Consider the following 54,714-nt stretch of genomic DNA (forward strand, 5'->3'; position numbering starts at 1 on the left):
TTCGTGCCGGATGGCGGCTGCGCCTTATCCGGCCTACGGTCCAACCGGTGACCGCGGAACCCGTAGGCCCGGCAAGCGCAGCGCCGCCGGGCAGGATGGCACTCAGTCGCCAAAGAACCAGTAGCCGCTGTTGACCAGCGCCGCCAGCATGGCGAGGAAAGAGGGATCTTCCAGCGCATCGCCAAAATGGTCGGCGCGCAGCGTCAGGTGGGTGGCTAAGGCGTCCAGCGCCGGGCGGTGCGGAGAGTTGATCTTCTCGCCATTGACGAACACCTCGCCGTCAATGCGCAGCACCCGCAGGCCGCCCAAGCGTTCCAGGGTATCGCCCTGCTGCAGGGCATCGTAAATTTCATCGGGCTGATACGGCGGCTCCGGCGGCGCGACGTCGAGCTCATGACGCGACTGAGTGATAAACTCGCCGAACCACTGCTTAAAGTGCTCCGGTTGGTTAATCAGCCCCAGCATCATCTCGCGCAGGCGGTCGAGTTCGGCCGGTAAAATATCCGCCGGATGGTCGCGGGAAGGCACGTCCGGATCGGCGTAGCGCTGGCTGCCCAGTTCGCGCTGGAGAACGTAGTCGGCAAAGCCGCTGAACAGCTCGCGGGCATTCGGCGCGCGATAGCCGACCGAATAGTTCAGCGAATTTTCCAGCGAATATCCCTCATGCGGGAATCCTGGCGGAATATAGAGAATATCGCCCGGCTCCATCTCTTCATCGATGATCGCCTCGAAGGGGTCAACCTGCAGCAGGTCCGGATGCGGGCAGTGCTGTTTCATCGGCACTTTTTCCCCGACGCGCCAGCGCCGACGGCCAGTGCCCTGGATGATAAACACATCATACTGATCCAGATGCGGGCCGACGCCGCCGCCCGGTACAGAGAAGGAGATCATCAGGTCGTCGATACGCCAGTCCGGCAGAGCGCGGAACGGGTGCATCAGCGCCGCCGACGGCTCATGCCAGTGGTTGACCGCCTGTACCAGCAGGGACCAGTTGTTTTCGCTCAGGTGATCGTAGCTTTCGAAGGGACCGTGACTGACCTGCCATTTTCCATCCTGATGGCTGACAAGGCGGCTATCGACCTCGCTCTCCATGGCCAGTCCAGCCAGTTCGTCCGGGCTCAGCGGGTCGATAAAATTGGCGAAGCCGCGCTTCAGTACCACCGGCCGTTTTTGCCAGTAGCGTTCGATAAAGTCGGGCCAGTTAAGCGTTAATTGATAATCCATATTGATATTCCACTGCAGGTGTCTGACAGGGATTATAACGGATGCGGCGCCCCGGCGATGCAGGCGCCGTGAAAAAACTCAACGATTAACTCTCTTTATCTTCCATCAGCTGGCGGCCAAACACCACCTCCATGCAGGCGCCGCCGAGCAGGCTCTCGCCGGCGATGATCTCCCCGTCATATTGTTCGACGATTTCCCGGGCGACGGAGAGCCCCACCCCCTGGCCGGGACGCAGAGTATCCGCCCGCTGACCGCGGTCGAAGACAGCGCGGCGCTGGCTCGGCGGGATCCCCGGCCCATCGTCTTCCACCAGAATGTGCAGATGACTGTCGGTGGTCTGGCGCACGGAAACCTCCACGAACTCCAGACAGTACTTACAGGCGTTATCGAGAACGTTACCCATCACTTCCATAAAATCGTTCTGCTCGCCGACAAAACTGATCTCCGGCGAGATGTCGAGCGAGATATTGACCCCCTTGCGCTGATAAACCTTATTGAGGGCGGAGGTCAGGCTGTCGAGCAGGGGGGCGATCGGGTGCAGCTCCCGGCTCAGCAAGGTGCCGCCGCTGCGCATGCTGGCGCGATGCAGATAGTAACCAATCTGCTGCGAAATACGGCTGATCTGCTCCAGCATCACCGGCTCCGCCTCGTCGACGCTGATCTTCTCGCCGCGGAGCGAGCGCAACGTGCTCTGCATCACCGCCAGCGGCGTTTTCAGGCTGTGGGTGAGATCGGTGAGGGTGGTGCGGTATTTGTCATAGCGTTCACGCTCGCTGCGAACCAGCCGGTTAAGGTTGCTGACCAGCCGGGTCAGCTCGCGGGTGGTGTTGGGATTGAGCTTCTCGCGGTGATGTTCCTCCAGCTCGCGCACCTCTTTGGCCAGCGACTCGATGGGGCGCAGGCTCCACCAGGCGGCGACCCACAGGAGGGGGATCACCAGCAACAGGTTGGCGGCCAGCACGTAGATAAACCAGCTCCACACCATATAGCTGCGCTTAAGCTCCACCGGGATGGTGTCGACCACCACGATACTGAGCTGGGGCATTTTGCTGGTGGCCGGGTAGAAGTTGATCGCCACCGAGTGGGTCATCTCCGAATCGTCGCCCTGTTCGCGGATGGCGTCCAGCTGTTCCTGAACCTCATGGTTATTGCGCAACAGCATACTGCTGCTGTCGACATCGGCTTCAATTTCATGGAAACCATTGCGTTTCAGCCAATCCGGTTGAATGCGTTTTGTCAGCCAGGGAACATCGCGCTGCGCCCACAGCAGTTTGCCCTTCTCATCGTAAATAAGGGTCACCGTCGGGCTTTCCATATTCAGATTTTCCGGGATATCGACGTCAATGGCGCCGTTCTCCCATTTGGCCAGCATATAAAAGAGATTGCTCTCGCCGCGCAGCAGACGGAAGGTGGTTTTATCGAAGCTGACGCTGTAGCCCACCAGCGCCACCATGCCATAAGCCAGGGAGAGCACCAGCACCACCCCGGCGGTCGCCAGCAGGAAGCGAACCCGTAACGACAGCGGGAAAATATGCCGTAACAGTCCCTTCATCAGCGCAGTTCGAACAGATAGCCCTGGCCGCGCACCGTAGTGATGACGTCCTGCGGGTATTCAGCCTGAATTTTCTTACGCAGCCGGCCCATCAGCACGTCGATGGTATGGCTTTCACGCAGTTCGGCATCCGGGTAAAGCTGGAGCATCAGCGAATCCTTACTGACCACTTTGCCGCGATTGCGGATCAGGGTTTCCATAATGGTGTACTCAAAAGCCGTCAGCTTGATCGGCTGGTCGTTCACCGACAGCTCGCGCCGGGAGAGGTCGACCTGGAACGGCGGCAGAGAGATCACCTGCGAGGCCAGGCCGCTATTGCGGCGCAGCAGCGCCTGCATGCGGGCGGCAACCTCTTCAATATGGAAAGGCTTGGTGACGTAATCATCCGCCCCGGCGCTCAGCACTTCGACTTTATCCTGCCAACCTTCGCGGGCGGTCAGCACCAGCACCGGCAGTGACACGTCGTGGCTGCGCCAGCGGCGGATCAACGATAATCCATCTTCGTCCGGCAGACCGAGATCGACGATGGCGATATCCGGGAGATGTTCGCCCAGATAGTAATCCGCTTCCTTGGCATCCTCTGCGGCATCGACCTGATGGCCCAGCTCCTGTAGCTGAACTTTGAGGTGGTGACGCAGCAGGGCATTATCCTCAACCACGAGTACGCGCATGGCTGTTCTCCCTAGCAATTTCGAAAGTAGTCTGACGCTTATTATATACGCAAAATATAAACAGCTGTTAAATAAAGCTTTTTATACAAACGGCGTGCAGCATCGCCGGGCAGGTCGGCGTTGGGCGGCGCCTTTTGCGCACGGGCATGGAACTCCTTCATTCTATGCGTATTTTCAGCAAACGCCCAGCGGCAGGGCGCGGGCAGCGGCGGGTTGGTGATGTTAATTTTTTGTGTAATAGTGCTGGAATTATCCCTCAATGACGCCGCAGGTTATCCATTATGTCTCAGCAGCAGAGCGCGGACTGGGTCAGGCTGGCGCAGGCGCCCAGTCGGACGGAGCGCATCGAAGCCTTCTTCGGCGGCCACGGCTATGAGCCGCACCGGCATGACACCTACGCCATCGGCCAGACGATCGCCGGCGTGCAGAGCTTTCACTATCGCGGCGGGCTACAGCACAGTCTGCCCGGCGGGACGATGGTCCTTCACCCGGACGAAATACACGATGGCGAGGCGGGCACCGAGGCGGGGTTTCACTACCGCATGGCCTATATCGAACCCGCGCTGATCCAGAAGATACTCGGCGGCAGGCCATTGCCGTTTATCCCCGGCGGCCTGTCGGCGGATCCACGGCTACGTCGCGCCGCGCAACCGTTGTTGAAAGCGGTCACGGCAACCTTCGAGCCGCTGGAGGAAGAGGACGCCCTGTACGACCTGGCGCAGACCCTGGCCGTGGTCGGTGGGCAGCGTTCCCGTCGCCAGGCGTTTGATTATCAGGCGGCGGAGAGGGCCCGGGAGTATATCCATGCCTGTTTTATGCAGGATATGACCCTCGACATCCTGTCGCAGGTCAGCGGCCGGGACCGCTGGAGCCTGAGCCGCGATTTCAGAACGCTGTATGGCACCAGTCCGTGGCGTTACGTCATGATGCGCCGGCTCGATTTTTGTCGCCAGCGGATGCGCGCCGGGGAGCGTCTGGTGGATATTGCCGCCGAGGCGGGCTTTGCCGACCAGAGCCACATGACGCGCCATTTTATCAGCCGCTTTGGCCTCTCTCCGGGGCGCTGGCTGCGGGCGATCCGCGGCTAAGGCGGCGCAGGTTGCACAATCGTTCAAGCGTGACCGCGGCGCGGCGAACTATGCTGACTGCCTTTATCACAAGGAGACAGCCTATGTATCAACTCGTTAATCTTGCTCATAAATTTTCCCTGTTCAGCGAACAATGGCAGCCCAAAGTGGTGGCCGAAATGAACGACTATCAGTTCAAGATCGTGCGCATCGCCGGCGACTTTATCTGGCACAGCCATCCGGAAACCGATGAGACGCTGATGGTGGTGGAGGGGGTATTGCGCGTGGACTTCTGCGACGGACATGTGCTGGTGAAGGCCGGGGAGATGATCGTCGTGCCGCGCGGGGTGGAACATAAGACCTCGGCGGAGATGGAAGCGAAGCTGCTGCTGATTGAACCGCGCGGGGTGCTGAATACCGGCCACGAGGGCGGCGAGCGGACGGCGGTGAACGACGTCTGGATCTGATCGCCTTCCGGCGATAAAACGCCCCTCTTTCCGGCGGAAAGAGGGGCAGGGCGATTACTTCAGCTCGTCAACCATGGTGGTTGCCCGACCGATATAGTTGGCCGGGGTCATCGCTTTGAGACGCACTTTTTCCTCTTCCGGCAGGGCGAGGCTGTCAATAAACTGCTTCATCCCTTCCGCGTCAACGCGTTTGCCGCGGGTCAGCTCTTTCAGCTTCTCGTACGGTTTTTCGATACCGTAACGACGCATCACGGTCTGGATCGGCTCAGCCAGTACTTCCCAGTTGTGATCCAGTTCGTCCAGCAGGCGATCCTGGTTCAGCTCCAGCTTGCTGATCCCTTTGAGGGTGGACTGATAGGCGATCAGCGCATAGCCGATGCCCACGCCGAGGTTACGCAGGACGGTGGAGTCGGTCAGGTCGCGCTGCCAGCGGGAAACCGGCAGTTTGCTGGCCAGGTGCTGCATGACCGCATTGGCCAGGCCGAGGTTGCCTTCGGAGTTTTCGAAGTCAATCGGGTTCACCTTGTGCGGCATGGTGGAGGAGCCGATTTCCCCGGCGATGGTCTTCTGTTTGAAGTGGTTGAGCGCGATGTAGCCCCACACGTCGCGATCGAAGTCGATCAGAATGGTGTTGAAGCGCGCGATGCAGTCAAACAGCTCAGCGATATAGTCATGCGGCTCGATCTGCGTGGTGTACGGGTTCCACTGAATGCCCAGCGAAGTGACAAACTCTTCGCTGAACTGATGCCAGTCGACTTCCGGGTAGGCGGCGATGTGGGCGTTGTAGTTACCCACCGCGCCGTTGATTTTACCGAGGATTTCCACCTGGTTCAGCTGACGGTACTGGCGCTCCATACGGTAGGCGACGTTCGCCATCTCTTTACCCATGGTGGACGGCGTCGCCGGCTGGCCGTGGGTACGGGAGAGCAGCGGTACATCGCGGTACTGGGTCGCCAGATCTTTTACCGCGTCAATCAGCTTGCGCCAGTAAGGCAGAACCACTTCGTCGCGGGCGGTTTTCAGCATCAGCGCGTGGGAGAGGTTATTGATATCTTCGGACGTACAGGCGAAGTGAATAAACTCCGACACGGCGTGCAGTTCAGCGACGTCAGCGACTTTCTCTTTCAGAAAGTACTCTACCGCTTTCACGTCGTGGTTAGTGGTGCGCTCGATGGTTTTGATGCGCTCGGCGTCTTCGACGCTGAAATCGGCGACGATTTTGTCAAGGAAACCGTTTGCGTCGGCAGCAAAAGCAGGAACTTCCTTGATCGCTGCGTGGGCGGCCAGTTTTTGCAGCCAACGTACTTCCACCTGAACGCGGAATTTCAGCAAACCGAATTCGCTGAAGATACCGCGCAGCGCGCTGACTTTATCGCCGTAGCGGCCGTCTACAGGGGAAACGGCGGTCAGTGAGGATAATTCCATAGATCACAACTCCGGGGTTAAATGAGCAAGAATTTGCTTTGCCTGGTTAACCAGACGATTACGGGAAAACATAAGCTGCAGACGTCCGCCGCCCACCTGATGCCAGAGCACCGCGGCGCGAATCCCGGCCAGCAGCGCTGAGCGAACTTTCGCCTGCACCTGCGGGCTTTGCAGCACGGCAGGGGAGCCGGTCACCTGAATACGCGGGCCCAGCGGGCTTATCACATCGACATAGATGCCCGCCATGGCGCTGAGCAGCGTTTCGGACTGCAGGTCAAAGTGCTCCAGCTGACGGTGCAGGCCGGCGATGCGGTTGCCGAGCGTGTCCATCGCCCCTTTACTGGCGGCGAGCTTGCGCTCCAGCACCATCAGGCTCAGGGTATAGCGGGTGAGTTCCGCATTGAGGCCCTGACGGCTGCTGGTATTGAGCACCCCGAGCAGCGTTTCAAGGCCGAGGCGAAGATTGGCTTCACTGCCACCGAACACCGCCAGCGTCGACTCGGGATCGAGGTCGATGATGCTGTTCAGCGACACATGCAGGGCATCGCTGTCGCAATGTCCCTGATGCGCCAGTTGCTGAACCAGTCGCGCCGCCTGGCAAACGCCAGCCAGCGCCAGGGTGATGTCATAGTAATTCTTCGCCACACATACTCCTTGTCAGCCGCCGGGGCGGTTCGTCCCGGCGGAAATAACGCGCGTTCAGGACTGCAGAGGCAGTCGTTGTTCAATAATTCCGCCGCCGAGGCACACTTCACCCAAATAGAACACGGCGGACTGGCCCGGGGTCACCGCCGCGACCGGCTCATCGAAGCGGACTTCGATACGGTCTTCATCCAGCGCGGTAACGGTGCAGGGGATATCGGTCTGGCGATAGCGGGTTTTCACCGTGCAGCGCAGGGTGCCCTGCAGCGGTTCACGGTCAACCCAGTGCAGCTGTTGGGCAATCAGGCCGACGGACATCAGGCGCGGGTGGTCATGGCCCTGGGCGACGATAAGAATATTATTCTCAACGTCTTTATCGACCACGTACCATGGGTCTTCGCTACCCTCTTTGGTGCCGCCGATACCCAGTCCTTTACGCTGGCCCAGAGTATGGTACATCAGCCCCTGATGGGTGCCGATCTCCTCGCCGTCGACGGTGAGGATTTTGCCCGGCTGCGCCGGCAGATAGCGGCCAAGGAAATCGCGGAATTTACGCTCGCCGATAAAGCAGATGCCGGTGGAATCTTTTTTCTTCGCGGTGATCAGATCCAGCTCTTCGGCGATCTTACGCACCTGCGGTTTTTCCAGCTCACCCACCGGGAACAGGCTCTGGGCAATCTGTTCGTGGCTGAGGGTATAAAGGAAGTAGCTCTGATCTTTGTTGCCGTCGAGACCGCGCAGCAGCTGGCTTTTACCGTCGACATCGGCGCGGCGCACATAGTGCCCGGTGGCGATGTAGTCGGCGCCGAGGTCTTCAGCGGCAAACTCGAGGAAGGCTTTAAATTTGATCTCTTTATTGCACAGAATATCCGGGTTTGGCGTGCGGCCGGCTTTGTACTCTTCCAGGAAGAGCTCAAAGACGTTATCCCAATATTCGGCGGCAAAGTTAACGGTGTGCAGTTCAATGCCCAGCTTATCGCAGACCGCTTGCGCATCGGCAAGGTCGGCGGCGGCGGTGCAGTATTCCTCGCCGTCGTCTTCCTCCCAGTTCTTCATGAACAGGCCTTCCACCTTATACCCTTGCTGCAGCAGCAGGTACGCGGAGACCGAGGAGTCGACGCCGCCGGACATGCCGACGATCACTTTTTTCTGGCTTTCTGACATGGAAATACTCGCTACATTGAACTTCGAGGCGGCGTATTCTAGCACGCGCTCACCGTTCATTCACCCCCTGTGAACGGCCAGTTAAATGCGCCAATTAGCGACAGCGGCTGGCGCGGGTCCTGCAGGTAGCAGCGAATGCTTTCGGCAACCAGCGGCGAGCGCAGGTTTGGCGCGTTAAGAATTTCCTCAGCACTGAGCCACAGGCAGCGATCGATATCGCTGTCGTGCGGTTCAGTGGCGCACAGATCGCTAAGTTCGATGGCGAACAGGAAGCGCAGAAACGGGGTGTTATCGGGGGCCAGCCACTGATGCATGCGGATGAAGTGCTGCGGCGTGGCGCGAATGCCGGTCTCTTCCCACAGTTCACGTTCGGCGGCCTGCAGCAGCGTTTCATTGGCCTCGAGATGGCCCGCCGGCTGGTTCCACAATGCTTTGCCGTTAATGGTCTCTTCGACGATGAGAAATTTATCCTGGGCGTGAACCACGCAGGCAACAGTGACATGAGGTTTAAACATCGCTTTTCCTTTTCGGTTATTCGGCTTTGCGCCAGTCGCCGTTGGCCAGCCCGTCGAGGGTGTAGCCGCCCATGGCGTAGCGGATCAGCCGCAGGGTAGGGAAGCCGACGTGGGCGGTCATCCGGCGCACCTGACGGTTGCGTCCCTCGTAGAGCGTGATCTTCAGCCAGCGGGTGGGGATCGATTTGCGCTCACGAATCGGCGGGTTGCGCGGCCACAGCCAGGCGGGCTCCTCCACAAGTTCTACGCCGGCAGGCAGGGTGGGGCCATCGTTGAGGGTGACGCCGTCGCGCAAAGCGGCCAGCGCCTCGGGGGTGGGTTCGCCTTCCACCTGGACGTAGTAGATCTTGCCGGTGCGTTTACCCGGCTGGGTCAGCTTCGCCTGCAGCGCGCCATCGTTGGTCAGCACCAGCAGCCCTTCGCTGTCGCGATCGAGTCGACCTGCGGCGTAGACGCCCGCCACGGGAATAAAATCTTTCAGCGTGCTGCGCCCGGCCTCGTCGGTAAATTGTGGCAACACATCATAGGGTTTATTGAACAAGATCACAGTTTTTGGCTGGCGTTCTTTGCGTTGTCTGGTGACTTGTTGTGTGCTGAATCGCTCAACGCGATGTTTTCTAAATGAAGTTTTCTGCATGGTATTTTCAGGCTCTATCAATTGCCGCATTATAGCCTAATTACGAATGCCTTTCATGGACGCAAACATTCAGGTAGTATTGACATGCTCATTACAAATTATTAACAAAAAATTGCTCAAACCGATTCGCAACACAGGCAGGAAGGCGACACGGACGCGATAGCTCCGGTTAGCGGGAAGACCCGGTACTCCGAAGCTGGCCGACTCAGCCAACACCAGGCTCGCGTGAAGAGGGAAGAGCAGAACCAGAAGCGCTCGAAGGAGAGGTTAATGGAAAGCAAAGTAGTAGTTCCGGCGGAAGGTCAAAAAATCACCCTGCAAAACGGCAAACTGAACGTCCCTCATAATCCGATTATCCCGTTCATTGAAGGTGACGGTATCGGCGTTGACGTTACCCCAGCGATGCTGAAAGTGGTTGATGCCGCCGTTGAGAAAGCCTATAAGGGCGAGCGTAAAATTTCCTGGATGGAAGTTTACACCGGTGAGAAATCGACCCACGTCTATGGCCAGGATGTCTGGCTGCCAGCTGAAACCCTCGATCTGATTCGTGACTACCGCGTTGCTATCAAAGGTCCTCTGACTACCCCAGTCGGCGGCGGCATTCGTTCCCTGAACGTGGCGCTGCGTCAGGAGCTGGATCTCTACGTTTGCCTGCGTCCGGTACGTTACTACCAGGGCACCCCGAGCCCGGTTAAGCACCCGGAACTGACCGACATGGTTATCTTCCGTGAAAACTCCGAAGATATCTATGCCGGCATCGAGTGGAAAGCCGACTCTGCTGAAGCAGACAAAGTGATCAAATTCCTGCGCGATGAGATGGGCGTGAAGAAAATTCGCTTCCCGGAACATTGCGGCATCGGCATCAAGCCGTGCTCTGAAGAAGGCACCAAACGCCTGGTTCGTGCAGCCATTGAGTATGCGATCACCAACGATCGTGACTCTGTGACCATCGTTCACAAAGGCAACATCATGAAGTTCACCGAAGGCGCGTTCAAAGACTGGGGCTACCAGCTGGCTCGCGAAGAGTTCGGCGGCGAGCTGATCGACGGCGGCCCGTGGGTGAAAATCAAGAACCCGAACACCGGCAAAGAGATCGTGGTAAAAGACGTGATCGCCGATGCCTTCCTGCAGCAGATCCTGCTGCGTCCGGCGGAATACGACGTTATCGCCTGTATGAACCTCAACGGCGACTACATCTCTGACGCGCTGGCGGCACAGGTTGGCGGTATCGGTATCGCCCCGGGCGCCAACATCGGCGACGAGTGCGCGCTGTTCGAAGCGACTCACGGTACTGCGCCGAAGTATGCAGGCCAGGACAAAGTGAACCCGGGCTCCATCATCCTGTCCGCAGAGATGATGCTCCGCCACATGCAGTGGTTCGAAGCCGCAGACCTGATCGTCAAAGGCATGGAAGGCGCTATCGCCGCCAAGACCGTGACCTATGACTTCGAACGTCTGATGGAAGGCGCTAAGCTGCTGAAATGTTCAGAGTTTGGCGACGCGATTATCGCGAACATGTAATCCCGTTGGTGGATTAAGTAAAAGCGGGAGCCGATGGGCTCCCGTTTTTTTTGGAGTGTGCGGAGGCTTCCCCAAAACTTCCCCAAAATTCTTCCCCAAAACTGATTGAAGATCATACTGCTTTTTTACCAACAACGATCCACTCTTTGCCGCGGTCATCATTGTATCTGTCAGTCATTTTCGTTGTTTTGTGGCCTAAGAGTTTCTGAGTGTCTATCCCTTGCTCACGATACAAGCGCTCGGAAAGAGATCTCTATTCATGGAAAGTCGGCGCTGTTCTCTCTTCCCAGGTAAGACCGCTTTTATCCCGTGCTTTCTTGAACGTTGAAGTAAGTGTTTTGGCTGACACTTGGTCACCACGACTAGCCTGTGAGGTGCTATGGCGAAAATGAACAAGATATTGACTCACCGCAGCATCTCTACATTTTGAAATAACATCACTCAGAGTAATATTTAACGCTTCATTTCTGAGAGAAAGGGGAATGGCTAAACGAGTTCCTGTTTTCTCCTGCTCAATATGCAGCATATCATCCCATACATCCGAAAACTTCATATTGCAAATATCCCCGAGGCGTTGCCCTGTTACAATGGCAAGCAACATTCCACATTGTAAATAAGGTTGTTGTTGTTCGGCGGATGTATAAATAGCCTCCCATTCCTCCAGAGATAGCCTTTGTCTGTTTATCTTATTTCGTGGCTGTTTCGTTGTCTGGGCAGGGTTGTATCCTGGCGGAACGTGACCAGCATGTTGAGCCTCTTTAAAAACATCTATTAGTACCATGCGTACAACTTGAACCATCCTGTTATGACCCTCTCTGCGCATCAGTGACAGTGTAAGCATCATCGTCACGATCTGGCGCCAGGAGTCCAGCGGTTGCCCGGCCCGGTCGGGAACGGTGGCCGCAGGCCCATTGACCAGCTTATCCAGGCGATCGGCGTTATCGAGCAACTGTTCGCAAAACCATCAAACAGCTAAGGCCTGAAAACACTTGAAGACTTACCTTGCTCATTACATCAATGCGTTACGTCAATGCTGTAAATTGATAGCCAGAACCTATATTGATATGTCGCTCTGTTAAAACTACTGTATATAAAAACAGTATTAATGTGAGCGAGTCTATTATGCAGTTCTACACGCCCCTTGAGTTACGTCAGATCATGCTGCTCCCGTTGTACAGCGACCTGGTGCAATGTGGTTTTCCTAGTCCAGCGCAGGATTACGTTGAGCAACGTATTGATCTGAACGAGTTGCTCGTGAACCACCCCAGTGCGACGTATTTTGTCAAAGCCGCGGGCGACAGCATGAAAGACGCCGGCATAGGGGAAGGGGATCTTCTGGTAGTGGATAGCTCAAGGACCGCAGTTCATGGTGATATCGTTATTGCTGCTGTGGATGGGGAATTCACCGTTAAGAAGCTGCAGCTGCATCCAAGGGTTCAGCTTAACCCAATGAACCCTGCATATTCGCCGATAGTAGTCGGTAGCGAGGATACTCTCGACGTGTTCGGGGTGGTTACGTACATCATTAAATCAGCTGGCTAAGATGTTTGCGCTTTGTGATGTGAATTCATTTTATGCATCGTGCGAGACTGTATTTCGTCCTGACCTGAAAGGGCGTCCGGTGGTCGTACTGTCAAACAACGACGGCTGTGTGATCGCCCGCTCGCCAGAGGCGAAGCCCTTCGTCAAAATGGGTGAGCCTTATTTCAAGCAAAAGGACATGTTTCGCCGGCACGGTATTATCGCGTTTAGCAGCAACTATGAGCTTTATGCCGATATGTCCAACCGAGTGATGACAACGCTGGAGGAACTCTCTCCACGCTGCGAAATTTACAGTATTGACGAGGCATTTTGCGATCTTACTGGTGTTCGTAACTGTCGCGATCTTACCGATTTTGGCAGGGAAATTCGCGAGACGGTTCTGCGCAGGACGCACCTCACGGTTGGCGTCGGCATTGCTCAGACTAAAACTCTGGCGAAGCTGGCCAATCACGCGGCGAAACAGTGGCATCGACAGACCGGAGGCGTGGTGGACCTGTCTAATCTGGAAAGGCAGAGGAAGTTGATGGCTTTGCTTCCGGTGGATGAGGTCTGGGGAGTCGGGCGCCGCATCAGTAAAAAACTGGAGGCCATGGGGATTAAAACTGTGCTGCAGCTGGCGGATACCGATATCCGTTTTATCCGGAAGCATTTTAATGTGGTTCTGGAGCGAACCGTGCGGGAGCTGCGTGGCGAACCATGCCTCGGGCTGGAGGAGTTCGCGCCAGTAAAGCAGGAGATTGTCTGTAGTCGCAGCTTTGGGCAGCGGATTTCCACCTACGAAGAGATGCGCCAGGCGATATGTTTATACGCATCCCGTGCCGCGGAGAAGCTCCGTGGCGAGCATCAGTATTGCCGGTTTATCTCCGCTTTTGTCAAAACCAGTCCCTTTGCGCTGAACGAGCCATACTACGGGAACAATGCATCAGTAAAGCTGCTTACACCGACCCAGGATAGCCGGGACATCATCACCGTGGCGACGAAATGTCTCGATGCAATCTGGCGAGACGGGCATCGCTACCAGAAAGCAGGCGTAATGCTGGGAGATTTCTACAGCCAGGGCGTAGCGCAGCTCAACCTCTTCGACGACAACGCACCACGAAAGAACAGCGAGAAACTGATGGAAGTTCTCGACCATCTCAACGCAAAGGATGGCAGGGGTACACTGTATTTTGCAGGGCAGGGGATCCAGACTGCCTGGCAGATGAAGCGGGAAATGCTTTCTCCACGCTATACCACTAGATACAGTGATTTGCTTCAGGTCATATGATCGTACGTACTTTAACCTTACTAATCAGTTCAAATGGTCATCCTACTGAAAGAGTCCGCTTATAGCTGTGAGTTCAACGGCTCATTACAATGCTATCCTATTCTTAATCAAGGGAGTCGCTGCCACCAAACGACGAACTCAGATTAACTACACGCCAGAATAGAAAGCGATTATGTGGGACAGATATAAGTAATGAAAGCAAATGTTATGTTTGTATAGACAATTCATGATCGATCAGATACAAATATAATTGATTTCGTAGTCTTCAGATGGAAGGCGCTAGCGTATATATGCTTTACCTTCAAACTCTATACATAGTTCTGTGTGTTCTTAAAGTACAGCAGGTAAAATTATATGTTTTTCGCTCTAATGAGATATAGGTGAGTAATAGTCTAAACAATTTAACTCCAAAATTGTAGTAAAGTTTTGACAAGCGGTAATAGATAAACTATATCCTTTGAGGATATTAAAAATAATCCATCAATAAATATTAATCAGGAGCAGGGTATGGTAGCTAAGTCGTTAACCACTGAGTTAGTATCACTGATAAATTATGTTGAGCTAAATAAGAATGGATGGTGGAAAAAGGCAACCTCACAGGTTATCCTTGGTTATTTATGGGAGTCTGAAGGCAGGGTGGATGAGAAAGAGTTAAAATCAAAAATAAAAAGCGATTTTAATGTTGATATACCTATAGAAAACATATCGGCACAAATAGAATACCTTCTTTCATCCTTGACAATAATAAAAAGAGATAATGGTTACTATCTTACGGAGGAAACCAGGAAAAAACTTAAAGATAAAATTGATGTCTCTAGCAAGGAAGAGAAGGATGCAGAAAATAGCTTTAGAGATATTGTCAAAAAAAACTTGGGTAAAGTAGATACTGAATCTTACTGGCAAAATTTTAAAAATGAATTAATTTCTTCTGTGAGACGAATAGGCGCGAATACTTACAGTCTATTACAGTCTGGACGTTTATTTAAAACTCATGATTGGCTAGAGGGGTTTCTAAGTAAATACTCGGATTCAGAGCATCCAGTCTTACTGAGAATAGTGGGTGAATTTTTTTCAAATAATAATGACTTAGCTAAAGGTTATATCCTGAAGTTATTAAATGCATACTTCTTTGTTGAAGCTTCGCAATTGAGCCAAAAAACAATTGAGTCACTGGATAATACTCGAAAAAGCAAGGATATTAAAATTGTTTTAGATACAAACTTTGTTTTTTCAATTCTAGGATTACACGAAAACCCTGCTGATGAATCAGCGACATCATTATTAAGTCTTGCTGAAAAAGTTGGGAATGTTAAGGTTCGCTACTATATTTTACCAACAACTCTAGAAGAAATAAGGAAAGTTGTTTCTTATCAGTTAGATAATCTGAAAAGACATCGATACTCACCTAGTTTAGCAAGAGCAGCAGTACAATCTGGGATGCGTTCAAGCATTGCCGCTAAATATTTTGCTGAAACTGCAAAAACAGAAACCGGTTTATCACCCGATGCCTATTTTTTGCCATTTACAGATGGTTTATTAAGGAATCTAGAAAGCAAGGGAATAAAAATATTAGAATGGCCAACTGTCCATTATCCTACAGATGAGAGAGTGGTTAAAGAACAATTAACGATATGGGAAAGGGAGGAAAAAAAGCCAGAAAACAAACGTAAAAGGTATGAGGCGATTGAGCACGATCTTATTTTTTGGTTTAGTATCCATGATCATCGTGATGGCAATGCTGACTCTGCTTTAGAGGAAAATTATTGGGGGGTTACTATTGATTGGTCAGTGATACAATTTGATCAATTAAAAAGAAAGAAAAAAGAAAGTAAGTTGCCTGTTGTTCTCCACCCTACGAATCTTGTACAACTTCTACAATTTTGGGTGCCAAGAGATGCTACACTAGAATCAGGTATAATGGAGGCTATAAAGCTGCCGCTGCTTTTCGGAGATTTTGATGTTAATGATGAAAAGGCAACTATTGAGCTAATTCAGGCTCTATCAACTTATAAAGACATTGAAGGTATAGACGGTGAAATATTGAGTTCTATGCTTGCTGACAAGGCATTGAAACAAAAAATAATAGATGCGGACTCTCATAATGACACTATTATTGAAATAATTGAATCTGAATTTGCAATGCTTGCTACAAGTTATAAAAATGAAATCACAAGAAGACAGTCTATACATGATAATGAGAAAACTGCTCTTCAAAAACAAATTGAAATCCTTTCAGAGAGAGTTTTGGAGAATGAAGATAAACCAACAAAAGAACAAAAATTGAAGCAAGGCGAGGATTTAACTAATCAAGAACAATTAGTAGTTGGGCATTTAACAGGTAATTCACACGAAAAAATTGAATTAGTACCTGACTCAAATATTCTAACTGCACTCCAGTCACGCATTGATCAATTAGAAAAAGAAAAGTCTGATGAGTTAAACCGCAGGAGCGAACGCAACAATAAAATAATATTTACTCTGCTCTTCATTTTTGCGCCAATATTAATTATTTTTGCTTGCTTTAGTTTTGGTTATAGCTATTTAACATCGACTTATAACCTAAAGCCAACTATGGGGTTTATTGTATTGTCGATTTTTTGTTATGTAGTGATTATTATTTCGACAGCACTTTCAAAATCATACATCGAAGTAAATTCTCACCTTAAAAAATGGTGGCTAGTTAAATTTATTTCTAATTTAGCCGCAAAAGTAATAATCCCTCTTGTCGTGGCGTTAGTTACCTTTAAAGATGAAATTATTCCACTTATTGAGTCTATTAATCCATAGTGTGGTTAAAGTTTCAAACCTTAATAGCGTGGTGCTTTTGACGTACTGTGGTTTCTGAGTTAAAGAAAGCGATGTTTCGATCAGATTCTTTAGTCACCATTTCTTTGAGGGGAAAATAGGCACGGGAAGGTTGTTATGGGCGGGGCTCACCCCCATTTATCCCATTGACTCCCAGCACAAAAGACGGGTATAAAAAAACCAGCCTTAAGAGGCTGGTTTCTCTAGGTTTTTTGGTCGAAACGAGAGGGTTTGAACCTCAGCGCTTTCATTATAGCGCTTCTACTTATTGTCGAGATTAATGTTCATTTTAAATAAGTTAGAGAATGCAAGCGCGGATTTTACATAGTTAATTGCATCAACTTGCGATGGTTCTAAACCATATGGGCCATGTACAACTTCATTCCTTAACTTTCTTAAACTATCTAACATCTCAGCTTGATGAGCGGTTATGTATTCAGCTCGGCGTAGCTCTGAAATTTTTCTGATCGGTGGTAACTTGGAGGGGTATCCACTTGACATAGCGGTACTGCCAACATTTTTGTTAACTATGAACTCATCAATTGAATTTTCAACAATTTTCCAAGCGTCTAAAATCGCTAACCTTGGGGGGAGTTCTAGCAACTTATTTTCAACCTCCTGCTGTTCAAAATCAACTCCCGACGGAGGTAGTTCAACTTCACTGACGGTAGCTATCTTTGCTGCCTCGCGACTAAAGTTGGCGTCAACAAAATCTCCAACTTTAATAGAACTCAAAGAGCTAGCTAGTGCAACGATAGTTTTTCGATATCTGATCGCAATGAAAAGGAGAATACCCGGCCACGTGCAGTGTTCAATCAATTTACTGAAAAACGTTAACCAATCCATAGAAAACTCTTAAATAGGTATTTTCATTGAGGGATAGAACAGGATATTCCTTCCCCAAAACGAAAAGCAACTATAGTAGTTTCAATAAGTTACCACATGGCATTTTTTGTATGCAACTTATTCTTTGATGCTTCTATTTGCATTTAAATTCAGCATGTTAGCCAATTTTCAAACATGTATTGCTGCGCCATATGCAGTGGTTCGAAGCCGCAGACCTGATCGTCAAAGGCATGGAAGGCGCTATCGCCGCCAAGACCGTGACCTATGACTTCGAACGTCTGATGGAAGGCGCTAAACTGCTGAAATGTTCAGAGTTTGGCGACGCGATCATCGCGAACATGTAATCCCGTTGGTGGATTAAGTAAAAGCGGGAGCCGATGAGCTCCCGTTTTTTTAGCGCATGCAGGCCGTTATTTTACCGGGCGCTCGCTGCGCGGTGCCATCGCCGATTTCCCGCAACACAATGTCCATCAAAGCCATGCACCTCGTGACAGGGATAGCTCATGCCGCGAGATCGCGAGTGGGAATGGATTGAACGGCAGGGGCCTTACTGATGGCCCGACCGGCTTAAACCGGCGCTGTTCGGCGAAAATATGATGTAGCCTAAACTCAGGCTATCCGTTCACCTTCAGATTAAACAGCCGGGACAGCGCCGCTCTGCCGCTATCCGTCACTTGCACTTCCCGATATCCCGGCGCGCGGGTTATCCATCCTTTTTGCTCAAACAGCGCCAACAGCGCCGATCCGGCGTCGCCTCCCAGATGAAAACGTCTTTCGCTCCAGTCAAGACAGGGGCAGCAAGGCTTACGTCGCGGTCGAGCGTTAAGTACTGCGCCCAGGCTTTCAAGCTGGGTTTTACCGGCTGACGTCAGGGACTGCCCATCGGCCGTCAGCCATTTTTCCCGCAGCATAAACTCATAAATATTCACCGCCAGTTCGCCCGCCAGATGGTCGTAGCAGGTGCGGGCGTAGCGAAGCGTAACCGGCGTGCTGGTAGCCAGCGCCTTATGCGCCTGCATTGAGACGCCCATCAGGTTTTCCAGCAGCCCGGCGATATGCGGGCCCGCCAGGCGGTAATAGCGGTGGCGCCCCTGCGCGAGACACACCACCAGCCCGTTGCTGAGCAGTCGGGCAAGATGTCCGCTGGTGGTGGAGGCGGAGACCTCGGCGACCGTGCTGAGCTCGGTCGCCGTCCATGCGCGCCCGTCCATCAGCGCGCAGAGAATACTCACCCTTGACGGGTCAGAGAGGGCTGAGGCCACCATCGCCATCGCGGTTTCCAGCGCCGCCTCTGGCTCACTGTCTTGCTGCGTTTTCAGGAGATTCATTCAGAAAGTATGGCCCATTTTTTGGTCACTTCCGCTGCCCGGGTGTCATCATCGGTAAGGAGAATGAGCCGGTTACGGTGGTCGCTGTACTGTACCAGAATATTAATACCGTTGCGGGCCAGGGTGTCTGCAATATCCCCCAGCTCCCCGGGTCGTTCCTGGGGTAACTTGCGTATCAGAGGGCGGCATACATCGCTGACCGTAAATCCGGCCTCGGTCAGCACCCTGCGGGCTGTCTCACCGTCTTCTACCAGAAAATGCGCATGTCCGGCATCAGGCGTGGTGAATACCCCACCACCTTCGAGACCCACACCGTTGTTGCCCAGCGCTATACCCATTGCGCCAAGCGAGCCCGGCGTGTTGCTGAGAATGACGTGAATATCATACATCTGGCTGTGCTCCCCGAGCCGATGAGTAATCCCGGAACACGCGGGCAACGCGTATTCTGTAATATGAAAAAATCGATGCTTTGCCTTCGCGCTGGGCAGCCAGATGCCGCTCATTTTGCTGCCAGTTGGCCACCGATGCTTCATCTTCCCACCAGGATAACGAAAGGATTTTGCCGGGTGAATTCAGGCTCTGAAAACGCTCGATGGCGATAAACCCCGGCGTGTCTGAAAGCAAAGGCGTCAGCCCGGCCGCCAGCTGAAGATATCTTTCCTGTGCTTCCGGTAAGGCGTCGGCCTCAAAAAGTACCGCAATCATAAGTCTGCTCCGTGGTGAATTTCCCTACAGTCTAATTACGGCCAGAGCAGGATGCTTCGGTGTGCAGCGAAGTGTGGCTGAGGTTGGATACCCCAGCCACATTTCCTGAGCGCCGGATGACCGCGCCAGAAACGAGTTACTCTTCGTTAAAGATAATAAATTCAGGCTGATAGCTGACCGGGAAATTGACCGAGCGGGCGATAAAACAGACGTGATGGATCTGCTGATGAATGGCCGCGGCGGCGTCGAGATCGGTACCTGGTAATACGGTGATTTTCGGCCTGAGGGTAGCAGAAATAAAGCGACCCGCGCCCCCTTTTAATACTTCGCCCGTTGCCACCGGCGAGTCCTGATATTCCATGACCGTAATGCCGGCATCTGAGGCCAGATGTAAGTACCACAGCATGTGACAGGCAGAGAGAGAAGAGAGCAGGAGATCTTCCGGGTTCATTTTGCCGGGATCGCCGCCCAGTAATGGATCATTTGAACAATGAATAGGTTCTTTTCCCTTTACCGCGATATCCCAGGTTCGGGCATAAGCCTTGTAACCCGAGGTACCCGTGCCCTGATTGCCGGTCCATGTGATATGACTGGTATAAGCATGTTCCATTGGTTTGCCTTTCTCTAGAGAGGGATGAATTTCTTCACTGCGGTATCGTCCAGGTGCATTGCCTGAACGAAGGCGCAGGTAGAATCGCAAGGTTGTCATGACGTTGGCTAGAATGGCATAATGGTATACCATTTATGAATGATGTAAAGAGAGCTAAATGAACGCTGCTACCCGTTCGACCGCCGACATCCTTGCCAGTGAGTTAAAAATCTTAATCAACAAGGGGGCATTGCGAGATGGCGACCGGCTTGTAGAGCGCGACCTGGCCTGCCAGTTTTCTGTCAGCCGTATCCCAATGAGAGAAGCGATACAGCAGCTTGAGCGCGAAGGTCTGGTTGAGATTTACAGGAATCGTGGCGCGGTGGTGAAAACGCTGACGGCCGCAGATGTCGATGAAATTTATCAGCTGCGGGCACTCCTGGAAGGTGAAGCCATTTTTCATAGCCTGAAGAATATGGACCCGGAAACGCTTGCCCGGGCAGAGCTGGTGCATCAGCTGCTGAGCAGCGCTTCTGAACCCGAGCAGCAGGGGAGGTATAACCGGGAGTTTCATGAACTGCTGTATCGGAAGTGTAACAATCAGCGCCTGTTGAAGATGATCGGTGAATTGCGCGAGCAGATTGAAAGATATGAGCTTTTTCAGAACAGACTGCTGTCGGATACGCTGAAATTCCAGGATGAGCATCAGCAGATCCTGATGGCCTGCCAGCAAAATAATCCACAGGAGGCTCGGGCATATACCGTGAAACATATTCTTTCAGCAGGCGAAACCCTTCGCGCCTATATTGTAAGTCGTTAATGGTTGCGTAAAGCGGCTGCGTTGTTCAGGCATAAATTGCAATCCGTCTCAGCTCAATGCTATAAGAAAAGAGCCGTTTTAATGGCGCTTATGTTTTATCTGTAAAGAATAAGTGAAGGTCAGATAATGATTACGTCAGTGCAGCCAACCACCACCGTCACCACCACGACCGTAACCTGCGGTGGTGTGGGCGTATCTGTGACCGGCTCCTGACAAACAGATCCTCACTCCCCGCCAATGTGGACGGGGAGCGTCTTCTCCGTTCGTGACAGACTGAATGGAGACCCATCATGATTTCATCTGAACATGCCCTGTTAATTATCGATATGCAGCAGGGGCTTTTCCGTGGCCCGGTTTCCCCGTATCAGGCCGATGCGCTTCTGGCGAACGTTTGCCTGCTGATTGAAAAAGCGAGACAGGCTGAGGTGCCAGTCTTCTTTGCCCGCCATACCGGACCTGACGACTCTCCGTTCTCCGCGCAAAGTCCATTAACCCAACTGCTGCCTGAGATGGGGGTTAACTGCGAGCGGGATATCGTTTTGATTAAAAAATACCCCTCCTGTTTCCAGCAAACTGACCTTGAGCATCAGCTCGCCCAGGCCGGCGTAAAACAGCTGGTTATTGCCGGGATGAAAACCGAGTTCTGCGTGGACACGACCTGCCGAGCGGCATCGGCGCTGGGATTACGGACGGTGTTAATCTCGGATGCGCACTCAACCATGGATAACGAACGTTTATCAGCGCCTGACATCATTGGCCATCACAATGTCACCCTTGCGGGGCCCTTTGTGACGCTGTCGACCGCCGCGGAGTGGCGCTTTTCGGCAGAGAAATAAGGGTGAAGAAAGGGAGCCTGAGGGCTCCCGTTCGCGACGCCTGCTCATCCGGTTTTACTGCGTATGGCGACGCAGGGTGGAGGCGGGGTGACGCCGGAGCGCCTCTTCGGGACGCACCGGGCGCCGCACCAGCTCGCCGCCGCAGTTCGGGCAATGGCCGTTCAGCCGGGCCGTCATGCAGTCCTGGCAAAAGGTACACTCGAACGAACAGATAAACGCTTCGGGTGAGTCTGGCGGCAGATCTTTATCACAGCATTCGCAATTCGGGCGTAACTCGAGCATGACCTTCTCCTGTGGTTAATGGCGGTATCCGCCACGGCGGGCCAGCGGATACTGTTTTTATATCACGGCCCGCACTGGCCGCCGAAGGGTTTCGCTGCGTTAACCTCCGCCTCAAAGCGTTGCCTTTCCGGGCTGCATCCCCGGCACGAGGATCACTTTGCGGCATGCCTCTTCACGCTTCTCAAAGATCTGATAGCCGCGCGCGGCCTCCTCCAGCGGCATATGGTGCGTGATAATCTCCTCCGGGGTGAGCAACCCTTGCTCAATTAGCGCCAGCAGATCCGGCAACCAGGCATGGACGTGGGTTTGCCCCATTTTGAAGGTCAGCCCCTTATCAAAGGCATCGCCAAACATAAATCCATGAATGAAACCGGCGTAAACCCCGGGCACGCTGACGATGCCGCCGCGGCGCACGGCGGCGATGCACTGGCGCAGCGCTTTCCCGCTGCTGCCCTCGATTTTCAGGGTGCTGAGGACGGTTTCCGTGAGGCTGCCTTTCGCCTCGAAGCCGACGGCGTCAATCACCGCGTCGACGCCGCGATGGCCGGCGGTGTTGTCGATAATCCACTGCGCCGGGTCGTCATGGTGGTCGAAGTTTATCGGGATCGCGCCATAGCGCTGCTGCGCGAAGTCGAGTCGGTAATCGTTATGATCAATGATGAATATCTGCTCTGCGCCATTGAGCCTGGCGCAGGAGGCGCACAGCAGGCCAACCGGGCCGGCGCCAAAAATAGCCACGCTGCTGCCGGGTTTGACCTCGGCGTTTTTTACCGCCTGCCAGGCGGTGGGCAGAATATCTGACAGAAACAGCACCTTTTCATCGGGTAAGGTGTCCGGTACTTTAAACGGGCCGGTATTAGCTTTGGGAACCCGCACATATTCCGCCTGGCCGCCGGGGATCCCGCCGTACAAATCACTATAGCCAAACAGCGCCGCGGGTGGCGAAATACCTTTGCGATTGAGCGTCGCCCCCTGGCCGCTATTGGTGCTTTCGCAGGCGGCATATTGCTGCAGGCGACAAAAGAAGCAGTCTCCGCAGGCAATGACAAACGGGATAACCACCCGATCGCCTTTACGAACCGCGGTGACGTCCGAACCGGCGTCCACCACTTCCCCCATAAATTCATGGCCGAAAATATCACCATGGTGCGTGCCGGGGATCTTTCCGCGGTAAAGGTGCAGATCGGAACCGCAGATCGCCGTCGCCGTGACGCGCAGAATAATATCGTCCGGCGCCTCAAGGGCCGGGTCGGGCATGGTGTCAACGCTGACATGATGGGGGCCATGATAAGTGAGTGCTTTCATAGAGTCTTCTCCTGGAGAGAATGGCTGATCGCATCAGGCGCAAAGGCAAAGTGACCTGACGCTATTGCCGCCGATAAACCACCGTGAAAATAAAGCGTAGAGTACTAATAATGGAACTGCGTGATATTCCAGTCGCTGAATATATTCCACGCTTCGCTTATTTATTGGCGTTATTTGCCTGTTTCTCCTGAATATGCCAGGCTTAATCGGGCATGATATTCGCTCCATTTTATTTTCCAGCCGCTTCCCCAGCGGCTTTTTTTTTGCCTTAAAAACAAGAAAAATTCCTAATTTCGATCGGGCTACAGGCAATACTGCCGCTTCGTTATATAACCCAACGGGAGTAACCCGCCGGTATAAATAATTCTTTGCCGCATGGGGGGGCTCTACGCATTATTTCCCTGAACACAGGGGGTTAGCCGAAATGTGCCGTCTGGTTGTTTTTGATGTGTTTTATAGAATTATTCTGAATTGCTGCTAAAAGGTGTCGGAAACACCGGATAATAATTTGACTAACCAGCATTACCCGCTAGATTTAAATATCGAACGACGAGTGATACGGAATATTTTCGTATCGTACTGACATAACCGATATACATGAGGTGAAAATATGGCAGAGCATCGTGGTGGTTCCGGTAATTTTGCTGAAGACCGTGAAAAAGCTTCTGAAGCAGGTCGTAAAGGTGGTCAGCACAGCGGCGGGAACTTTAAAAATGATCCGCAGCGTGCGTCCGAAGCGGGTAAAAAAGGCGGACAAAACAGCCACGGCGGTGGCCGCAAGTCTGATAATTCCTGATTATCCTTTTCCTTGCACCCTGAAGTGAAAGTATCTCCTGCGAGTCTGTCACAGACTCGCAGTTATTTTCTGACTCCGGAAGGTATTTCTATGAATATGAAAAGCATTGAAGATGTATTTATTCACCTGCTCTCAGATACCTACAGCGCAGAGAAACAATTAACCCGCGGGCTGGCTAAACTGGCCAGAGCGGCGTCCAGTGAAAAACTCAGCGCGGCGTTCAATGCTCATCTTGAAGAAACCCAGGGCCAGATTGAACGTATCGACCAGATCGTTGAGCAGGAATCCGGTCTGAAAATCAAACGCATGAAATGCGTGGCCATGGAAGGATTAATCGAAGAGGCCAATGAAGTCGTTGAGAGCACGGAAAAAAATGAAGTACGTGATGCCGCGTTAATTGCCGCTGCGCAAAAGGTAGAGCATTACGAAATTGCCAGTTACGGTACCCTGGTGACCCTGGCGGAACAGCTGGGTTATAAAAAAGCGGTCAAACTGCTGGCCGAAACCCTGGAAGAAGAAAAACAAACCGATGTGAAATTAACCGACCTGGCGGTAGGTAATATTAATAAAAAAGCGGAAAAATAAACGCTCCCTGACACGAGGAAATCACGATGAATCACATTGAACATTATCATGACTGGCTACGAGATGCGCATGCCATGGAAAAACAGGCAGAATCCATGCTGGAATCAATGGCTGGCCGTATCGATAATTATCCGGATCTCCGTGCCAGAATTGAACAGCATATTAATGAGACCAAACGGCAAATTACCGTGCTGGAAGAGATCCTCGACCGCAACGAGATTTCGCGCTCGGTGATTAAAGATTCGATGAGTAAAATGGCGGCTCTCGGCCAGTCCATCGGCGGGATGTTTCCTTCTGATGAAATAGTCAAAGGCTCGATCAGCGGGTACGTCTTCGAGCAGTTTGAGATCGCCTGCTATACCTCTCTGCTGGCGGCGGCTGAAAAAGCGGGCGATACCGCTTCCATTCCGGCCATTGAGGCCATCCTGGCGGAAGAGCAGGCCATGGCCGACTGGCTGATCAAACATATTCCTCAGACCACGGAGCAATTTCTCCTGCGTTCAGATGCTGACGGCGTAGAAGCGAAAAAATAACCAGGAGGTAGGCCTATGTTTCGTCATGTGAAACAACTGCAGTATACCGTGCGCGTTGCTGAACCCAATCCGGGGCTCGCGAATTTACTGCTCGAACAGTTTGGCGGCCCTCAGGGCGAGCTGGCCGCCGCGTGTCGTTATTTCACTCAGGGATTAAGCGATGACGATCCCGGCCGCAAAGACATGCTGATGGATATCGCGACAGAGGAGCTGAGCCATCTGGAGATCATTGGCACCCTGGTCGGCATGCTAAATAAAGGCGCCAAAGGGGCGCTGGCGGAGGGCACCGAGAGCGAGGCGGAACTCTATCGTTCGCTCACCGCCAACGGCAACGACAGCCATATTACGTCGTTACTGTACGGCGGCGGTACCCCGCTGACCAATTCGGCGGGCGTGCCGTGGACGGCGGCCTACATTGATACTATCGGCGAACCCACCGCCGACCTGCGGTCGAACGTCGCGGCGGAGGCGAGGGCGAAGATCGTCTATGAACGGTTGATCAACGTGACCGACGATCCCGGCGTAAAAGACGCGCTGGCGTTCCTGATGACCCGCGAAGCGGCGCATCAGCTCTCTTTTGAGAAGGCGCTGCAGTCAATTCGCAACAACTATCCGCCGGGCAAACTGCCGCCCATTAGCGAGTACGCGAACACCTACTACAATATGTCTGAAGGTGGAGAAGTACGCGGCAGCTGGAACAGTGACAAACACTTCGATTATGTCAAGGATCCGCAGCCGGCCGTGGATGGCGGAGATGGCAGCGCCTCTGTCGGCCTGACGCCGGAGCAGGAAGCGCTGTGCAAAGCGATGCTGAAGCGAACAGAGTCTGACCCGCAGGGTGATCCTTTGACCGGCGCTGAACTGGGCGCCGGTAAGCAAAACACCTCATCATCGGCTAAGTGATGTTCGCATAAGCCCCGGCTGCGGCCGGGGCGTTTCATAATGATGGGTGCGGATTATGTTTGAATTTGACGCGTTTCATCTGGCCCGACTGCAATTTGCCTTTACCGTTTCCTTCCATATTCTGTTTCCGGCCATCACCATCGGCCTTGCCAGCTACCTTGTGGTGCTGGAAGGGATGTGGCTGCGAACCCGGGATAACGTCTGGCGCTCGCTCTACAACTTCTGGCTGAAAATTTTCGCCGTCAATTTTGGCATGGGCGTGGTTTCCGGATTAGTCATGTCCTATCAGTTCGGCACCAACTGGAGCGGATTCTCCCAGTTTGCCGGCAGTATTACCGGCCCGCTGCTGCTGTATGAAGTGCTGACCGCCTTCTTCCTCGAAGCGGGATTCCTCGGCGTGATGCTGTTCGGCTGGAGCAAGGTGCCACCGGCGCTGCATTTTTTTACCACCTGCATGGTAGCCCTTGGCACCCTGGTCTCCACCTTCTGGATCCTCGCCTCCAATAGCTGGATGCAGACGCCGCAGGGTTTTACCCTCGAAAATGGCCACCTCATCCCGCAGGACTGGCTGGCGATTATCTTTAACCCCTCATTCCCGTATCGCTTGTTCCATATGGCGATCGCCGCGTTTCTCAGCAGCGCCATGTTCGTCGGGGCCTCCGCCGCCTGGCATCTGCTGCGCGGCAACGACTCGCCGGCCATCCGCAAAATGCTGTCGATGGCGATGTGGATGGCGCTGCTGGTGGCGCCCATCCAGGCGGTGGTGGGGGATATGCATGGCCTTAACACCCTTGAGCATCAGCCGGCGAAGATTGCGGCGATTGAAGGACACTGGGAAAACCGGCCGGGCGAGGCCACCCCGTTGCTGCTGTTTGGCCTGCCGGATATGGAAGAGGAGCGGACCCGCTATGGCCTGGAGATCCCGGCGCTGGGCAGCCTGATCCTCACCCACAGCCTGCATAAGCAGGTGCCGGCCCTGAAAGATTTCCCGAAAGAGGACCGGCCCTATTCGCCCGCCGTGTTCTGGTCGTTCCGTATCATGGTTGGGATGGGCGTGTTGATGATCGCCTTAGGGATCTGCAGCGCCTGGCTGCGCTATCGGCGGCGGCTGTACCATTCGCGTCCCTTCCAGTGGTTTGCGCTCTGTATGGGGCCCGCCGGTCTTATTGCGCTGGTCGCCGGGTGGGTGACCACCGAGATGGGCCGTCAGCCGTGGGTGATCTACGGTTTGCTGCGCACCCGGGACGCGGTGTCGTTGCACAGTACGCTGCAGATGGCTATCAGCCTGCTGGTGTTTATCGTGGTCTACTGCGCGGTGTTTGGCGTGGGGTATTACTATATCTTCCGGCTTATCAAAAAAGGGCCGCAGCCGGTGACGGAGCTGACCTCGCAAACCGCAGGCACCCCGGCGCGTCCGCTCTCGGCGGCAGAGCCGGTGCGGGATGAGGAGAACGCATCATGAGCATCGATATCTCGGTGATTTGGTTTGTCATCATTGTCTTCGCCACGTTGATGTATATCGTGATGGATGGTTTCGATCTAGGCATCGGGATGCTGTTCAGCGTGGTGCATGACGCCGAAGAGCGCGATGTGATGGTTAACAGCGTGGCGCCCGTCTGGGATGGTAACGAAACCTGGCTGGTGCTCGGCGGGGCAGGGCTGTTCGGCGCGTTTCCGCTGGCTTACGCGGTGATCACCGATGCGCTGGTTATCCCGCTGACGGCGATGCTCATCGGCCTGATTTTCCGCGGCGTGGCGTTTGAGTTTCGTTTTAAAGCGATTCCCTCGCATCGCACCTTCTGGGACTATGCCTTCGCCGGCGGCTCGCTGCTGGCGACCTTCAGCCAGGGGATTGTCGTCGGCGCCTTTATCAACGGCTTTGCGGTAGCCGACCGCCGCTTCGCCGGCTCGACGCTGGACTGGCTTACCCCCTTTAACCTGTTCTGCGGTCTGGGGCTGGTGGTGGCCTATCTGCTGTTGGGCACCACCTGGCTCATCATGAAAAGCGAAGGCGCGCTGCAGCAGCGGATGCGCGAGCTGACCCGCAAGGTGCTGCTGGCGCTGATGGCGGTGATCGCGGTGGTCAGCGTCTGGACGCCGTTGGGCTGGCGCTACGTGGCGGAACGCTGGTTTACGCTGCCCAATTTCTTCTGGTTCGTGCCGGTGCCGATCCTGGTGCTGACCCTGAGCCTGTGGATCTGGCGCCTGAGCGCGCGCCCCGCCAGCCACGCTCGTCCCTTTATCCTGACGCTGGGCCTGATATTCCTCGGCTTCAGCGGGCTGGGGATCAGCGTCTGGCCGAACATTATTCCACCGCACATCTCCCTGTGGGATGCCGCCGCGCCGCCCTCCAGTCAGGTATTTATGCTGCCGGGGGCGCTGCTGATCATCCCGGTGATCCTGATGTATACCGCCTGGAGCTATTACGTCTTTCGCGGCAAAGTGTCCGGCAGCGAAGGCTATCACTGAGAGGACAGCAAGTCGGCTACTGATGATTGACCGGCGCGCCGCGCCGTCCGGTCAGGGATGACCGAAATGGTCGCGGACAGACCGGCGACCCGCTCCACCCCCGCGGGCAGGGTATCGATATGGATACGCACCGGCACACGCTGCGCCAGCCGCACCCAGCTGAACGTTGGCTCGACCTGCGGCAGGCCCAGGGCGCCGGTTTCATCATTGGTATCGCCGATCCCGTGCCCGATGCTCTCCACATGGCCGGTAATAACCGGGTCATAGCCCATCAGCGTGATGTGCGCGGTATCGCCAATGTGGATGTGGCGCAGACGGGTCTCTTCAAAATACCCCACCACCCAGAAGCTCTGACCATCGATAATGGCGACTGTCGTCACCCCGGCGGTGGCATAGTCGCCGGGGCGCAGCCGGAGATGGGTCACGTAGCCGGATACCGGCGCCCGCACGGTGGCATGCGCTACATTCAGCTGCGCCAGCGCCAGTGCCGCCAGCGCGCCCTGGTAGTTAGCGGCCGCGACGCTGGCCGCGCTGTTGGTCTGTTTCAGATCTTCGCTGGAGATGACGCCCTGGATCTGCGCCCGACGTCTGGCGGCATCCTGGCGCATCGCCATCTCCTGGCGTCGGGCTTCCACCTCCGCCTGTGCGCTGCTGACCGCCAGCTTCAGCCAGCGCGGATCGATGGTATAGAGTACCTCTCCCCGATTGACCCACTGGTTGTCTTTCACCGCCACGCTGGCCACCGGCCCCGAGACATTGGGGGCGATCTGCACCACGTCGGCCCGCATCCGGCCATCGCGGGTCCAGGGCGTCTGCGCCTCCTGTTTCCAGAAAATGAAAGCCAGTAGCGCGGCGGCGGCGACGGCGCCTAAGGTCAGGGCATAGCGGCCCAGAAGTGTCAGATACAGTGTCATACGGATAACCCCAGCGTGTGAACGCCCTGCAGGAGCAGGAAGAAAAGCGCGATAAAAAGGGACAGCCCCCACAGCGGCCGGCACGGCAGGCGACCCGGGCCGCGGGCGGAGAAGATAAGCGGTTGCAGCAACAGTGTAGCGAGCAGGGCGATAAGGCCGACAATCAGCAGGCCGGGGAAAAATACCCCGCCCAGCGCGAGGTCACGCATGGTTCTGGCTCTCCTCAGGCAGGTGTAAGGCGCAATACAGCGCGATGAGCGCTTCCGCGCGTTCGCGCGAGGCGGCATCGGTCGCCGGTAAAGCCTGGGCCAGCAGCGCATTGACCGGTTGCTCCAGGGCCGTCATGTCCGGCTGCGGGTTCAGCGCGTCCAGGAGCGCTTGCACTGCGTCCGCCGACGCACTGTCCGCCTGCTGATAGCGACGGCGCAGATGGATCACGGCGAGACCGGTACGAATATCGCGCAGCATCGTGTCAAGCAACTGACCGGCTGCCGGTCCGCTCTGCGGCAGGCGGGGCAGCAGTAATGCGGTTCGGTCGATCATCAGGTTGGTCCAGCGGTGGGCATTGTGCGCCAGCCGGCCGCGAGCGGCGCGGCGGATATCGCGCTGGCACAGCGTCAGCAGACGACGGATAGCGGTTTCCGCCTGCACGGTTTGCAGCAGGCGCATACCAAACGCCGCATAACCGACGGCGATAAACAGCGCGAGCGCGGTATTGATCGCCGTCGCGAAGTCGCCGCGGTAGCTGGCCCCCAGCTCGCACAATATCGGCAGCGTCAGGGTGATGCCCATCGCCATAAAGGTGGTGGCTGGCCGCGCCTGCAGCGAGCCGGCCAGCAGATAGACCGGGGCGAGCACCGCCGCCAGCAGCGCAAATTCGTTCACCTGCGGCAGCAGGACGAAGCTGTAGAGCAGGCTGAACAGCACGCCCCACACGCAGCCGATCAGGTATTTCACCAGATGCGCCGCCGGCGCGTCGAAGCTGGCGAACAGGCTACAGCAGACCCCGAGGATCGAGACCGCGGTGCCGCCATCGGGCCAGGCGGATCCTATCCAGATCAGGCAGCCGCTAAGGATGATGACGAAGGCGCCGAAGGAAGTCCGCAGGGCGCTGAGCGGATCGCGATGGAAAACATAACCCTTCGCCGCGCCGGCGTCGGGGGGCAGGGCAGGCGACCGCCGACGATAAACCGCCTTCGCCAGCCGCTCGCTCTCCTGCAGGAGGCGGATGGCTTCCGCCAGATGGCGCGCCAGGCTGAGCCGCAGCGCCTCGTCCATGGTCTGCGCGTCAGCAGCGTACCGGACGATGAGCCGCTCGCAGCGGGAGAGAAGTCCGTCTGCCGAGGGCGGCGTCCTGGCGGCTTGCGGGCCTGTCAGCCAGGCCTCTGCCTCCGCCAGCAGCGCCTGCAGGTCGTCAGGTGGCGGCCCGCTCCGCTGTAAACGGTCATATAATTCGCCATTGACGATCAACAGTCGCGCCAGCCGGTCGTGGATCGCTTTTCTCGCCTGGCGGTGAGGGACAGACAGTCCGTCATCCCAGGGCAGGTGGTGGTTAATGCCCTGGAGAAACTGCAGGCTCAGCGCCAGCCGCAGCGTTTCCGCCGCCACCGGCTTGCCTGCCAGCGTATCGGCGATCCGCTGGCGGGCGGTTGCCAGCGTCTGTGCCAGCGTGCTGTTAAACCGCCCGGCGATGCGCACCGGCAGCACGAAGCGATGGATCAGGCCGGCGCATAAGATACCGATGGCGATCTCTTCCACCCGGGTGACGGCGAGGTCAAAGATCGTCCCGGGCGCGGAGACGGCGGGAAAGCCAATCAGGCTCGCGGTGTAGCCCGCCAGCAGGAAGGCGTACCCGCGCGGCGTGCGTTCAAGCAGGGACAGGCAGAGGCTACCCGCGATCCACAGGGCCAGCACGACGCTGCACAGGATCGGCTGGTTAACGAAGGTGGGCACGATGATCACGGTGGCCGCCGCGCCGACGACGGTCCCGACCAGCCGATAGACGCTACGGCTCAACGAGGCGCCCGCCGAGGTCTGCGAGACGATATAGACGGTGATGATGGCCCAGGAAGGCCGCTGCAGACCAATGGAGAGCGCGAGATAGTAAGCCAGCATCGCCGCGGCGAAACTCTTCGCGGCATAGATCACCGCCTGGCCATCGCTGCGCAGCGCGGCTGAGGGTGTTTGCGGCATGAAACGGCGCGCGACGGCGCCTGCGGCCCGCAGCCAGCGGGCCTGACGAAAGAGGATGATGTTCATGCCGCCGATTATTGCCGGCTTGCGCTTGCGGAGAAATACTCTATTCTGTCAAAAAATACCTGAATCTTGCCAACCGTATGCCATCACCCTTTGCCAATACGCTGTACGATCCGGACGCATCTTCCTGCCCGGCCGTCGCGCGTCATCTTGATTTTGTCGAGTATGAAGCCGAAGTGCCGGTGCATAGCCATCGCAAAGGACAACTGATTATCGTGCTGTATGGCGCGGTGCGTTGTCGGGCGGAAAATAACCTGTGGATCGTGCCGCCTCGCTGCGCGGTATGGATCCCGGGCGGTATTGCCCACAGTGTGACCGCCACCTGGAACGCGCGCCTCAACTACCTGTTTATTGAACCCGGGGCGGCGGCGCTGCCCGACAGCTGCTGCGCGCTGGCGCTCTCTTCCCTGATCCATGAGCTGGTGGGGCGGCTCACCCGCGAAGGGGCGGACTACGCGGCGGATAGCCATGCCGGGAGACTGACCCGGGTGACCCTTGACGAGCTGGCGACCATGCCGGCGCAGCGCCTGAATCTGCCCGTCTCAGCGCACCCCAAAATACGCGCCATGGCCGACAGGCTGGTGAGTCATCCAGACGATCGCAGTACCCTGCCGGTGTGGGCGAAACGTCTGGCGCTGAGTGAACGCTCCCTGGCGCGCCTGTTGCAGCGGGAGACCGGCCTCACCTTCGGACGCTGGCGCCAGCAGCTGCATCTGATTATTGCCCTGCAGGAGCTGGCCAGCGGCGTTTCGGTACAAAACGTGGCGGCTAAGCTGGGGTATGAGTCGGTGAATGCTTTCATTACCCTGTTTAAAAAAACGATGGGGACGACGCCGGCGCACTATTTTGCCGAACGGCAGACCGGCACTCGTTAAGAAAAAGGGACGGGCGACGACCGCTGGCCTGACGCCCGCCAGAGAGGGCGGGCAGGGGCTTAGGCTTTCGGCGACTTGATCTTAATAATAAATCGCTCATTCAGCCGGGTGATCCTCGCGCCAATGTCGCCAAACTCGGTGGCGATTTTAAAAAAATCGTCCGCGGCGACGTCGAAATCGAGTTCAATTTTCTGATGTTGTCCTGTCGCCAGTAATTCATAGAAATGGTCAAGGCTGCGGGCTTTTTCGCTGGGCATCGTATTTCTCCATGGTCAACCAATCAGCAGGGCGTTTATGACTTATCGCGCTTTCCGGATTATTCAGCAGAATGGCAATGGGGCCTGATATAAGATTATGCAATGACAGTAAGAGTGGGGTAGGGCGATATTATTCCGTGTTGTTAAACCGTGCGGTCGCGCGTTTGCCGGCGATACCATGACGGCAGGAACAATCCTGTGGCGTCGGCTGATGATAGACATTGTTTGATGACAATTTGATGTCAGTAAAATGAACCTGCAAGGGCTCGGGATTTCATATCGCTAAATAATTTTTATTCTGTGGCTGTTAAGGTAGTTCTTAACTACTTTATGGTGATGGGGCTTTATTTTTTATGGCCAACGGCGAGGGAACAACGATGCAATTACTTGATTTATTCGCAGGCTTATTGTGGTTAAGCAGCGTTATTTTCCTGCTGTTTGTTCTTGATGTGGTCATCACCCGTTATCTTTATCGTAAATAACCGACAGCGGCGACGGCGCTCGGCGTAGGGTACAGCGCCGGAGGATGATAGTATAACGCCGGGACTGATTCAGGAAGGAATGTGCGGTGGCCGGGAGAGTTGATTACGATATTGAAAAATACCAGTTTACCGAAGCCGGCGAAACGTCGCGGCTGCGGGAGCAGTGGCGCGAAGTCTATCAGGAGTGCCGTCAGCTGCAGGCCGGGGCAGAGGAGCGCCTGCGCATTGCGTTACTGAACGTCGACTATGTCACCAGCTTCGAGCTGCCTTTTCGCCTGCTGCTGGTGCGCGCGCCGCAGCTGATCGCCGACGTCCGCGAGACGCTGCAGCTCAGCCGTAAAGCCGCCGTGTTCAACGGCAAACGTTACGGCTGCGTCTACAGTTTGAAGCAGGATTTACAGGCTGTACCGGAGAGCTTTCATTACCACCTGACAAACCGCATTCGTCGCGTCGAAGCGACGGGCCTGACGGCGGCGCCGTACCAGCAGATCGCCCGGGAGATTAAACCTGCCCGGGATCGACTCCGCCAGGCATTAATCGCCGGCCTGCCGGTTACCGCGCTTGATGCTCTGTTCTGGTTCGGCAGTCAGCGGGTGGCGGCGGACATTGCCCAGCTGCGCCGGTCCGGGATGGCTATTGTCACTGAGGAGGTGGAGGTCAGCGACAATCTGTTCAATACCACCCGGCGGGTACCGGTTTATCGTCTGACCAGCGCGTGAGCGGGCCTCGCTTCGCCCAGCCGCTGCCTCTGCAGGCAGTCGACCATTGCGCCATCAAACCAGACGCACAGCCCTCTGGCAGCATGCCGCGGAGCCGGTTCCCGCCACGCGCTGACGCTGAGCATGATCAGCATCAGCGCCAGCGGAACCACGTATATTCTTTTCACTACCCTGTTCCCGCTTCGCTTTTTCTGCCAGTAAGGTAGCGGGAAAATATGACGTTTCGTTGACCCGGCTGCCTGATTTATCGCCCGCAGAGGGCATGGCCGGCGGGGCGTGCCGGGTGATGCGTTATTCATCTTCGGCATAACAATATGACAAAACTGGCGGCTTGTTTTTTTCGTTTTATTACACCATGTTTTTTATCCTGCAGGGAAAAGCATGAAGTCGCCATGCCTGGCGGAGGGGTTATCTTGTAACTTGCTGGTTTGAAACGATATTTTAATTGTGATTTACGCGGGTCTGACAGCGGTGGCAAATTTATATTAATTCACTTTACCGATCAATAAATTATATCTTGATAGTTTTTAGCTATCGAATGTTTCTTATCGATCATTTTAAACTATTTTTGTTAGCGGGAAATATATGACATGCTTTAACCCTTTCTTATTTCTGGTATTTTTTAAATGGTTAAAGAAAACGTGAAAAATACCTCTTATCGCTTCGTTCTGGAGCCCGCTATTAGCGATGGTGGCGGCTACCACTCGTGGGAATTGCTCACTAAAGACATTATAGCACCCGCACAAAATAACACCTCAGCGCCCACGTTTTCTTTCTCCACGCTCACCGAAAGCGATAAGCTTGCACTATTTACCCGACAAATCGAGTTGCTTTCCGTATTTGATTTTTCCCAGGTCGATAATAAGCCGATCTCTCTGAATATTGATGATTTATTAAGCCATTTTATTCTGACCGACCGCTATCTCTGTGATTTTCTGCGCTCCTGTAAATACATTGCTCTGGAAATAAATGAGAATTTTCATGAATTTATCGCCGGTCGTGAACTGACGGCGCTGAGCACGCTGGCGGCGCTTTGCCCGGTCTGGCTGGATGACTTTGGTCGCGGACGAACGACGTTCCGGCTGCTGGAGCGATTTCGCTTTGATTGCGTCAAAGTGGATAAAGACTATTTCTGGGACAAAGAAAACGATCCCGCTTTGCCCGGGCTGTTACAGGCTATTCATACCCTGACCGGGCATGTGATTGTGGAGGGGATCGAAACCGAAAAGCAAAAACGGCTCATCACTGCGGCCGGGGATATCATTGGTCAGGGCCGTTACTGGAAGGATGAATATATCTTTCTTTGCTGCTGAGCGCCCGCCGGGGCCAGGTTTCGGCTACCTGCCATTCTTTTCTTATCCAGTTTTAAACGAATGCTTTGTTACAGATAGTCTTTATTCCCGCGATGATAATCCAGTCTCTTTTACTTGCCTGAAGGATAACTCATTGTGAATACACGCTTGCGTAACACCCTGATCGCCATTGCGCTGACCACCTGCTTCACCGCCGCCAGCCAGGCGTCGACCTCGGCTGACGTGCCGTCTGTCTCGCAGGACCCGGTCGTCCAGCACCTGAAGCTGAGTGAGGAGCAGGTCGCCAAAATCCAGGCGCTGCGTCAGGGCTTCGAAAACAGTGTGAGCCAGATTAAAATCAGCGGCTATCAGGACGGCGCCCTGGCCGACGTGATTCACTCCGGGAAATGGGATGAAGCCAAAGTCAAACAGCAGCTGGCTGCCTTTAGCCAACTGGATCAGCAGGTGCGCTATTATCGCGTGAAATACTACTTCGACGTCAGCCAGGTGCTGACCGCCGAGCAGCGTGAGCAGGTGAAAAAAGACCTCGCCGCGGCGATCAACTAACCCGCCTTCGCCATCCGCTCCGGATGGCGCTGCATCGGACGACAGACGCCGCGTGTCCGGCGCCTGTCGCCCCGCTTGACTGACTTACTGGCCGTGGCCGTTTTCCAGACGGGCAAAATACTCCGGGGCAAACGGACGCGGGTCGACATCGGCAAACGGCGCACGCTCAAAGTGCGCTTTCAGCGCCCAGGGAACTGTGCAGTCAAAAATCGTCTTGCAGCTAATACCTTCCCCGCGGATCGACGGACTGTATTCCGGCGTCTGGGAAGGATCGAGCTGGTGACCGCGGATACCGGGGAGGGTGGTGATGCTGACATCCCCCTGCATGCGGGTGGTCATCGCCCACAGGATATCGTCGCTGTCAAAGATATCGACATCCTCATCAACCAGAATGATGTTTTTCAGTTCGGAATAGGTCGCCAGCGCCAGCAGCGCAGCCTGTCCCTGACGTCCTTCGTCGGCGGGCTGACGTTTTTTCACCTGCAGGATCCCCAGAAATTTACCGCCGCCCGCGGTGTGGGCGTAGACGTTTTGTAAAAAGCCCGGGATGGCGGCCTCGACGGCATTCCAGATACTGGCTTCGGTCGGCAGCCCGGCGAGGGTGGTATGTTCTTCCCCCGGTCCCACCAGCGTCTGCAGGATGGCATTGTGCCGCATGGTTACCGCTTTGACTTTGATCACCGGCAGCGACGGGTTGGCGCCGCCGCAGTAGCCGGGAAATTCCGGCATCGCGTGGCCGCTGTTGGTGTGTTGATCTTCCCTGACGCGCACGCCGGGCAGCAGTTCGCCTTCAATGACGATCTCGGCGCGGGCGATGGCTTTCTCCGGGACGCTGACGCCCTGCACCAGCTCCACCGGGCGCTGACGCAGCGCGCCGGCGACGCCCAGTTCGTTATAGCCAAACGGCGTGGTGGGGGCTTCGAAGCAGGCGCCAATATAGATGGCCGGATCGAGACCCATATTGATGGTTATCGGCAGCGGTTTGCCGGCAGCCTCGGCTTTCTGGCGAAACACTTCGATATGGCGGCCGGCGGCAAGAAACATCGACAGCTCATCCCGGCCCTGCACGCACAAGCGGTGGATGGTGACGTCGGTGAGCGAGGCGTCGTCAGGATCGCTGGCCAGCGCCAGGCCCAGGCAGAAGAAGGGGCCGGCGTCGATCGGGGTGTTGGTGGGCGCCGGGAGCAGGGTGCGCAAATCAAAGTCCGGATCGTCGGCCAGAAAAACCTGCTCCTGACAGGGGGCGCTGCCGGCCGGAACCACCACCGGCGCAACCGGCGTTTTCACCGCTTTACCCACCTCCAGCGCCAGCTTCGAAGCTTCGCAGCCCAGCAGCAGCGCCGCCCGCTGGCGGCTGGCGTGCATGCCCACCAGAATACGCGAATGCGGATAGCCTTTAATATTGTTAAACATCATCGCCGGGCCAATGCGGGTGGGGCGCTTCACGGTGCCGCCGGCGCCGATATGACGATAGACGCCGGCCAGCTCGGCGTTAGGGTCCACCGGATGATTGGTTTCGAGGTATTGATTGTCATGCTGTTGCAGCAGCGCGATGGCGTCGCGCAGATCCTGAATCGGTGCGGTCATGATGTTCTCCTTAGCGTGTCGATGCGCACAGTATGCTTCGCAGGCTAATGGTTATCAATTGCATCATTCATGCGTTATTGATAAGATTTTTATTATCAATAAAACCCATGGAGTCCGGCCATGTCCTTGCGAGCGTTACGCCATTTTGTGGTCGTTGCCGAAGAGTTACATATGCACCGGGCGGCGGAGCGGTTACATATCGCCCAGCCCGCCCTCAGCCAGCAGATTAAACAGCTCGAGCAGCGTCTGGGGGTGGTGCTCTTCTCCCGCGCCAACCGCCGTCTGACCCTGACCGCCGCGGGCGAGGCCTTTTGGCAGAAGACGCGGCTGGCGCTGGAGATGGTCGACCAGGCGGCACTGGACGCCCAGCGCACCGCGCGGGGCGAGCAGGGAAGGCTGCATCTGGGGTATGTCTCCAGCGCGATGTACGACAGTAAACTGCCGGGGCTGCTGCGCGAGCTGCGCGCCGACTGGCCGGGGATTGAGCTGTCGCTGATGCATGGCGATGTGCAAATGCTCTACGAAGCGCTGCTGGATCTGCGCCTGGATATCGCCATCATCCGCGCGCCGCTGGCCTCGCCGCCGGAGGCGCTGGTGGTCAGGCCGTTTGTGCGGGAAAAGCTCTGCCTGGCGCTCTATCAACAGCATCCGCTGGCGGGCGTGGGGGCGCTCAATCTGGCCTCATTGCGCGCGGATAACTGGATCTCGCTTGACGATCCGCAGGGCACCGGGCTGGAGCAGGTGTTTATTGACGCCTGCCGCGTCGCGGGCTTTACGCCGCAGGTGGCGCAGCGGATTAACGACGTCACCTCGATGATTAGCCTGGTCTCCGCCGGGGTCGGGGTGGCCCTGGTTCCGGTCTCGGCGCGGGCCTTACGCCTCGATAACGTGGTGTATATCGATCTTCAGGACCGGCTGGCGGAGAGTGAGCTGAGCATGGTTTACCACCGCCATATCCGTTCGGCGGTGGTGCGGAAAGTTATCTCGCTGCTCAATGCGACCGAGCAATCACCCGGTTAGCTGGTCTTCAGGCGGCCAAAGCTGACAATCCTTGAGCGGCCCAGCTCTTTCGCCCGGTACAGCGCGGCGTCCGCCGCGCGCAGCAGGCTGTTGCTTTGGGTGTGCTGCGGGTAGCTGGCGATGCCAATCGACACATCCACCTGGCCTATCTCGGTCAGACCATCGCGCAGCGTCATCGCATGCACCTGGGTATAGATCTCGCTGGCGCACTGGTGCGCCTCGGCTTCGTCAAGGCCGGGGAGCAGCACCAGAAACTCCTCGCCGCCGTAGCGGAAAGCCGTGCCGATATCGCGTACCGCGCGCTGCACGATGGTGGCGACGCTCTTAATCACCAGATCCCCGGCCTCGTGGCCGTAGCGGTCATTGATGGCTTTAAAATGATCGATGTCGATCATCAGACAGCTCAGCGGGGTGTGGGTATGGACCGCCAGCGCCATCTGTGAATGCAGCGCTTCGTCCAGATGATGGCGATTACGCAGGCCGGTCAGGGAATCGAACAGCGCTTTTTCCAGCAGGGCGCTGCGTAAGCGCTGATTGGCCAGCGCCAGGCCCAGCGCTTCCGCCATCAGCTCAAGGTAGGCCCGGGAAGGGGCGTCACTGGCGGTAACGTTCTGAAAGGTCAGCAGCCCGATGGCTTCGCCCTGGGCGATGAGCGGTACGCAGAGCGACTGGCCGGCGTGCGCCTCCGGCAGATGATAGCAGGTGATATCGGGTTCGCCCTGCACCGGCGGATGGCTGAGTCCCCGACGTATCGCCCAACAGTCGTCGGGTGAAAAGGGCGTCGTCTCCCCGGCGGGCGCCAGCCACTGCGCCACGCAGCGCATCTGCCAGGGGTCGGTATCGAGAATATACAGTTTCCCGGGGATCGTCGGGGCGATATTCGGCGCAAACAGTTCCGCCACCTTAATCACATCCTCAATGGTTTCACAGCCCTGCAGACGCTGGGTCATGCGCGCCAGCAGTTCGCGGATCGCCCAGTCAGCGTCGCGCTGCTGCTCCAGCTGCTGGCGGGCCAGGCCGTTCTCGCGAAAAATACGGATGGCCTGGGCCATATCGCCAATCTCATCCACCTGAGTGAACTGCGGCGTCTCCACCGCATAGTCCTGGGAGGCGAGACGCTGCACCACGTCGCTCAGGCGAACCACCGGGTAGAGCACCCGCCGCTTGAGAATAAAGCCGAGGACGAACAAAAACATCAGCGCGGTCAGGCCGACCATGATTTCCGACAGGGTGCGCCAGATCCGCGAGCGTTCGGTGGCCTGGTCAATGGCGACGGCGGCGCGATTTTCGAGCATCTGGCGGAAGCGATCGATCTGCGTCTGCATGCGTTCCAGCTCGGTCTCGTATGCATTGCCGTACAGCACGGCGATGGCCGCTGGCGCATCGCCGTGGGCGACATGCGTCAGGGCGGCCTGTTGTTCATCCTGCAGTTCAGCGGCAATCTGCAGGCCATCGTGGAGCAGCGCCAGCTCCTCGCGGCTGGCGCCGTTATCTTTCAATCTGGCCAGCCGCAGCTCAATGCTTTTGTCGGTCCGCTGCAACTGCTGGTACTGCTCCAGCGTCTCCGGAGAGGGCTTAACCACGTATAGCCGGGCGAGGTCAGACAGCGCCCAGGCGTCGTTTTCCACCTCGTCGGAGAGGGTATCAAAGACCTGGCGCTGCTGTACCGCCTGGCGTTCGACGCGGTCTGCGCTGGAGGCCATGAGCATGGCGCTCCCGGAGGCCAGCGTCAGGCCGACGGTGATCCCGTAGGCCCAGTTGGTGATGGTGGCGATTCTCACCCTGTGTTTCCTTGCATGCAGATGAAGCTGTTTTAATTATAGAACCCGTCCCCGTCACGACGGCGGTCCGCTTCAGGGACGGTGCTCGCTGCGGGGGTGTTCGAGGGTCTGAAGAATGATGGCGTGTAGCGTTTCCGCATGGTGGCGTAAAACGAGAAAGACATCGCGATCCAGAGCGCCATTTATAACATCCGTTTCCATAATCTGTAAGGCCTCCTGCCAGGCCATCCCTTTACGATAAGGGCGATCTTCGGTCAGGGCGGTGAAAATATCGGCGATGGAGATAATGCGGTCGGCGAGGGTCAGGTGATCCTTTTCGAGATGCAGAGGGTAGCCGCTGCCGTCCAGTTTTTCATGATGATTCGAGGCCCAGTTGATAATGTCGCCAAGCTCGCTGTAGTCGCTAAGGAGATCCCCGGTCATGTAGCTGTGCTCGCGTACCTGGCTCAGCTCGTCGTCATCCAGCTCCCCCTCTTTTTCCAGAATAGAAAGAGGGATATAAACCTTACCAATGTCGTGCAGATAGCCGGCAACCTGTATTTGCTGGCAGATGGGCTCCGGCAGCTGCATCCAGTGGGCAAGCTGGCGGGCGATTTCCCCCACCATAATACTGTGGCTGGCGGTAAAGCTGCTGTAGGTGTCGACAATTTTGGCAATCAGCAGGCAGACATCTTTCAGACCGTCAATATCCAGATACAGCGTGTTGATGGGGGCAATAATTTCCAGCAGCCGTTGAATATGCCCGGGATGCAGGTGCTGCCAGAAGCTCGCATTTTCAGCGACCTCGCACAGGGTATCGCAGAGTAACGGATCGATCTCCCGGTGCAGGGTGACGAACTGCTCCACCACTGCCCGCGTGGGCCAGGCGGTCACGCGGCTATCCGCCGGCAGCAGCCGTTCAAAGGCATCGGCGAAATAGACAATATGCTGTTCGCGGCTGCCGCGGTGCTCCGGGCTAAAGTGGTGGTCGCGAATAAAGGGGACGATGGGCTGGAAGGTTGCTAACCCCTCGAGCATCGCCGCCCCCTGGCGCTGATGCGGATCGTGGATATTATCGATGGCATCCAGCGAATGAATGGTGCGTCTATCACCCAGTACGCCGATATCGTGCAGCAGCGCGGCGCAAAAGATGGTCTGCTGCCGCTCGGCAGGCAAGCCCAGCCTTTGCGCCAGCGTCAGGGCGATTAAGGCCGTTCGTTGCATATGCCGGTGCAGATCAGGGTTAATGATCTGAATGACGTTGGTGGTCAGCATCAGGGCCGACTTCAGGGCAATACGCATTTCTGTTCTCCGTTCGCGTCACCCGGCGGGCATAAATGACCTCGGGGGTGACGGAAGTGTCGATAATCTGATCCCAATGCGTGTTGTGTGTTGCTGAAAGGGTAAAAACTCATAATGTATGGGTTCATGGCGCTTGCCCGGTTCAGATCCAGTCATGCACCAGATTTGGGCGATGTTGATGCGAGAACCTTATTATTGTCTGATAGTTAACCATTTACCCCCCGTAAAAGATATCAATTCTGGCAAGCCCTTTGCATTAAGCAAGCGTAAGTTTGATTAATGTCTATGAAGGGAGTGACTTGTATGAATTTTAGAGCATTACTTGCCATTGCGTTACTGACGATGAGCAGCCTGGCGTTTAGCGAGACGCGCTTACCGCATATTGTCATTTTAGCCACCGGTGGGACGATTGCCGGCTCGGCGGCCAGCAATACCCAGACGACGGGCTATAAAGCCGGGGCGATTGGCGTGCAGACGCTGATTAACGCCGTGCCGGAAATAAGTAAAATCGCCCACGTCGAAGGTGAGCAGGTGGCGAATATCGGCAGTGAGAATATGACCAGCGATATTATTCTGCAGCTCTCGAAGCGGGTGAATGCGTTATTAGCCCGGGATGATGTCGATGGCGTGGTGATCACTCATGGCACCGACACCCTCGATGAAACCCCTTATTTCCTCAATCTGACGGTGAAAAGCAATAAACCGGTGGTCTTTACCGCCGCGATGCGTCCGGCGACGGCGATCAGCGCCGACGGGCCGATGAACCTGCTGGAAGCCGTCACCGTCGCCGCCGACCCGGATGCCCGCGGGCGCGGGGTCATGGTGGTGCTTAACGACCGCATCGGCGCGGCGCGCTTCGTCACCAAAACCAATGCCACCTCGCTGGATACTTTCCGGGCGCCGGAGGAGGGTTATCTTGGCGTCGTGGTGGGGGGAAAACCCCAGTTTGAAACTCGGGTGGATAAAATTCATACCCTGCGCTCGGTCTTCGATGTGCGTCAGCTGAAGGCTCTGCCGAAAGTGGTGATCATCTATGGTTACCAGGACGACCCGGAGTATATGTACGATGCGGCGATCGCCCATCATGCCGACGGTATTATTTACGCCGGCACGGGGGCGGGTTCTGTATCGGTACGTAGCGCCGCTGGCATTAAAAAAGCGCAGCAGGCGGGTATCGTGGTGGTGCGCGCTTCCCGCACCGGCAGCGGCGTGGTGCCCCCGGACGACAGCCAGCCAGGGCTGGTGGCCGATTCCCTCAACCCGGCGAAAGCGCGTATTCTGCTGATGACGGCGCTGACGCAGACGAAAAATCCGCAGCTGATCCAGCAATACTTCCACACTTATTGATCCTCTACGGCCAGGGCGTGGTTCGCGCCCTGGCCGCGTTGTTCTCTCAATCACCCGACGCGAGTGCAAACCGGCGGCGGATCATTGTCCGTCATTCACCCCCGCCTGTTTTTATGCGCGAGGCGTAAAGAAATATTTTTTTAGCAGCCGGCGAGGGCGCCATTAAAATGCCTCCGCAGGGAAAGACGAGTATTTTTAAAGCAGGCTTAAATAAGCCTATTCTTAATTATTGTCTTAAGGCGAATTTAATCTTCCTTATGCTGATAGATTAAACATGATGCATTCCACGGCGCGCGCGCTTTAATTATCACGCCCACAAATGACGATGCGACGCGATGCGCCACGCCGCTGGCCGCGCGGCTTAGCGGACGACATCTCCCCGCAGGCAGGGCGCCCCCGGCGAAGAATTCGGTTTTTTCTGCTAGTAACGCGGATGATTAGCGTGAAAATGATATACATGATGAATATATTAAAAGGGCCGCAAGATTTAAGTTTACATTTGGTAACATTTGTGCCGCAATTATGTTTTTTTGTCAGCACGCAGTTTTTTACTTGCCGGAAGGAATTTCGCCGGATTAGTATTGTCGAACTTGCTGTACGTACCGCCTAATGATGATAAATGGACTCTGTTTTCCTTAAGCGTTACCACATAATTAATGTTTACAGGAAAAATCATGGCCTGCGTATTTCATAAACAACTTTTACACCCGCGCAACTGGCTGACCTGGTTCGGGCTCGGCATTCTCTGGTTGATCGTGCAACTGCCTTATCCGCTGCTGCATTTTATCGGCACCAGCGCGGGTCGTCTTTCCCGACGCTTTCTCAAACGCCGCGAACATATCGCCCGGCGCAATATTGAGCTCTGCTTCCCGGAGATGTCGCCGGCGGCGCGCGAGACCCTCATCGATCAAAACTTTATGTCGCTGGGAATGGGACTGATCGAAACCGGCATGGCCTGGTTCTGGAGCGATGAGCGGGTTAAAAAATGGTTTGATGTCGAGGGCTTTGCCAACCTTAATCATGCGCTTAGCGGCGGGAAAGGGGTGATGGTCGTCGGCGTACACTTTATGTCGCTGGAGCTGGGCGGGCGCGCCATGGGGCTGTGTCGTCCAATGATGGCCACCTATCGTCCGCACAACAGTCCGCTGATGGAGTGGGTGCAAACCCGCGGTCGCCTGCGCTCGAACAAAGCGATGATCGATCGCAACAATCTGACCGGCCTGGTACATGCCTTAAAATCAGGCGAAGCGGTATGGTTTGCTCCGGACCAGGATTACGGCCCCAAGGGCAGCGTGTTTGCGCCGTTTTTCTCCGTCCCGCAGGCGGCTACCACCAACGGCACCTATGTGCTTTCCCGTTTATCGGGGGCAAAAATGCTGAGCATCAGCATGGTGCGCAAGCTGGATCGCCAGGGCTACAGTCTGCACATTAGCGAAGTGATGAATGACTATCCGGGTGAGGATAAGCAGATCGCCGCCGGCTATATCAACAAGGTGATTGAGCGCGAGATCCTGCGCGCCCCCGAGCAGTATCTGTGGGTGCATCGCCGTTTTAAAACCCGCCCGCTGGGTGAACCCTCCGTCTATTAACCTTCCCGCACAGGCTGCGCTTTCAAAATCCCGACAGTTGGGGTAACGTGAGCCGGATCATGTTTTAGTCGTGCGCGAAGGAGTGCAGAGTGTTCGCTGAGTTTGGTGTTCTGAATTATTTGACCTACCTGGTCGGGGCGGTGTTTATCATCCTCGTCCCTGGCCCTAATACGTTTTTTGTGCTGAAGACGGGCATTGCCCACGGCGTGAAGAAAGGCTATCTGGCGGCGGCGGGCGTCTTTATTGGCGACGCGGTGCTGATGTTTCTGGCCTTTGCCGGCGTGGCGACGCTGATTAAGACCACGCCGGTGCTGTTTAACGTCGTTCGTTACCTCGGAGCGATTTACCTGCTGTGGCTGGGGGGCAAAATGCTCTATGCGGTGCTGACCCAGCGTGACGGCCAGGCCGACGCCAGCGCAGAGCCGGCGAGCGCAATCCTTAAGCGCTCCCTGACCCTGAGTCTGACCAACCCGAAAGCGATTCTGTTTTATGTGTCGTTTTTCGTGCAGTTTATCGACGTCAACGCCAAAGCACCCGGAGTGGCGTTCTTTATTCTGGCGCTGACCCTCGAGGTGATAAGCTTCTGCTATATGAGCTTTTTGATCCTCTCCGGCTCGTTTGTCACCCGCTACGTCAAAACCCGCAAGAAGCTGGCCAAACTTGGCAACAGCCTGATTGGCCTGGTTTTCGTTGGGTTCGCCGCGCGCCTGGCTACCCTGCAGTCCTGATCCCCACGGGCCGGTTACCCACAGACCGGCCCGCCGCCTCTTATTCTGCTCTGTAACAAAAACCCTTCATTTTTTATTGCATTGGTGTTACATATACAGCCGTTTATCGCTCAGCAAAAAGGAAGCCCGGATGATTCTGCAAAAACTCCTCAGCAATAAAAACTGCAAAAAATACTGTCTGTCGCTCGCGGCGGTGTTTGCTATCGCGCTGGCGGTGGTGGGACGGGCGACCTTTGGCGGCGTGGTGAGCGAGTACAATATGCCGTACTCGGAGTGGACGACGTCCATGTTCTTCCTGCAGGGGGCGATGGTGACGGTTTACAGCATCGTCTTTACCGCGCTCTTCGCTATTCCGCTCGGCTTTATTTTCCTCGGCGACGAGCGTCAGGATTAAGCGTCAACGGGCGAACCAAAGTTCGCCCTGTTTTATCGGCTCATCAACAGCGTGAAGCATTAATCATCGTCATGATAGTGATGATGGTGGTGATGGCGATGGTGGTGATAGCCATCGTCAACAATGCATCCCGATAACAGCGTACACAGCGCAATAATCAACGGTAACACGATCGGTTTTTTCATCCTTACTTCTCCCGCTATTTTTCTTTCCCCGGGGCCGAGAATGCCGCGGCGCATAACGTGAGTGTAAAGCGTTAACTTATTGATGGGATAGGACAACTCCGCAATATCGCCGCGGCGATCACCACCAGCCGAACTGGGCGCCGGCCACCGCCACGATGGCGACAACCAGCATAATAATGGTGCTTTTTTTCATTATGCCCCGCCCGGCGCCGCATAGCCGCCGACAAAAAACCAGCCGAGAAAGACGACGGCGATGATAAAGATCGCCACCGGGAAAAGAATACCTAATTTCATGATAGTGTCCCTGTACCCACGAATGATGCCCAGCATGATACTGGATATCGCGTGACTTTAGTCAATATGAATAAAATTCTCCTGCCGGCGAGACTTCTTATCCTGATACATCGCCTCATCGGCAGCGCGTAAGGCCGCTTCAACATCGATACTCTGCGGATCGCAGATGACCACCCCGAAGCTGGCGCCCTCATAGTTGATACGCTGTTCGCCGAGGAAGTAGACGCCGCACAGGGCCTGGCGCAGGGTGGTGACATACGCCTGCTGCGCCGCGGGCGGCTGGGCGCTACCGACGATCAAAAACTCATCGCCGCCAAGGCGGCCAACGATATCTTCACGGCGCGCGACGGCGGTGAGTCGTTCGCCGACCTGCACCAGAAAGCTGTCGCCGCACGGATGGCCGAACCGATCGTTAATGGCTTTGAAACCGTCGAGATCGATAAAAATGAGCGCGACCTGTTGCTGCTGAACGCGGGCGGAGGCAAAGCGTAGCGCCAGCTGCTTAAACAGCGCGCGGCGATTAGGGAGCTGGGTGAGCTCATCGGTCGACGAATGCAGCTCCAGCGCGACGTTTGCCGCCTGCAGCTGTTGCACCAGGGTGTCTTTTTCCACGTAGTGGGAAATGAGCTTCGCGAACAGGCCCATGACCTGTTCACCTTCAAGGTTATAAGGCTGTTGTTGCCGGCTGGTGGCGCAGAGGGTGCCGAACAGAGAGCCGTCGGCCAGGCGCACAGGAATGCTTAAAAAGGTGGCGATCCCCAGCTCCTGGGCGGCGATGCAGGAGTGCCAGCGACGGGCGACGTCATTGCTAAACGTACACTGATCCTCAAGGGCGCGTTTGCACAGAGATTCATCCCAGGGGACGGAAAATCCTTCCGGGATCTGCATTTCGCTGCTGTTGTGGGCGAACATGATCTGCTGCCGCTGGGCGTTAATATCGATGCGGGTAAGGTAGGTGGACTCCATTCGCGTCACCGCCTCCAGCATCTCCAGCAGCTGGCGCACCAGGGTTTCCAGGGACTGTTCCGTAGCGAGGGTTTGCGACACCCGGGCAAGAATAAAATCTGACATGAATAATACAGCTCCAGCACGCCAAACGTCACCCCAGCATATTGGGCTGCAAACGGACATCAGCGTCGAGTAAACAGTGATATTTTTAAATTTATCACATCTGTCTGGGGAATACTTGTCGACACGGCGGGAAAAAAGCCCCGTCGGGTGCGTTAGCCACCCCAGATATAACGGCTTTCAACGGTGCAATGCGGGATTGCGCGGCACGCAAGACCGTTGAAAGCCATAACACATTACCCATCTGTGGACATTATGTGGACATTTCGCACATCAGCGCCACCTCGCAGCGGGTTAAGTGAGATCGCGTCCTGAAGGTATTCCGGCGCAAAATGAGCGTAGGCCATAGTTTGCTCAATTCGCGCATGCCCAAGGATCCTCTGTAACGTAATGATGCTTCCCCCATTAATCATAAAGTGCGTCGCGAAACTGTGGCGTAGTGCATGCGTCGCCTGGCCGGTCGGAAGATCAGGTTTTACTTCCCTGAGTATCTGCCTGAAGTCAGAATAAGACGCCTTACCAAATAACAACCCTCGCTTACCATCAGCTATGAGTTTTGCCACTTCCGCTGAAACAGGAACAGTCCGCTGCTTGTTACTCTTGGTTTTAACGAACGTCACACGGTTCTGTATGATGTGTTCCGCCTTGAGTCGAGCCGCTTCGCCCCAGCGAGCACCAGTACTTAAACAGAGAACAGCTATCTTCTTGTTGTCACCATCCAGTTTAAAGAGCAAGTGTTTGATTTCGTCCTCTGTCAGATAGCCAGTTTCGGGGACATTTTCTTTCAACTTCTTCCGCCCTCTGATCGGATGTTCACCTGAAAACAACTCGGCCTCGATAAGAGCTGTGAACATACCACTGATGCTGTTGAGATCACGGTTAATGGTGGAAGCTTTGATGCCCTGGCTTCTTCTTGCCGCGTAATACTGACTAATCAGCGCTTTTGTAATCTGAAAAGCACAAGGATCGTCGGTAATCCTGCAAAAAATATCTAACTTGTTGCGGTTTATCCGACCGTGCTCCTCATGCTTGCCTTTCAAATTCCACCAAAGCTGTATCAGTTCAGACAGATGCCGCTTATCCGTCGGTTTTGATAACCATTCTTTGGTGTGGTGGTTGAACTGGGTATGCTTCTCGAAAGCTACCGCTTCACTTTTCTTATCAAACTTCCTGCGGATACGCTTTCCATTGCGACCAGCAGGCCTGATGTCCACTTCATATCGACCATCATCGAGTTTCTTAATAGTCATAAGAAAACCCTCCGATGGGTGCGTTTGCCTTTCGGCCTCAACGCGTTGCAATTATGTGATGAATACTTTTCGACCAATAATAGACATTTGAAATGTATGTAATACCGGTTAATTGTTAACCAGTCTTTTGGTCTGAGTGCTGCGAGGTTGTTAAGTCTTGCCCAAAGTGTGCGAGGGCCGGTGCGATTTGACCGGATTCAGGCGAAACCTGATCGGTCATAAACCACAGTGTGTATTTGATAAAGCGGGGGTGCTGAAGGATTTTCATAATTGGTTCTATCCCTGGCTTTTTATCTCCAGCCTCGTAGCTACAAAATGAACCATATACAAGGCCTGTTAAGTCGCTGAATTGCCTTCTGTTTAACCTTTCTGACTCTCGAATGAGCTTTATCTTTTCATGGATCGGTGTTGACATGAAATCACCTATAGTAGAATATTAAACCTATCGATGATATTTTTAATCGATAGATGAATAACCAATAGGAGCAACTATTGCCTATTAAGAGCAATTAATTACCCCAAAGGAGAATGTAACAGATGAGCAAACAGCTTGTAAGTAGCACGGATGCTGTGCCTTATCAGGAGTTCGCCAGACTCATCGGGAAAACCCCTGCTGCGGTGAAGGGCATGATCGAAAAAGGGAAGCTTCCTGTAATCGAGATGACCGATCCCCAGTCTACTTCTGGCCGTGCCGGCGAATACTGGGTTTACCTTCCAGCCTGGAACAACGGCATGAAACTGGCCTACGAAAGTCGTCCAAAGGAGATCAGGGAAGGGTGGTTGATGTGGCTTGGTCTCGGTGAGCCAGGTCGATAGCCGGTTTCAGGAGAGGAAACATGAAGAACGGTAGCCGCGGATCAGTATCACAGCTCAATAGCAAAACCAGCCTCTACTGTGGTTTTACTATTCTGAAACTCCCACGCAAAAAACCGTACAACCGCCAGCGCTATCAAATTACGCACACAGGCCATTATTACGGCATTGACTTTGCTTTATCAGAAGCATGCCGAACGATTGACAGAATCATGAGTAAAAAGCGGTTTATTGCTTTTTAATCTCTGGGGGCGAAAATGAAACTCGAATATGCAGACAAAATTAACTCGCTTTTACAATGCTTCCATTTCAATAAAGAGTTTCTGGAATGGAATCATGATTACTCTCTCCAGCTTTTACGCCATGGCGTATCCCACCTTTATCATTTCGCAATGCTTCAAGGCGAGAATGATGAATGCACTCTTGAAGAACTCCGCAACATCATTATTTCCGTGACCGATGGTGATATCCCTAAACCATACGACCTTCTATCTCTGGACGCTGAGCAACTGAAGAAGGCTATGAAGTTTGTTCAGCCGCAGGCTGTAACCGTAGAGGTTACACCGAAGATCCTGGAACACCTGAAACTGGGAGCTAGAGCCTCCTGGCGGCTGGAGCCCCCTCGCTTTAACTGATCATCGGAGTACGCCATGTTCACCGAAGAAAAAACATCTTGGGAACAGGAAATGCTGATTCGAGAAGCAGTGGAAAGTGCCGAGCAGGGGTTCACTGTACATCTAAAAAATGGTGCTCGTATCACCATTAGTTCAAAAAGCCCGTCTAAAGATTTAATAATTTACGGGCTCGAAAAAGCAATTCGCGGTAATCACGATCGCGCGCGAATGACATTTATTGATTTCATGTATTACTGGCATGAAAGGATATTTAAGCAGATTAAAAGAAAATCGCGTCCAAACAATTAATTAACCCGCTTTATAAATAACGGCATTCACTTTGCCGGGGATTCGTTTTGCTTTTTTAGGAGGTTGCATGTCGGTTACGTCAATAAAGCCGGAAGGCGGAATAAGCGATCCAGAGTTTATGGGAATCAGCACCAATGCGCGCAAAGGCGAGCGCGCCCACTTACTCGGATTGCTGCGCATCCGTATGGGCCTGCTGAAAGAGCAAGGCCTTACCCCCGAAGAGATTTATTCAGCACTTGAGCAGTGGATAGCCAACCACGAAACAATCACCAGCGAGGGCAGTAGACCATGAATCACGTAATGATCGATTTGATTAACGTTAGTAAGACACCGTCATCACCTCTGTGCGCCATTGAAGCTGTGTTTTTTGAACCCTCAACAGGGCAGATCGGAAAGGTTTTTTATTCTTCGATAGACATTCGTAAATCTGAAAGCTTGGAGGGCCGTATCAGCATTAGTACGGCATTCGATTGGATGAAAAAAGACTCTCACTGGCGCGCCGAAGTGATGAGCGCAACCGAAGCTGAAGAAGATGCACTTTGCAGCCTTGCTGCTTTCATCGCCGACAATACCTGTCCCCGGAATGCGGCGTTATTCGTATGCTTCAAAGATGCTCCGGAAAAACTGGTTTCACTTCGTTATGCCGTGGATCGCTTAGAGGTGTCAGGCATTTTCCCTGAAGGCACAAAATACCGCTGCATTCGTTCACTTCTCGACCTTGCTGCTGCCACAGACTATGCGCCTCATGCGAGAAGCGCCCTGGCACGTTACACGCTCACTGACGCGCGATATCAAGCGGAGCAAGTCTGCGAAATCTGGCAGCGCTTGACCTCTCCACACATTGGATCGCTGTGAGGGCCGCCATGCATTCGCATCTGTCTGTTGTTTGTAACGCGCCGTTGCCGATTTGTAAGAGGGCGCTTGCCGCCCTGAATTGCTTTGCTCGTGGACAGCGTAATTACACCCGCGTCAAGCCACACGCCTATCTCGTGATCCGCATTGGCCTCCGTTGGCGTTTGCTCAGCAAAAACGGTGGTAAGCAGTGGCGACTGATGACCCATGAAACCTATAACCAGGAATGCCGCAAATGATTAAGTCACCTCTTAAGTGTGCTGGCGGTAAAACCCGCGTGTTGCCGGAGTTGCTGAAGCACTTACCTAAAGCCGATTGTTTGATTGAGCCCTTTGTAGGCAGTGGCACAGTCTTTATGAATACGGAATACCGCCGCTATGTGCTTTGTGACAGCAATCGCGCATTGATCAATTTCTTCCGCGCGCTCAGGGAAGACCCTGAAAGATTGATACTGATCGCCAGGAACGTATTCAGAAATGGCAATAACGAAGATAGCTATTACGAAGAGCGCAAGTTGTTCAACCACCTGTCGTGGGATGACGAGTGTGCAGATGATTACGTTGTACGGTGGGCTGCATCATTTTTATACCTGAACCGCCACTGCTTTAACGGGCTTTATCGCACCAACAGGGATGGCGGTTTCAATGTTCCATTTGGCAGCTATAAGGCGCCTTATTTTCCAGAAGCAGAAATGCGCCTATTTGCCGAAAAGGCGCGGGATACTCACGCGCTCTTTCTTTGTAATGATTTTCGTACTTCCATTCCGTACGTCGCCAGGAATCGCCTGGACTCTGTGATTTACTGCGATCCACCGTACATCCCGACTAGCAAAACAGCCAATTTTACCGCTTACGGCAAGCCATTTACCCTGGATGATCACCGCGCTTTGGTTACGGCGTTGCTGGACGTTAATCGCCAGCATGGAACGCGATCGGCCATCTCGAATAGCGACACACCAGAAACACGCCAGATCTACTCCGCTTTCAATCTCCACGCCTTCAGGGTTCGACGTTCCGTTAGCGCCAAAACCCGCGATATGGCCGGTGAAGTGATTGGCGTTCTTCGCGTGTGTTGTGGTTGCGGTCGTTCTGGTGGTGGTGGTTGCCCGGACTGTGGGGCGGTGATGGGTGATGCGACATATGCCGAAATGTTTGGCGCGCCGGCTTGTTAAAGCGTTGGCTTTGCAAAATAAGATTCGAAGGTGAGTTATGCCTGACTCCACATCCCTGGCATGGAGCTGGAATGCCAGAAAGCAGCCAGTAAACCCTTATGCTGTTGATGTGCCTGCACGGAAACCCTCTGCGCTGGCCGTCTGGATTGCGCTTTATGAGCAGGATAAAAGCGATCAACGCGAGCAGGCTGAAGCAATGAGTCGTGCAGCAGAAGAGTACCTCTTTTCTGTTGCACATTGCGATCCCTGGCACTATGACGAATTGAATGATGCGCTGATTGAGAAGGCTAAGCGACATGCAGAACTCCATCGTGTAGATCCTCTTACCCTGATTCGTGATGACGTCGCCAGCTTGCCTGGTTTCCTGCGCAAGCCGCTGGAAACAAGGATTAAGTATTTGGAAAAATCAGAAGATCCGCGCCATTTGCCTACCTATCTGAATGAGGTCATTACTCCCTCATTAGTGAGAATTGACAAGGTCCGTGCTAACCAGGCGTCGCTGTCATTCCAGGCCATGGCTGGCAGGGATAGCCTTGATCAACTCCTTCGACTTGCTGAACTGAATCAGCGGGAGGTTAAGCGGCTTTCAACGCTGGTCGCAGCGCACATTGATATGATTTTTATCCAGCTTTGCGGTGAGATGCTGACCGATGAATTAGCTTCTCCCATCGTAATACTGGAGCTCTATCGTCGTGTGGCGGCCGAAGTGTCACGCCTTGATGTTATCCCGCCGGGTTATGAAGCGCTCCGCAGCAAACATAATCGCCGCAACCCGATTAATTACGAGCTGATATCGGGCGCGCTTGCCCGTATGCGTTGTGCTGACTGGTGGCAACGTAAGCTGTGGCAACTCCGCAACGAATGGCGGGAAGAGTTACTTCGGGCTGCGTGCCTTGTTCATCGGCACGCATCACCTTATGTCAGCCATGACATTCTGTTGCAGAAGCGGGAACAACGCCGTAAGGCGATGGATTTTTTCCGCAACCATGATCTGATTAACGAAGATGGCGACACGCTCAGCATGGAGGATGTGGTGCTTGCAAGTGCCAGCAATCCAGCGCACCGTCGTAATGAGATGATGGCCTGTGTCAAAGGCCTGGAATTGATAGCTGAAATGCGTGGCGACTGCGCCATGTTCTATACCATCACCTGTCCTTCTAAGTACCACGCCACACTGATGAACGGGAAGCCTAACCCTACATGGGATCACTCGACAGTTAGGAAAAGCAGCGACTATCTGGTTGATACGTTTGCGGCATTCCGTAAGGCAATGCACAAAAAAGAGCTGCGCTGGTACGGCGTCCGCGTAGCCGAACCACATCACGATGGAACTGTGCACTGGCATTTATTGTGTTTTATGCGCAAAAAACATCGACGTGCAATCACAGAGCTGCTGCGTCGTTTCGCTATCCGAGAAGATCGCGCCGAACTTGGCAATAACACTGGCGCTCGTTTCAAGTCAAAGCTGATAGACCCGCGAAAGGGGACTCCGGCCAGTTATATTGCAAAGTACGTCAGTAAAAACATCGATGGGCGTGGGCTGGGTGACACCGTCAGCAAGGAGACGGGTAAATCACTACGTGATAGTGCCGAGTACGTCACTGCATGGGCATCGTTGCACCGTGTTCAACAATTTCGTTTTTTTGGGATTCCAGGCCGCCAGGCGTACCGCGAGTTACGATTGTTCGCATCGCAGGCAACTCGTGCAATGAAAACCAGCAAACCGGGTGCTCCGGTACTTATGGATCCAAAACTGGACGCTGTGCTTGCTGCTGCTGATGTTGGCTGTTTTGCCACTTACATTATGAAGCAGGGCGGTGTACTTGTTCCCCGCAAAAATTACCTCATTCATACCGCCTACGAGCCGACAGTCGAACCAGGAACCTATGGCGATCACGGGATTCGTATTTACGGCATTTGGTCGCCAATCACCGGTAAGGAAAACAAAATATGCACGCATGTCCATACCTGGAAGATGGTGAAGAAGGCTTCCGCTAACCCAGGCGCTGAAAGCGCCGCCCAGGGCGACCCCGTCGCCCCTTGGACTCGTGGCAATAACTGTCCCCAAAACCAAATAACCAATATTCAAGGGGCGGTAATTGATATTGCTATACCTGAGATAACAAGAGAAGATGAGGAAACGGGATCGTTTGATGTACGTAAACTGCCTGCAAAAGATCTCCGGGTTGTAATGAGACGAATAACAGTGACGTCAAAAACACAGTAGTTCTTCACAGCTCAATTTTTATTGTGCGATTATGATTTTCAATGGGATTGAACTTTTGATGCTCAGTTTTAACATTTACTAAGTAGCAAGGATTGCGACTCAGTCGCCGTATTTCCTATACTGTTCATAATAAAAGGTTGTCTTGTTCTGAAACCGAAAAATCAGATGTTCAAATAATATATGTGTGAAAACTATTGTAAGAGGCTAAAGAAAGTTTATTGTAGTTAATTTAAAATACGAATGTAGTTTATCATTTGATAGTGCTTTTTTATCTAGGTGTTTTAAATTTTTCTTTTTGATAAAAACATCAAATTTGCAATTTTGTATTTTTTTTGAAAATGGATTT

Annotated in this window: 60 protein-coding genes and 2 pseudogenes; 33 read left to right on the forward strand and 29 right to left on the reverse strand. The window is 54.5% G+C overall.

Going from position 1 to position 54,714, the window contains the following annotated elements:
- Window positions 1-102: 102 nt before the first annotated feature.
- The 4 genes from ABLV52_RS13545 to ABLV52_RS13560 all read right to left on the reverse strand — a co-directional run bounded on the left by ABLV52_RS13545 (window position 103) and on the right by ABLV52_RS13560 (window position 3,707).
- Entirely contained in the window at window positions 103-1,224 is a 1,122-nt protein-coding gene (locus ABLV52_RS13545) for a cupin domain-containing protein (protein ID WP_004206634.1), read from the reverse strand.
- An 85-nt stretch (window positions 1,225-1,309) separates the two neighbouring features.
- The gene (gene phoQ, locus ABLV52_RS13550; RefSeq protein ID WP_004206635.1) at window positions 1,310-2,776 is read right to left on the reverse strand and encodes a two-component system sensor histidine kinase PhoQ; all 1,467 of its coding nucleotides are present in this window, start codon (window positions 2,774-2,776) and stop codon (window positions 1,310-1,312) included.
- A complete protein-coding gene (gene phoP / locus ABLV52_RS13555) occupies window positions 2,776-3,447 on the reverse strand; it encodes a two-component system response regulator PhoP (protein ID WP_004206636.1) in 672 nt (223 codons plus the stop codon). The genes phoQ and phoP overlap by 1 nt, the downstream gene beginning before the upstream one ends.
- A 41-nt stretch (window positions 3,448-3,488) precedes the next feature.
- Entirely contained in the window at window positions 3,489-3,707 is a 219-nt protein-coding gene (locus ABLV52_RS13560) for a hypothetical protein (RefSeq protein ID WP_131729221.1), read from the reverse strand.
- 21 nt (window positions 3,708-3,728) lie between these two features.
- Between ABLV52_RS13560 and ABLV52_RS13565 the strand changes: the two genes are divergently transcribed.
- Together ABLV52_RS13565 and ABLV52_RS13570 are read left to right on the forward strand one after the other, a co-directional pair.
- Window positions 3,729-4,535, forward strand: a complete 807-nt coding sequence (locus ABLV52_RS13565) for an AraC family transcriptional regulator (RefSeq protein ID WP_348890503.1) — start codon at window positions 3,729-3,731, stop codon at window positions 4,533-4,535.
- Window positions 4,536-4,618: 83 nt separating this feature from the next.
- Entirely contained in the window at window positions 4,619-4,981 is a 363-nt protein-coding gene (locus ABLV52_RS13570; RefSeq protein ID WP_348890504.1) for a cupin domain-containing protein, read from the forward strand.
- Between the two features lie 54 nt (window positions 4,982-5,035).
- On the opposite strand, the gene purB is transcribed toward ABLV52_RS13570, so the two are convergent.
- From purB to rluE, 5 genes are read right to left on the reverse strand one after another with little or no spacing between them, the layout of a single operon-like run.
- On the reverse strand, window positions 5,036-6,406 hold the full coding sequence (gene purB / locus ABLV52_RS13575) for an adenylosuccinate lyase (protein WP_004176557.1): 1,371 nt from the start codon (window positions 6,404-6,406) through the stop codon (window positions 5,036-5,038).
- 3 nt (window positions 6,407-6,409) lie between these two features.
- Entirely contained in the window at window positions 6,410-7,051 is a 642-nt protein-coding gene (hflD, locus tag ABLV52_RS13580) for a high frequency lysogenization protein HflD (RefSeq protein WP_004140557.1), read from the reverse strand.
- A 54-nt stretch (window positions 7,052-7,105) separates the two neighbouring features.
- Window positions 7,106-8,212, reverse strand: coding sequence for a tRNA 2-thiouridine(34) synthase MnmA (mnmA, locus tag ABLV52_RS13585; protein WP_012542211.1), 1,107 nt, complete (start codon window positions 8,210-8,212; stop codon window positions 7,106-7,108).
- Window positions 8,213-8,268: 56 nt separating this feature from the next.
- Window positions 8,269-8,727, reverse strand: a complete 459-nt coding sequence (locus ABLV52_RS13590; protein ID WP_004150802.1) for an NUDIX hydrolase — start codon at window positions 8,725-8,727, stop codon at window positions 8,269-8,271.
- Between the two features lie 16 nt (window positions 8,728-8,743).
- Window positions 8,744-9,394 (reverse strand): 23S rRNA pseudouridine(2457) synthase RluE, encoded by a 651-nt coding sequence (rluE, locus tag ABLV52_RS13595; protein WP_032452457.1) that lies wholly within the window; start codon window positions 9,392-9,394, stop codon window positions 8,744-8,746.
- A gap of 240 nt (window positions 9,395-9,634) precedes the next feature.
- Here rluE and icd point away from each other — a divergent pair, with 240 nt between their 5' ends.
- Complete coding sequence (gene icd, locus ABLV52_RS13600; protein WP_023289166.1) at window positions 9,635-10,885, forward strand: NADP-dependent isocitrate dehydrogenase; 1,251 nt, start codon at window positions 9,635-9,637, stop codon at window positions 10,883-10,885.
- A gap of 112 nt (window positions 10,886-10,997) precedes the next feature.
- Here icd and ABLV52_RS13605 read toward each other — a convergent pair.
- Window positions 10,998-11,708: pseudogene (locus ABLV52_RS13605) on the reverse strand (tyrosine-type recombinase/integrase); the annotation flags it as partial.
- Window positions 11,709-12,007: 299 nt separating this feature from the next.
- On the opposite strand from ABLV52_RS13605, the gene ABLV52_RS13610 reads away from it, so the two are divergent.
- The 3 genes from ABLV52_RS13610 (at window position 12,008) to ABLV52_RS13620 (ending at window position 16,481) form a co-directional block, all read left to right on the forward strand.
- Window positions 12,008-12,427: a translesion error-prone DNA polymerase V autoproteolytic subunit gene (locus tag ABLV52_RS13610; RefSeq protein WP_023289199.1), complete on the forward strand. Its 420-nt coding sequence runs from the start codon at window positions 12,008-12,010 to the stop codon at window positions 12,425-12,427.
- Between the two features lies 1 nt (window position 12,428).
- Window positions 12,429-13,694 carry a Y-family DNA polymerase gene (locus ABLV52_RS13615; protein ID WP_348890505.1) on the forward strand — a complete coding sequence of 422 codons (1,266 nt, stop codon included), beginning with the start codon at window positions 12,429-12,431 and terminating at the stop codon, window positions 13,692-13,694.
- A 507-nt stretch (window positions 13,695-14,201) separates the two neighbouring features.
- Window positions 14,202-16,481, forward strand: a complete 2,280-nt coding sequence (locus tag ABLV52_RS13620) for a hypothetical protein (RefSeq protein ID WP_348890506.1) — start codon at window positions 14,202-14,204, stop codon at window positions 16,479-16,481.
- A gap of 279 nt (window positions 16,482-16,760) precedes the next feature.
- Here the strand turns inward: ABLV52_RS13620 and ABLV52_RS13625 are convergent, their stop codons facing one another.
- Entirely contained in the window at window positions 16,761-17,345 is a 585-nt protein-coding gene (locus ABLV52_RS13625; RefSeq protein WP_109547518.1) for a hypothetical protein, read from the reverse strand.
- A 176-nt stretch (window positions 17,346-17,521) separates the two neighbouring features.
- Between ABLV52_RS13625 and ABLV52_RS13630 the strand changes: the two are divergent.
- Window positions 17,522-17,689, forward strand: a pseudogene (locus ABLV52_RS13630) (isocitrate/isopropylmalate family dehydrogenase); the annotation flags it as partial.
- 270 nt (window positions 17,690-17,959) lie between these two features.
- Here the strand turns inward: ABLV52_RS13630 and ABLV52_RS13635 are convergent.
- The 4 genes from ABLV52_RS13635 to ABLV52_RS13650 form a co-directional block, all read right to left on the reverse strand.
- The gene (locus tag ABLV52_RS13635) at window positions 17,960-18,673 is read right to left on the reverse strand and encodes a winged helix-turn-helix domain-containing protein (protein ID WP_048334727.1); all 714 of its coding nucleotides are present in this window, start codon (window positions 18,671-18,673) and stop codon (window positions 17,960-17,962) included.
- Window positions 18,670-19,062 carry an amino acid-binding protein gene (locus ABLV52_RS13640; RefSeq protein WP_017899009.1) on the reverse strand — a complete coding sequence of 131 codons (393 nt, stop codon included), beginning with the start codon at window positions 19,060-19,062 and terminating at the stop codon, window positions 18,670-18,672. The genes ABLV52_RS13635 and ABLV52_RS13640 overlap by 4 nt, the downstream gene beginning before the upstream one ends.
- Window positions 19,055-19,378, reverse strand: a complete 324-nt coding sequence (locus tag ABLV52_RS13645) for an antibiotic biosynthesis monooxygenase (protein WP_241504917.1) — start codon at window positions 19,376-19,378, stop codon at window positions 19,055-19,057. Before ABLV52_RS13645 ends, ABLV52_RS13640 begins: the two co-directional genes overlap by 8 nt.
- A gap of 136 nt (window positions 19,379-19,514) precedes the next feature.
- Window positions 19,515-19,988 (reverse strand): OsmC family protein, encoded by a 474-nt coding sequence (locus ABLV52_RS13650; RefSeq protein WP_130952511.1) that lies wholly within the window; start codon window positions 19,986-19,988, stop codon window positions 19,515-19,517.
- A gap of 157 nt (window positions 19,989-20,145) precedes the next feature.
- Here ABLV52_RS13650 and ABLV52_RS13655 point away from each other — a divergent pair, with 157 nt between their 5' ends.
- Window positions 20,146-20,787, forward strand: coding sequence for a GntR family transcriptional regulator (locus ABLV52_RS13655; protein WP_064154847.1), 642 nt, complete (start codon window positions 20,146-20,148; stop codon window positions 20,785-20,787).
- Window positions 20,788-21,077: 290 nt separating this feature from the next.
- Window positions 21,078-21,623 (forward strand): cysteine hydrolase family protein, encoded by a 546-nt coding sequence (locus tag ABLV52_RS13660; protein WP_023289210.1) that lies wholly within the window; start codon window positions 21,078-21,080, stop codon window positions 21,621-21,623.
- A gap of 54 nt (window positions 21,624-21,677) precedes the next feature.
- On the opposite strand, the gene ABLV52_RS13665 is transcribed toward ABLV52_RS13660, so the two are convergent.
- On the reverse strand, window positions 21,678-21,905 hold the full coding sequence (locus ABLV52_RS13665; protein WP_023289211.1) for a DUF1272 domain-containing protein: 228 nt from the start codon (window positions 21,903-21,905) through the stop codon (window positions 21,678-21,680).
- A gap of 111 nt (window positions 21,906-22,016) precedes the next feature.
- Window positions 22,017-23,210, reverse strand: coding sequence for a zinc-dependent alcohol dehydrogenase (locus ABLV52_RS13670; RefSeq protein ID WP_023289212.1), 1,194 nt, complete (start codon window positions 23,208-23,210; stop codon window positions 22,017-22,019).
- Window positions 23,211-23,820: 610 nt separating this feature from the next.
- On the opposite strand from ABLV52_RS13670, the gene ABLV52_RS13675 reads away from it, so the two are divergent.
- From ABLV52_RS13675 to cydB, 6 genes are all read left to right on the forward strand, one after another.
- The gene (locus ABLV52_RS13675) at window positions 23,821-24,006 is read left to right on the forward strand and encodes a general stress protein (RefSeq protein ID WP_004150795.1); all 186 of its coding nucleotides are present in this window, start codon (window positions 23,821-23,823) and stop codon (window positions 24,004-24,006) included.
- A gap of 90 nt (window positions 24,007-24,096) precedes the next feature.
- Entirely contained in the window at window positions 24,097-24,591 is a 495-nt protein-coding gene (locus ABLV52_RS13680) for a ferritin-like domain-containing protein (RefSeq protein WP_023289213.1), read from the forward strand.
- 26 nt (window positions 24,592-24,617) lie between these two features.
- Window positions 24,618-25,124 carry a ferritin-like domain-containing protein gene (locus ABLV52_RS13685; RefSeq protein WP_023289214.1) on the forward strand — a complete coding sequence of 169 codons (507 nt, stop codon included), beginning with the start codon at window positions 24,618-24,620 and terminating at the stop codon, window positions 25,122-25,124.
- A gap of 15 nt (window positions 25,125-25,139) precedes the next feature.
- Window positions 25,140-26,027 (forward strand): manganese catalase family protein, encoded by an 888-nt coding sequence (locus tag ABLV52_RS13690; RefSeq protein ID WP_023289215.1) that lies wholly within the window; start codon window positions 25,140-25,142, stop codon window positions 26,025-26,027.
- A 55-nt stretch (window positions 26,028-26,082) separates the two neighbouring features.
- Window positions 26,083-27,489, forward strand: a complete 1,407-nt coding sequence (locus ABLV52_RS13695; RefSeq protein WP_023289216.1) for a cytochrome ubiquinol oxidase subunit I — start codon at window positions 26,083-26,085, stop codon at window positions 27,487-27,489.
- On the forward strand, window positions 27,486-28,496 hold the full coding sequence (gene cydB / locus ABLV52_RS13700) for a cytochrome d ubiquinol oxidase subunit II (protein WP_348890507.1): 1,011 nt from the start codon (window positions 27,486-27,488) through the stop codon (window positions 28,494-28,496). The genes ABLV52_RS13695 and cydB overlap by 4 nt, the downstream gene beginning before the upstream one ends.
- On the opposite strand, the gene ABLV52_RS13705 is transcribed toward cydB, so the two are convergent.
- The 3 genes from ABLV52_RS13705 to ABLV52_RS13715 are packed head-to-tail and all read right to left on the reverse strand — an operon-like array spanning window position 28,490 to window position 31,669.
- The gene (locus tag ABLV52_RS13705) at window positions 28,490-29,410 is read right to left on the reverse strand and encodes an HlyD family secretion protein (protein WP_023289218.1); all 921 of its coding nucleotides are present in this window, start codon (window positions 29,408-29,410) and stop codon (window positions 28,490-28,492) included. The genes cydB and ABLV52_RS13705 overlap by 7 nt on opposite strands.
- On the reverse strand, window positions 29,407-29,619 hold the full coding sequence (locus ABLV52_RS13710) for a DUF1656 domain-containing protein (protein WP_023289219.1): 213 nt from the start codon (window positions 29,617-29,619) through the stop codon (window positions 29,407-29,409). Before ABLV52_RS13710 ends, ABLV52_RS13705 begins: the two co-directional genes overlap by 4 nt.
- Window positions 29,612-31,669, reverse strand: a complete 2,058-nt coding sequence (locus tag ABLV52_RS13715) for an FUSC family protein (protein WP_348890508.1) — start codon at window positions 31,667-31,669, stop codon at window positions 29,612-29,614. Before ABLV52_RS13715 ends, ABLV52_RS13710 begins: the two co-directional genes overlap by 8 nt.
- Window positions 31,670-31,746: 77 nt before the next feature.
- Here ABLV52_RS13715 and ABLV52_RS13720 point away from each other — a divergent pair, with 77 nt between their 5' ends.
- Window positions 31,747-32,541 (forward strand): helix-turn-helix transcriptional regulator, encoded by a 795-nt coding sequence (locus ABLV52_RS13720; RefSeq protein WP_023289221.1) that lies wholly within the window; start codon window positions 31,747-31,749, stop codon window positions 32,539-32,541.
- 59 nt (window positions 32,542-32,600) lie between these two features.
- Here ABLV52_RS13720 and ABLV52_RS13725 read toward each other — a convergent pair whose 3' ends face one another.
- Complete coding sequence (locus ABLV52_RS13725) at window positions 32,601-32,798, reverse strand: hypothetical protein (RefSeq protein WP_023289222.1); 198 nt, start codon at window positions 32,796-32,798, stop codon at window positions 32,601-32,603.
- A 568-nt stretch (window positions 32,799-33,366) separates the two neighbouring features.
- Between ABLV52_RS13725 and ABLV52_RS13730 the strand changes: the two genes are divergently transcribed.
- The 4 genes from ABLV52_RS13730 to ABLV52_RS13745 all read left to right on the forward strand — a co-directional run bounded on the left by ABLV52_RS13730 (window position 33,367) and on the right by ABLV52_RS13745 (window position 35,858).
- Window positions 33,367-33,999, forward strand: coding sequence for a helix-turn-helix domain-containing protein (locus ABLV52_RS13730; protein ID WP_023289223.1), 633 nt, complete (start codon window positions 33,367-33,369; stop codon window positions 33,997-33,999).
- Window positions 34,000-34,044: 45 nt separating this feature from the next.
- A complete protein-coding gene (locus ABLV52_RS13735; RefSeq protein ID WP_348890568.1) occupies window positions 34,045-34,200 on the forward strand; it encodes a hypothetical protein in 156 nt (51 codons plus the stop codon).
- Window positions 34,201-34,625: 425 nt separating this feature from the next.
- Entirely contained in the window at window positions 34,626-35,312 is a 687-nt protein-coding gene (locus ABLV52_RS13740) for an EAL domain-containing protein (RefSeq protein WP_050533960.1), read from the forward strand.
- Between the two features lie 135 nt (window positions 35,313-35,447).
- Window positions 35,448-35,858 carry a Spy/CpxP family protein refolding chaperone gene (locus ABLV52_RS13745; RefSeq protein ID WP_071997525.1) on the forward strand — a complete coding sequence of 137 codons (411 nt, stop codon included), beginning with the start codon at window positions 35,448-35,450 and terminating at the stop codon, window positions 35,856-35,858.
- Window positions 35,859-35,942: 84 nt separating this feature from the next.
- On the opposite strand, the gene ABLV52_RS13750 is transcribed toward ABLV52_RS13745, so the two are convergent.
- Window positions 35,943-37,445 carry a UbiD family decarboxylase gene (locus ABLV52_RS13750; protein WP_110243568.1) on the reverse strand — a complete coding sequence of 501 codons (1,503 nt, stop codon included), beginning with the start codon at window positions 37,443-37,445 and terminating at the stop codon, window positions 35,943-35,945.
- A gap of 120 nt (window positions 37,446-37,565) precedes the next feature.
- Here ABLV52_RS13750 and ABLV52_RS13755 point away from each other — a divergent pair, with 120 nt between their 5' ends.
- Window positions 37,566-38,465: a LysR substrate-binding domain-containing protein gene (locus ABLV52_RS13755; RefSeq protein WP_348890509.1), complete on the forward strand. Its 900-nt coding sequence runs from the start codon at window positions 37,566-37,568 to the stop codon at window positions 38,463-38,465.
- Here ABLV52_RS13755 and ABLV52_RS13760 read toward each other — a convergent pair.
- Both ABLV52_RS13760 and ABLV52_RS13765 read right to left on the reverse strand, forming a co-directional pair.
- On the reverse strand, window positions 38,462-40,246 hold the full coding sequence (locus ABLV52_RS13760) for a sensor domain-containing diguanylate cyclase (protein ID WP_348890510.1): 1,785 nt from the start codon (window positions 40,244-40,246) through the stop codon (window positions 38,462-38,464). The two genes, ABLV52_RS13755 and ABLV52_RS13760, sit on opposite strands and share 4 nt — an antisense overlap.
- A 72-nt stretch (window positions 40,247-40,318) precedes the next feature.
- On the reverse strand, window positions 40,319-41,527 hold the full coding sequence (locus ABLV52_RS13765) for an HD domain-containing phosphohydrolase (protein ID WP_087827284.1): 1,209 nt from the start codon (window positions 41,525-41,527) through the stop codon (window positions 40,319-40,321).
- Between the two features lie 303 nt (window positions 41,528-41,830).
- On the opposite strand from ABLV52_RS13765, the gene fraE reads away from it, so the two are divergent.
- The 4 genes from fraE to ABLV52_RS13785 all read left to right on the forward strand — a co-directional run bounded on the left by fraE (window position 41,831) and on the right by ABLV52_RS13785 (window position 45,585).
- Window positions 41,831-42,874, forward strand: a complete 1,044-nt coding sequence (gene fraE / locus ABLV52_RS13770; RefSeq protein WP_044522254.1) for a fructose-asparagine asparaginase — start codon at window positions 41,831-41,833, stop codon at window positions 42,872-42,874.
- Between the two features lie 674 nt (window positions 42,875-43,548).
- Window positions 43,549-44,463, forward strand: a complete 915-nt coding sequence (gene lpxP, locus ABLV52_RS13775) for a kdo(2)-lipid IV(A) palmitoleoyltransferase (protein ID WP_023289231.1) — start codon at window positions 43,549-43,551, stop codon at window positions 44,461-44,463.
- Between the two features lie 89 nt (window positions 44,464-44,552).
- Window positions 44,553-45,191: a leucine efflux protein LeuE gene (gene leuE / locus ABLV52_RS13780; protein WP_004203730.1), complete on the forward strand. Its 639-nt coding sequence runs from the start codon at window positions 44,553-44,555 to the stop codon at window positions 45,189-45,191.
- Window positions 45,192-45,321: 130 nt separating this feature from the next.
- A complete protein-coding gene (locus ABLV52_RS13785) occupies window positions 45,322-45,585 on the forward strand; it encodes a DUF2534 family protein (protein ID WP_004203731.1) in 264 nt (87 codons plus the stop codon).
- A 59-nt stretch (window positions 45,586-45,644) separates the two neighbouring features.
- Here ABLV52_RS13785 and ABLV52_RS13790 read toward each other — a convergent pair whose 3' ends face one another.
- The 5 genes from ABLV52_RS13790 to ABLV52_RS13810 form a co-directional block, all read right to left on the reverse strand.
- On the reverse strand, window positions 45,645-45,770 hold the full coding sequence (locus ABLV52_RS13790) for a hypothetical protein (RefSeq protein ID WP_004203733.1): 126 nt from the start codon (window positions 45,768-45,770) through the stop codon (window positions 45,645-45,647).
- A gap of 192 nt (window positions 45,771-45,962) precedes the next feature.
- Window positions 45,963-46,064 carry a YoaK family small membrane protein gene (locus ABLV52_RS13795; RefSeq protein ID WP_004150782.1) on the reverse strand — a complete coding sequence of 34 codons (102 nt, stop codon included), beginning with the start codon at window positions 46,062-46,064 and terminating at the stop codon, window positions 45,963-45,965.
- Window positions 46,065-46,121: 57 nt separating this feature from the next.
- Window positions 46,122-47,135 (reverse strand): sensor domain-containing diguanylate cyclase, encoded by a 1,014-nt coding sequence (locus ABLV52_RS13800; protein WP_348890511.1) that lies wholly within the window; start codon window positions 47,133-47,135, stop codon window positions 46,122-46,124.
- Window positions 47,136-47,368: 233 nt separating this feature from the next.
- Window positions 47,369-48,382, reverse strand: a complete 1,014-nt coding sequence (locus ABLV52_RS13805) for a tyrosine-type recombinase/integrase (RefSeq protein ID WP_348890512.1) — start codon at window positions 48,380-48,382, stop codon at window positions 47,369-47,371.
- A gap of 115 nt (window positions 48,383-48,497) precedes the next feature.
- The gene (locus ABLV52_RS13810) at window positions 48,498-48,797 is read right to left on the reverse strand and encodes a helix-turn-helix transcriptional regulator (protein ID WP_038423230.1); all 300 of its coding nucleotides are present in this window, start codon (window positions 48,795-48,797) and stop codon (window positions 48,498-48,500) included.
- Window positions 48,798-48,919: 122 nt separating this feature from the next.
- Here ABLV52_RS13810 and ABLV52_RS13815 point away from each other — a divergent pair, with 122 nt between their 5' ends.
- The 8 genes from ABLV52_RS13815 to ABLV52_RS13850 all read left to right on the forward strand — a co-directional run bounded on the left by ABLV52_RS13815 (window position 48,920) and on the right by ABLV52_RS13850 (window position 54,368).
- A complete protein-coding gene (locus ABLV52_RS13815; RefSeq protein WP_020806130.1) occupies window positions 48,920-49,198 on the forward strand; it encodes a regulatory phage cox family protein in 279 nt (92 codons plus the stop codon).
- A gap of 20 nt (window positions 49,199-49,218) precedes the next feature.
- Window positions 49,219-49,437, forward strand: a complete 219-nt coding sequence (locus tag ABLV52_RS13820; RefSeq protein WP_004131515.1) for a hypothetical protein — start codon at window positions 49,219-49,221, stop codon at window positions 49,435-49,437.
- 15 nt (window positions 49,438-49,452) lie between these two features.
- A complete protein-coding gene (locus ABLV52_RS13825) occupies window positions 49,453-49,830 on the forward strand; it encodes a hypothetical protein (RefSeq protein WP_124990248.1) in 378 nt (125 codons plus the stop codon).
- A 15-nt stretch (window positions 49,831-49,845) separates the two neighbouring features.
- Complete coding sequence (locus ABLV52_RS13830; protein ID WP_004213097.1) at window positions 49,846-50,118, forward strand: hypothetical protein; 273 nt, start codon at window positions 49,846-49,848, stop codon at window positions 50,116-50,118.
- A gap of 67 nt (window positions 50,119-50,185) precedes the next feature.
- Window positions 50,186-50,410: a hypothetical protein gene (locus ABLV52_RS13835; RefSeq protein ID WP_004213098.1), complete on the forward strand. Its 225-nt coding sequence runs from the start codon at window positions 50,186-50,188 to the stop codon at window positions 50,408-50,410.
- Between the two features lie 8 nt (window positions 50,411-50,418).
- Entirely contained in the window at window positions 50,419-50,973 is a 555-nt protein-coding gene (locus tag ABLV52_RS13840) for a 3'-5' exonuclease (RefSeq protein ID WP_224239929.1), read from the forward strand.
- 232 nt (window positions 50,974-51,205) lie between these two features.
- On the forward strand, window positions 51,206-52,141 hold the full coding sequence (locus ABLV52_RS13845) for a Dam family site-specific DNA-(adenine-N6)-methyltransferase (protein ID WP_348890513.1): 936 nt from the start codon (window positions 51,206-51,208) through the stop codon (window positions 52,139-52,141).
- 37 nt (window positions 52,142-52,178) lie between these two features.
- The gene (locus ABLV52_RS13850) at window positions 52,179-54,368 is read left to right on the forward strand and encodes a replication endonuclease (RefSeq protein WP_348890514.1); all 2,190 of its coding nucleotides are present in this window, start codon (window positions 52,179-52,181) and stop codon (window positions 54,366-54,368) included.
- The last annotated feature ends 346 nt before the right edge of the window (window positions 54,369-54,714 follow it).

This window comes from Klebsiella sp. GB_Kp056, from assembly GCF_040064755.1.
Taxonomy (GTDB): domain Bacteria; phylum Pseudomonadota; class Gammaproteobacteria; order Enterobacterales; family Enterobacteriaceae; genus Klebsiella; species Klebsiella quasipneumoniae.

What these genes read in the sequence shown, in the direction of transcription:
- fraE (WP_044522254.1), top strand. Translation starts at nt 41,831, where the DNA reads ATGAATTTTAGAGCATTACTTGCCATTGCGTTACTGACGATGAGCAGC.
- ABLV52_RS13845 (WP_348890513.1), top strand. Translation starts at nt 51,206, where the DNA reads ATGATTAAGTCACCTCTTAAGTGTGCTGGCGGTAAAACCCGCGTGTTG.
- ABLV52_RS13570 (WP_348890504.1), top strand. Translation starts at nt 4,619, where the DNA reads ATGTATCAACTCGTTAATCTTGCTCATAAATTTTCCCTGTTCAGCGAA.
- ABLV52_RS13715 (WP_348890508.1), bottom strand. Translation starts at nt 31,669, where the DNA reads ATGAACATCATCCTCTTTCGTCAGGCCCGCTGGCTGCGGGCCGCAGGC.
- ABLV52_RS13850 (WP_348890514.1), top strand. Translation starts at nt 52,179, where the DNA reads ATGCCTGACTCCACATCCCTGGCATGGAGCTGGAATGCCAGAAAGCAG.
- ABLV52_RS13635 (WP_048334727.1), bottom strand. Translation starts at nt 18,673, where the DNA reads ATGAATCTCCTGAAAACGCAGCAAGACAGTGAGCCAGAGGCGGCGCTG.
- ABLV52_RS13750 (WP_110243568.1), bottom strand. Translation starts at nt 37,445, where the DNA reads ATGACCGCACCGATTCAGGATCTGCGCGACGCCATCGCGCTGCTGCAA.
- ABLV52_RS13655 (WP_064154847.1), top strand. Translation starts at nt 20,146, where the DNA reads ATGAACGCTGCTACCCGTTCGACCGCCGACATCCTTGCCAGTGAGTTA.
- ABLV52_RS13670 (WP_023289212.1), bottom strand. Translation starts at nt 23,210, where the DNA reads ATGAAAGCACTCACTTATCATGGCCCCCATCATGTCAGCGTTGACACC.
- ABLV52_RS13785 (WP_004203731.1), top strand. Translation starts at nt 45,322, where the DNA reads ATGATTCTGCAAAAACTCCTCAGCAATAAAAACTGCAAAAAATACTGT.
- ABLV52_RS13545 (WP_004206634.1), bottom strand. Translation starts at nt 1,224, where the DNA reads ATGGATTATCAATTAACGCTTAACTGGCCCGACTTTATCGAACGCTAC.
- ABLV52_RS13825 (WP_124990248.1), top strand. Translation starts at nt 49,453, where the DNA reads ATGAAACTCGAATATGCAGACAAAATTAACTCGCTTTTACAATGCTTC.
- ABLV52_RS13660 (WP_023289210.1), top strand. Translation starts at nt 21,078, where the DNA reads ATGATTTCATCTGAACATGCCCTGTTAATTATCGATATGCAGCAGGGG.
- mnmA (WP_012542211.1), bottom strand. Translation starts at nt 8,212, where the DNA reads ATGTCAGAAAGCCAGAAAAAAGTGATCGTCGGCATGTCCGGCGGCGTC.
- ABLV52_RS13565 (WP_348890503.1), top strand. Translation starts at nt 3,729, where the DNA reads ATGTCTCAGCAGCAGAGCGCGGACTGGGTCAGGCTGGCGCAGGCGCCC.
- phoP (WP_004206636.1), bottom strand. Translation starts at nt 3,447, where the DNA reads ATGCGCGTACTCGTGGTTGAGGATAATGCCCTGCTGCGTCACCACCTC.
- ABLV52_RS13615 (WP_348890505.1), top strand. Translation starts at nt 12,429, where the DNA reads ATGTTTGCGCTTTGTGATGTGAATTCATTTTATGCATCGTGCGAGACT.
- ABLV52_RS13755 (WP_348890509.1), top strand. Translation starts at nt 37,566, where the DNA reads ATGTCCTTGCGAGCGTTACGCCATTTTGTGGTCGTTGCCGAAGAGTTA.
- ABLV52_RS13645 (WP_241504917.1), bottom strand. Translation starts at nt 19,378, where the DNA reads ATGATTGCGGTACTTTTTGAGGCCGACGCCTTACCGGAAGCACAGGAA.
- purB (WP_004176557.1), bottom strand. Translation starts at nt 6,406, where the DNA reads ATGGAATTATCCTCACTGACCGCCGTTTCCCCTGTAGACGGCCGCTAC.
- ABLV52_RS13765 (WP_087827284.1), bottom strand. Translation starts at nt 41,527, where the DNA reads ATGCGTATTGCCCTGAAGTCGGCCCTGATGCTGACCACCAACGTCATT.
- ABLV52_RS13810 (WP_038423230.1), bottom strand. Translation starts at nt 48,797, where the DNA reads ATGTCAACACCGATCCATGAAAAGATAAAGCTCATTCGAGAGTCAGAA.
- ABLV52_RS13610 (WP_023289199.1), top strand. Translation starts at nt 12,008, where the DNA reads ATGCAGTTCTACACGCCCCTTGAGTTACGTCAGATCATGCTGCTCCCG.
- ABLV52_RS13720 (WP_023289221.1), top strand. Translation starts at nt 31,747, where the DNA reads ATGCCATCACCCTTTGCCAATACGCTGTACGATCCGGACGCATCTTCC.
- ABLV52_RS13695 (WP_023289216.1), top strand. Translation starts at nt 26,083, where the DNA reads ATGTTTGAATTTGACGCGTTTCATCTGGCCCGACTGCAATTTGCCTTT.
- ABLV52_RS13790 (WP_004203733.1), bottom strand. Translation starts at nt 45,770, where the DNA reads ATGAAAAAACCGATCGTGTTACCGTTGATTATTGCGCTGTGTACGCTG.
- ABLV52_RS13795 (WP_004150782.1), bottom strand. Translation starts at nt 46,064, where the DNA reads ATGAAATTAGGTATTCTTTTCCCGGTGGCGATCTTTATCATCGCCGTC.
- ABLV52_RS13625 (WP_109547518.1), bottom strand. Translation starts at nt 17,345, where the DNA reads ATGGATTGGTTAACGTTTTTCAGTAAATTGATTGAACACTGCACGTGG.
- ABLV52_RS13815 (WP_020806130.1), top strand. Translation starts at nt 48,920, where the DNA reads ATGAGCAAACAGCTTGTAAGTAGCACGGATGCTGTGCCTTATCAGGAG.
- ABLV52_RS13740 (WP_050533960.1), top strand. Translation starts at nt 34,626, where the DNA reads ATGGTTAAAGAAAACGTGAAAAATACCTCTTATCGCTTCGTTCTGGAG.
- ABLV52_RS13805 (WP_348890512.1), bottom strand. Translation starts at nt 48,382, where the DNA reads ATGACTATTAAGAAACTCGATGATGGTCGATATGAAGTGGACATCAGG.
- ABLV52_RS13830 (WP_004213097.1), top strand. Translation starts at nt 49,846, where the DNA reads ATGTTCACCGAAGAAAAAACATCTTGGGAACAGGAAATGCTGATTCGA.
- ABLV52_RS13820 (WP_004131515.1), top strand. Translation starts at nt 49,219, where the DNA reads ATGAAGAACGGTAGCCGCGGATCAGTATCACAGCTCAATAGCAAAACC.
- ABLV52_RS13640 (WP_017899009.1), bottom strand. Translation starts at nt 19,062, where the DNA reads ATGTATGATATTCACGTCATTCTCAGCAACACGCCGGGCTCGCTTGGC.
- ABLV52_RS13725 (WP_023289222.1), bottom strand. Translation starts at nt 32,798, where the DNA reads ATGCCCAGCGAAAAAGCCCGCAGCCTTGACCATTTCTATGAATTACTG.
- icd (WP_023289166.1), top strand. Translation starts at nt 9,635, where the DNA reads ATGGAAAGCAAAGTAGTAGTTCCGGCGGAAGGTCAAAAAATCACCCTG.
- ABLV52_RS13690 (WP_023289215.1), top strand. Translation starts at nt 25,140, where the DNA reads ATGTTTCGTCATGTGAAACAACTGCAGTATACCGTGCGCGTTGCTGAA.
- cydB (WP_348890507.1), top strand. Translation starts at nt 27,486, where the DNA reads ATGAGCATCGATATCTCGGTGATTTGGTTTGTCATCATTGTCTTCGCC.
- ABLV52_RS13590 (WP_004150802.1), bottom strand. Translation starts at nt 8,727, where the DNA reads ATGTTTAAACCTCATGTCACTGTTGCCTGCGTGGTTCACGCCCAGGAT.
- ABLV52_RS13680 (WP_023289213.1), top strand. Translation starts at nt 24,097, where the DNA reads ATGAATATGAAAAGCATTGAAGATGTATTTATTCACCTGCTCTCAGAT.
- ABLV52_RS13705 (WP_023289218.1), bottom strand. Translation starts at nt 29,410, where the DNA reads ATGACACTGTATCTGACACTTCTGGGCCGCTATGCCCTGACCTTAGGC.
- ABLV52_RS13665 (WP_023289211.1), bottom strand. Translation starts at nt 21,905, where the DNA reads ATGCTCGAGTTACGCCCGAATTGCGAATGCTGTGATAAAGATCTGCCG.
- ABLV52_RS13710 (WP_023289219.1), bottom strand. Translation starts at nt 29,619, where the DNA reads ATGCGTGACCTCGCGCTGGGCGGGGTATTTTTCCCCGGCCTGCTGATT.
- phoQ (WP_004206635.1), bottom strand. Translation starts at nt 2,776, where the DNA reads ATGAAGGGACTGTTACGGCATATTTTCCCGCTGTCGTTACGGGTTCGC.
- lpxP (WP_023289231.1), top strand. Translation starts at nt 43,549, where the DNA reads ATGGCCTGCGTATTTCATAAACAACTTTTACACCCGCGCAACTGGCTG.
- ABLV52_RS13685 (WP_023289214.1), top strand. Translation starts at nt 24,618, where the DNA reads ATGAATCACATTGAACATTATCATGACTGGCTACGAGATGCGCATGCC.
- ABLV52_RS13835 (WP_004213098.1), top strand. Translation starts at nt 50,186, where the DNA reads ATGTCGGTTACGTCAATAAAGCCGGAAGGCGGAATAAGCGATCCAGAG.
- ABLV52_RS13840 (WP_224239929.1), top strand. Translation starts at nt 50,419, where the DNA reads ATGATCGATTTGATTAACGTTAGTAAGACACCGTCATCACCTCTGTGC.
- ABLV52_RS13800 (WP_348890511.1), bottom strand. Translation starts at nt 47,135, where the DNA reads ATGTCAGATTTTATTCTTGCCCGGGTGTCGCAAACCCTCGCTACGGAA.
- rluE (WP_032452457.1), bottom strand. Translation starts at nt 9,394, where the DNA reads ATGCGGCAATTGATAGAGCCTGAAAATACCATGCAGAAAACTTCATTT.
- ABLV52_RS13675 (WP_004150795.1), top strand. Translation starts at nt 23,821, where the DNA reads ATGGCAGAGCATCGTGGTGGTTCCGGTAATTTTGCTGAAGACCGTGAA.
- ABLV52_RS13650 (WP_130952511.1), bottom strand. Translation starts at nt 19,988, where the DNA reads ATGGAACATGCTTATACCAGTCATATCACATGGACCGGCAATCAGGGC.
- ABLV52_RS13620 (WP_348890506.1), top strand. Translation starts at nt 14,202, where the DNA reads ATGGTAGCTAAGTCGTTAACCACTGAGTTAGTATCACTGATAAATTAT.